Genomic DNA, 57671 nt, shown 5'->3' on the forward strand with positions numbered 1-57671 from the left:
GATCCCGATGGGGGACGTCTCGGACTTCAGCTACAAGGAGATCCACCTCGACGCGGGGCGGATCACCGAGCTGTTCACCAAGCACGGCTTCCGGAACCTGATTGTCGATTTCAGCGTGCGGCCGTTCGTGGGGTCGATCATCATCGACGCGCTGGTCAGCTTCTGCCGGACGGCGCGGGGCCGGTCGATGTTCTGCAATGTCTCCGCCGAGATGCAGAGCTCGCTCGACGAGATGCGGATCACGACGAAGTGGCCGATCGCCAGCTCCCGGGAAGAGGCGCTCTCGAACGTCACCGTCCCCTGAACGGTGGCGGTTCGGCTGTGGTCTCGAGAGATCCGGCCGGTATCCTTCTCTCCCACCGGCGTCTCGGTCCGGATCCGCCTCCCCGGCTTCGCTCATGCGGCTTCGCCACGTCACGTTCCACCACGTCCGCATCCCGCTCAAGCGGACGATCCGCCACGCCTCGTTCACGCGGACCGCGACCGACTCGCTGGTCGTCCGGGCCGAGTGGGACGGGGCGGTCGGCTGGGGCGAAGGACTCCCGCGGCACTACGTCACCGGCGAGACGATTGACGACGCGTGGGACCTGATTGACCGGGTGAACCTCGCGGAATCGTTCGGCGGCCGCGACTGGACCCTCCCCACACTGATCGCCCGCTGCGGGGAGTTTTCGCTCTCTCCGGGCCGCGACGACGTCCGTTCCTGTTTCGGCAACTCACTTCGCTGTGCCCTCGAACTGGCTCTCCTGGACGGCGCCTTTCGGTCGGCAGGGGAATCGCTCCGAAATCTGCCTCGGTACGGGGGGGAAGAGAGTGCGGCGGATCCCGTCGACGCCCTGCCCCGCTATAGCGCCGTCATCACCGTGATGTTCCAGCCGCGGGCGATGTCGCAGGCGGTCGCCTTCCGCGCGCTGGGGCTCAAGAGCTTCAAGTTCAAGGTGGGGGCCAAGCCCGGCGAGGCCCGTTTCGTGCGGCACGCCCGCAAACTGCTCGGACGGTCGGTCTCGCTCCGGATCGACGCGAACGAAGCTTGGCGGCCGGAAGACCTCCGCGACCACATGGGTCGTTTCGCGGCAGCGTCGCTCGATTCGGTCGAGCAGCCGATCCCGCACAGGGAGCTCGCGGCGCTCGCCGGGACAAGAGGTACGCTTCCGATCCCGGTCATGCTCGATGAGTCGATGTGCAGCCCGGAAGACGCACAGGCGGCGATCCGCGATCGGACGTGCGACCTGTTCAACGTCCGCCTCTCCAAGTGTGGCGGGTTCCTCCCCGCGCTACGGATCCTCCGCGCCGCGACGGCCGCCGGTATCGGTTGTCAGCTCGGCTGCCAGGTCGGCGAGACCGGGATTCTCTCCGCGGCGGGACGTCAGTTTGCCTCGTTCGCTCTTGGGCTCCGGTGGCTGGAGGGGAGCTTCGACAGCTTTCTCGTGAAGGAGCGCCTCACGCGCCAGAACCTGACGTTCGGTTTCGGCGGTCGGGGCCGCGAGCTCACGGGACCGGGGCTGGGCATTGACATCGACGAAGCCGCCGTGGCCCGCGTGACGATCCGCTCGAAGACGATCCGTTGTGGCTGACGGGGGCGGCGGGGAGGAATCAGCCACAGATGAACACGGATGAACACAAATAGGTCGATGGTGGTTGAGGTCGACGAGCGGTGAGCGGCCTGTGTCAGGATCGGGTCAGTGACGCCCCCTGCGGTGAGAATCAGGCTGAGAGCTTGAGGCAGCGCTCGTCGCCTTTCTTATCCGTGTCCATCTGTGTTCATCTGTGGCCAAAAACTCGACGAGACAAACACGCCTCGACCGCGGCCATCTTTCCTGACCTCTCCGAAAGCCCTGCGAGGACGGCTGACCGGCCCGCACGAGCCCGATATACTCCCCACCCCACTTTCTGTTTCTGCAGCACTCGAGGTCGCGATGTCCGTTCCCACGATTTCTCCTGGCAAGACCCGCATCGGCTGGATCGGCACCGGCGTCATGGGGAACAGCATGTGCGGCCACCTCATCAAGGCCGGCTTCTCCGCGACCGTCTACACCCGCACCCCCGCCAAGGCCGAGCACCTCGTCAACCTCGGAGCCAAGTGGGCCGCCTCGCCGAAGGAAGTCGCTGAGACGTCGGACGTGATCTTTGCGATCGTCGGCTTCCCTCAGGACGTCCGCGAAGTGTTCCTCGGCGAGAAGGGGGCCCTGGCCGGCTCCAAGAAGGGAAACATCCTCGTCGACATGACGACGAGCGAGCCGTCGCTGGCGGTCGAGATCGCCGAGGCGGCGAAGGCCAAGGGAGTCTATGCCGTCGACGCCCCCGTCTCCGGCGGAGACATCGGAGCCCGGGAAGCCCGCCTCTCGATCATGATCGGTGGCGACAAGGACGTGGTCGAAGCCCTCCAGCCCTGCTGGCAGGCGATGGGGAAGACGATCGTCCACCAGGGCGCGCCGGGCGCCGGCCAGCACACCAAGATGGTCAACCAGATCCTGATCTCCACGATGATGATCGGCGTCTGCGAAGCCCTCCTCTACGGCTACAAGGCGGGGCTCAACCTGGAGACCGTCATGCAGTCGGTCTCGACCGGCGCGGCGGGGAGCTGGTCTCTCTCCAACCTCGGCCCGCGGATGATGGCCAACAACTTCGACCCCGGCTTCTTCGTCGAGCACTTCGTGAAGGACATGGGGATCGCCCTGGCCGAGTCGAAGCGGATGGGGCTCTCGCTGCCGGGCCTGGCGCTGGCCGAACAGCTCTATCTCAGCGTGAAGGCCCGCGGCTTCGGCCGGAACGGGACGCACGCCCTCCTGCTGGCCCTGTCGGAGATGTCCGGCATCGACTGGCGGAACCGGAAGTAACATCGTGTTGGCGGCCTCCGCCGCGAGCCGCCGAGGAGCTGAATCGTCCCCTCCCCTGCCCCGACCTATCGACTCGGCTGTCCGGTGTGGGCCTGCCCGCACTGGAAGGGGACGGTCTATTCCGCGGCTTCGACGCGAAAGGACTGGCTGGGGGAGTACTCGGCCCTCTTTTCGACGGTCGAGGTGAACAGCACCTTCTATGCGATTCCGGCCGTCGAAACGGTGCGGCGGTGGGCCGAGTCGGTGCGGCCCGGCTTTGCGTTCTGCCTCAAGTTTCCGAAGGCGATCACGCACGAAAAGGGGCTGCGGGACACCGACATCGAGACGATGGCGTTCCTCCACCTGCTGGACGAGCTGGAGAAGCACGGCTGCCGGGGACCGGCGTTTCTTCAGCTTCCGCCGCAGTTTTCGGGAAGAGACTGGCCCGCTCTGGAAGCCTACCTGCGGTCGCTCCCTGGTGCGTTCTCCTACGCCGTCGAGGCCCGGCACGGAGACTGGTTCCTGCGGGGACCGGTCGAGCAGCGGCTGGACGGGCTCCTGGCGGAGCTCGGGATGGATCGGTGCCTGTTCGACAGCCGTCCGCTCTTCTCCGCCCCGCCGAGCGATGCGGCGGAGGAAGAATCACAGCGCCGTAAGCCCCGTTCGCCCTTTCGCCGGACGGTGACCGCTCGTGAGCCGATGGTGCGGCTCGTCGGACGGAATGACCTGACCGCGACGGGCCCGTGGATCGATGAGTGGGCTGCGATCGTTGCCGGGTGGATCGGCGACGGGCTCCATCCGATCGTCTTCACGCACGCCCCGGACGACCGTTTCGCCCCCGATCTGGCGATGGCGTTCCATGAGCGGCTGCGGACGCTCCGTCCGGAACTGCCTCCGCTCAGGAGCGAAGGAAGCTCCGGTCCGGCTCCAGCTTCGCCGCCGGCCCGGAAGCCCGTTCAGCGGACGTTGTTCTAAGCTGACGCCGACAGCGGCGGCGACGTCACAGAAGTCCGCCAGCCGCGTCGGTCCTCCCGCCGATCACTTCGTTTCCGGGGCGTCCGGCTTGGCTTCCGCCTTCTTTTCCGCTTCGGCCTTCTTGGCGGCCTGCTCGGCGACGATTTCCTTGAGCCGCTCTTTTTGAGCCGGGGTGAGGAACTCGCGAAGCTTGGCCGACTTCTCTCCCTGGAGCTTCTTGATCTGGGCCGCCAGCTCGTCGATTTTGACGTCGTACTCTTCGCAGACCGGGTACATCTTGGTTTTCTGGTCTTCTGACAGTCCGAGTTTGCCGAAGTTGACGGGGAGCGGTCCGCGGGGCTCCTTCTTGGTCTTGGCTTCGCCCTGCGCGAGGAGGAGCGACGAGCCGGCGACGGCGAATCCGAGGGCGATGACGGAGAGTGTTTTCACGACGGACATGTGGTGACCCTGAAGAAGAGATTGGGAATGATTAGAGGGACGGACTGGCCGCGTCCTTGTCTGGCCCTTTTGGCACACTATCGCCGTGGCCAAGCGATTTCCACCGACTGTCAGCCTAACCGGGGTCCAGGGGGCACCCCTGGTGGGGGATGCAAGGGGGCAACGCCCTCTTGCCCGCCGGAGGCCTGGCCGTCGAGAGATGTCTGGAGAAGTGAGTGTCCAAACGCGGGTGACGTGTGGGATGCCCCCTCACCAACCCGCGTGGAGTGCAAAGCGAGCTGTGAGTCCTCAACGCCGGTACCACAAAGGGGACGTCCGTCGCTGACCACGGTTCCTCACCGAAGCGCCTCCGGCGGCAAGGGGGCCGGTGTTGTTTCTTTGGACCCTTGACCCCGGTTGCCGAAGCACGTTGGGATTGAGCTATGGGCGTCGTGCCGGCAAGGACGTCGTCCGAGCTCTGGAGTCCGCTCCCTCCGCCCGGCCCCCCCTGATTTGTTCGAACCCGAACCCGCTGTTATCCTTTGGGCTCGCTGAGACCATTCCGTTCGAGGGGTCTATGGAATTTCTCCAGTCGTTGTGGCAGTTCATCGTCGCGGGCGCGGCGCTCATCCTTTCCCTCCTCAAGACCATCGGTCCCTGGACGCCGCTCCTGGCCTGGATCGCCTTCTGGTCACTCGCAGTCGACTGGAAGAAGCTGCAGAAAGTCCTCCTCGGAGGGGGGGCGATCGGCGTCGTCCTCATCGGCCTGCTCTGGATGCTCGTCTGGGGCGTCGTCGACCCTCCCGTCGACGGCTACCACTACATCTTCGGCCTGCGGCTTTCAAACTTCGTCGGCAAGCTCGTCTACGTCACGATGCTGCTGGTCATCATGTACCTGTCGGGCTCCGTTCAGCTGGCCGGACTCGTCGATCCGCTGGGCGACGTCTTGGCAACCGCCTGGAACACCGACCTGACCCCGGCGGACGAGCACGCCCACGGCGATCACGGGCATGGCGACCATGGTCATCACGACCACGCCGACCACGGCCACTCCGCCAGCCACCACGACGGCGGACACAGTGCGCACCACTGACTCCGTCCCCGGCTGCCTTGCCCTGTCGGGAGTCGTGTCGTCGCGTTCCCTCGGTCTCCTTCTGCCGGCTCCAGCGCCCCGTCTTGTTCGTGGCTTAACAGGCATCGTTCATTTTGAGGCCGCCCGGGGGAACAGGGTGACGCCTCGAACTGGTTCCCCCTCCCCCCGACGGGCGCAGGGACTCGCGGCGCGCGGCTTGCAGCCCTCCCCTCCTCCGCCGCTTTGACCGAACTCCCCCTCCGCATTTCGTCTTCCGTTTTCGCCGGACACTCATGTCGACTTCGAGCCAACCCGATCCCCAGCCCGAGAATCGTTCGGACATTCTTGAGCCGGCCGCGGGAGGCGAAGTCGCATCGGACGCCTCGGGGATCGCCTCCCGGGAGAAGCTGGACGAGCTCGAAGCGAGCCTGGACCGGTCCGACGTGGTCCCCCCGCCTTCCGGGTCCATGGCCCCATCGCCGGGATCCGAAGCGCCGCGATCAGCGGCCGCGTTCTCGGGAATGACGCCGGTGGCGGCGGACGGCACAGCGGTCCGGAGCGAGACCGAAGAGTCCCTCCCGGACGAGCTGGCGCTGACGCCGGAGGACGTGGAGGACGAGGCGGTCCGCGGCGACTTCATGATCCGCTGGGCGGTCCTCCTGATCGGGGTCCTGCTCGGCTGCACCTACATCAACGACAGCGCTCTCCTGGTCCGGATCCGGACCGGGGAATACATGCAGGGGCACGGCTTCCTGCCGCCGCGGACCGACGTCTTTTCCGTCGCCAGCGAAGGGCAGCCCTGGTACCACCTGTCGTGGCTCCTCGATCACGTCCTGACGCTCGTCTATCACGGCGGCGGTCCGACCGCGCTGACGCTCCTCACGGCGGTGGGCGTCGGCGTCCTGTTCCACCTGCTCAGCCGGACCATGATCCCGGGGATCTCGTCCTGGTGGGGATCGGTCTGCGCGGCGCTCGTCCTCGTCTGCAACTTCAACGCCTTTACGCCCGGTCCGCCGCTGGTCCTGCTGCTGGGGGTCGCCGCGACGGGGCTGATCCTGCACCGGTGGTCGCTGCGTCCGGAGTCGACGACTCCGTGGTCGCTCGTCCCCCTCTTCTGGATCTGGAGTCAGTGCGACCCCAACGCGGCGGTCGGGCTGGCGCTCCTCATTGCCTTCGGTCTCGGCCAGACGTTCCTCCAGGACAATCCCAAGGGGTTCAGCCTCCAGGGACTCTGGACGGCGATCGGATTGTCGGTCCTCGCGTGCGCGATCCATCCGTTCCACTGGCACGTGTATGAGTATCCCTGGACCTACCTCCGGCTCGAGCAGCCTGAGACGCGGGAATACTTCGTCGGCGTCCTGGCCAACTCGCGGCTGATCGCCGACTACTCGTCGCTCCTGTCGTCCGACTTCCGCGCGGGAGCGTCGGTCTACGACTGGTTCGGCGTCGGATTGATCGGCTTGGCAATCGTTGCGCAGCTCCTCAACTGGCGGCGGCTCCACTGGGGCTGGCTGCTGGTCTTCGTCGCCGCCAACGCCTTCGCGCTCGGCTCGTCGCGGTATCTCCCGATGGCGAGCGTGGTCAACGCGATCGTCGCCACGCTGAACGGCCAGATCTGGTTCCGGCACACGTTCCGGCAGTCCTATTCGACCGACCGTTGGGAGGTCCTGTTCTCGCGCGGCGGACGGGCGGTGACCGTGCTGGCCCTCTTCGCCCTCGCGTACCTGTCGGTCAACGGCTCGCTGATGGGGGCCGGCGGCCGCCGCGTCGGCCTGGGGTTCCACCCGGATCTCGTGCTCCAGACGAAGTCGATGGAGGAACTCGCCAAGGGGGCCTTCGACGACCGTCCGTTCCATGTCTACCTCAGCCAGGGGGACCACCTGATCTGGACGGGACGGCGCTCATTCGTCGACTCCCGCATGGCAATCCACGCCCGTACCGGGGCCGCGGCGCAGCACCGGGAGGCCCGGGCGTCGCTCATCGCCGGACGTCCCTCGCCCGATGCCTGGAAAGAGGTGTTCGACCGGTTCAAGGTGTCCCACGTCATCGTCCGGACAGTGGTCGAGCGGGATGTCATGGAGGTCTTTGCCAAGCTCCTCCAGCGGGGCTGGTTCACGAGCCGGCTCGCGGCGACGGGGATGGTGGCGTACCGGCCCGACCTGCGGTCGCCGGAGTTCGAGAAGTTCCGTCAGCAGGAGCCGCTTTCGCACATCCTGCGGACTGTTTTCCGCGATAAGGCCCGTCCGGACCTGGTGGTGACCGGAGTCCGGAGCTGGCCCCGGTCCCGCGGCACCTACGACCGGTGGCTCATCCAGCCGAAGGATTTTGAGTCGGAGGGAGCGCTCACGGCGTCGCAATACGGGACCCTGCTGGAAGTGACCCCCAACATTCCGAACCCGAATGTGCTCCGGCTGCGGACCGGGCTCGCCCTGCAGACGATCCGCGAAGCCCGCTCGGGGCTGTTCGGCGATTCGCAGAACGCGAAGGCCTACCGCCGGCTGGGGCTGGCGGCGCTCGCCCTGCACGGGATCGACACGCAGTGGCTCCAGGCCCAGAACCCGCAGGCGCGGGACGAGTTCTGGCTGCGGTACGCGATCGCGTCCTACTACTCCGCGCAGATTCTCGACCCGAGCGACTTCCGCGACCATCAGGTCCTTGCCGATCTCTGCTTCCTGATGGGAGCGCGGGACTGGGCGCTTCACCACATGGAGCAGTTCGAGCGGAAGCTCCAGGAGCTTGACCCGGAAGCCAAGCTCCCGGAGCAGCAGCAGGCGGCGCTCAAGGAGCTGCGGGAGTTTGTCGACAACGTCCGCAAGACCGTCCGCGGGCAGCTCGGGCTCGGCGGGACGCGAATGAAGGCAATTCAGCAGGCCCTCCAGGACGGCTGCTGGAGGTTCGCGCTGGAGTTGTACGAGGAAGACATCACGGCGTTCGGCCAGGATCCCAACTCCCAGGACCTGATCGCCGACATGCTGCTGATCGGGGGACGGCTCGAGGAGTCGTGGACTCTGACCGAATCGATGGAGACGAGCCTGCCCCCTGCCGGCACGCCGGGGGGGGAGGTCTTCAGCTCCAAGTGGCGAAATTCCTGCTCGCTGGCGAACCTGATGATCGGCAACGAGGAGCGTTCGATTCAGCTCTGGACGGAGGACCAGCAGTCGCTGCAGCGGGGGGCGGCGATGTCGGCCCTGTCGCTGGCCCCGCTCGTCATCGGTCCGCCGCCGAAGATGGACCTCCGGCCGCTGCTCGCCTCGACGTGGGCTTTCAACGACCTGCAGCAGATCGAACGGGAGACGCAGGACGCGGTCCATGCGGCTCTCGCCGACCTCGTCTGTTCGCGGAACCAGACGGCCGCCAAGAAGCTCACCGATGCTCTGGAGCGGAATCCGGAGACCGTTTCGCGGGTCCGGATCGTTTACTACCTGTCGCTCCTGACCGACGAGCCGCTCGAGATCGAGCCCCCCTCGCTGCAGATCCCGACCTGGGGCGACATGTTCGCCGAGGATACGCCGGCCGATCCGATGGGGGAGGCTCCGAAGGAACCGATGCCTGAGGGACCTGCCAAGCCGAAGACCGATGCCCCGCCGGCGGCGAAGCCGAACGAGGAGAAGCCGTCGGAAGCGAAGCCCGCGGCCTCGGCGACATCGTCCGAGCCCGAGGTCCCGGCCCCGCCGCCGAAGGCGCAGACGGTGGACGAGTAGCGGCAATCAGCGACGATCGTTGAGGCGTCCCTGCCGGCTCGGCTCCCATAGCTCAAACCCAACGTGCCACGGCAGCCTGGGGTCAAGGGGCCACGCCCCCTTGCCGCCGGAGGCACTTCTATGAGGAACCGTGGGACACAACGGATGTCCGCTTTGTGGCGCCAGCTATGAGGACTCCCTCAAACCAGACCGCTGGCTTTGCAATCCCCGCGGGTTGGTGAGGGGGCATACGGCACGGTGTCCGCGCTTGGACACGCGATCCTTCAGGCATCTCTTGACGAGAGGGCCTCCGGCGGGCAAGGGGGCGTTGCCCCCTTGCATCCCCCACCAGGGTGCCCCTGGACCCGGTTTGGCTGGCGACATTGAAACTCAGGGCCCGCCCGGCACGCATTTCCAGTCACCTTGAACTCGCCGGTTCCAGAGGCCGGACAAAGATCGCCGACGTGACCGCCCGCCGCTTCGGCTCCTCCGATCGAACCTCCATCCGGAAGTACCCCGGCGTCCCCGCGAACGACCCGGCGTCGTACCGGTGCGACCACCGCTTCTCCCCGGGAGCCCAGCTCTCAATCGTCTCCCCATCGCGGATCAGCTTCACCTCGCTCACCGGCCCCGCCCCCTCGGCACTCAGCTCCACCGTCAGCGGCGTCCCCGCCGCCACGGTCAGGGTGTCGCCGATCATCGCCCCGTTGACCTTCAGCTGGCACTCCAGCCCGTCCCCGTCGACGGCAAACGTCCGTCCGGCGCGAATCGCCTGTCGCAGCGCCCGGTACGAGAGCCGGTCGGCCCACACGCACCACCGGTAGCCGCGTTTCACCGAGAAGCGGCCGTGCGCGTCGCTCCCCCCCTTGGCGGTGACGTGGATCCCCTGCTTGAGGTACTCGTTGTCCCAGGCATCGAGCGGATACCACTTCCTGTCGTTCACCACCTCGAAGAGCGTGATGTTCGGGGCCGAGTTCCGATAGGCGTTGTGGTTCGGGCCGACCTCGCCCCCCATCGAGAGGACAAGCCGGTTCTGGTCGACCACCGCCGTGTCGGACGTCGGGACGAAGTGCCCCAGGAACGCGCCTGTCCGGTGCTCGCCGCCGTCGGAGATCTCCTGGCCGTTCCCCATGACGATGAACTCCGGCGTCCCCTGATCCTCGCTGCGGAAATAGGCCCCCAGGCTGTTGTGGTCGGTCACCAGGGCAAAATCCCAACCCGCCTTCCGGGCGGTTTCGAGCGTGTTCTCCGGGTCGAAGTCCTCGACGTCGATGTCGTGCGTGTAGGTGTGGAGATGCCCGTCTCCGCGGTACCAGCGGGGATTGTGCGGAGCCCGACGCGGGGTCGCGGAGATGACCGGCGCGGGCAGGCTCGCGTTCTCGAACGAATGCGCGACGATCGTGTAGTAGTACTTCGTGCCGTGGTCGACCTCGTAGTCCCGGAAGTGATCCCGGTTGTGCGGGACAATCTTGAGCAGGTTCTCCGGGACCGGCTCTACCTCGGGCGTCGTGGCCCGGTAGATGTGGTACGTCGTGACGTTCCGGTCGCGGTTGTCCCACGAGAGAATGACGCATTCCGGAAGCGGCTGGGCGTCAGCGGTCCACTTCTCCGGCGGGACGAGGCCGAAGGTCACGGTGGCGATGCCCGCGTGGTTGCGGCGCATCTCCTCGTCGTAGAGCGCCCGGTTGTAAACGCGGACGTCATCGATGAGCCCGTGGAAATACTGCGACCCGTTGCCGTTGCGGCCGATCGAGAGCGGCTGCGGCTCGCTCCGGCCATTCCAGATCCCCTCGACCTGCTGCGCCTTGGCCCGCGGATCGAACTCCGCCTCTTCGCTCGCGTAGGCCCGGACGTAGCCGCGGAACCGGACCCGCTCGTCGACGTTGGAGCCTTCCCAGAAACCGGCGAGCTGCATCCAGCGGTCGGGGGTGATGATCGGATAGTCGGAGAGCGCCTCCTCAAGCTGCTTCGGCTCGCGCTGCGAACAGCGGTAGTGGTAGGCGATCTTCGGACCATGCAGGGAGAGGTTGTAGTCCCCTCCGTGCTGGTGCGACTTCTGGATGAGGACGACGACCGGCTCCCCGGTACGGGCCTTGCCCGGCATCGGTTCGGTCTTGGTCTCCGGTGTCTTGTCGCTCTCCGCCGGCGGGGCCGGCGGACTCCCCGCCGTCCGCATCCAGCATTCGACGTGGTGGCCGAGGTGCCCCTTGAGCGAGTCCGAATGGGGAACTTCGACGTACTGGTCGGTTCCGTTGAGCGAGAGAGCGTCGCCCCGATGCCCCGCGACGAACGCGGGATTCCCGTGGACGGTGCCGTGATTGTTCTTCCCCGAGAGGTCGCGTACCCGCGCCTCCGGCGCGTCGCCGTCGAACGTGTAGAGGGCGACGAGGCCGTTGTCGACGACCTCGATCGTCACGGGAACCCCCTCGACGCTCGCCGAAAGGGTTGCGGTCCCCGCAGTTTCGGACGTGATCGCGAACTCGGCGACTCCCTCCGCGTCGGACGTCGCCTTCGCCGGTTCGATCCGATCGAGCGGGCCGCGGCTTGATGCGAGCGCGACGGGGCGGCCCGCCAGCGGCGTCCCCGACCGGTCGCGGAGCCGAACGCGAACAACGCACTTCTGGCGGCCGTCCGCCTGGGCGGCGAACGGGTGGCACGACAGAAACGAGTTCGCGGGCTCCACCGGGGGGACGCCGCGGCGGCGCCCACGAGGAGGACGGATGTGACAACAGTCAGCAATCGGCGCATCGGGATCGGGGTCCTTGAGTCCGCGGCCTCCGCAGACGAGAGGGAAGCGAACTCGGATCAGGAGAAGAGAGAGGTGGAGAAGGAGCCGGCGGACGGTTGGCCGCCGCGTTCGGCTCCCGGGGCTGGGCAGGCGTCGTCAGACGGTGAAACGGATCTCTCTCGACTCCTCGCCGCCATCCGCCAGCCGGGCGACCGTGACGCGGACGACGTGCTCGCCTGCCGCCACGCTCGGCATCCGGACGATGTGCGCCCGGTCGGCGGGGAGCGGCCCGCGGCGGGCCGCCATCGTTTCGAGGGGCTCCGGTTCAACGGTCTGCCCGTCGACCGTCACGGTCTTGAGTTCCGCGAGCGCTGTTTTGGGAACACCCTGGTTCGTGTTGGTCCACGCGCAGCGGATCCGAAGGGCGACTCCCGTTTCGGGAACCCCCGTCTCGAACCGATCCCCCGCCTTCAGGACGACGACCGAAACGAGCGGCCGTGCGATCGCGGGGTTGTCCCACCACCGCCACCGCATCTCTTGCTCGAGGACGAACCGGGCGACCTCGTCCGAGCCGGCGTGCATCCGGAGTTTGTCGCCTGTCACGGCGTCGCGGCGGACGGCGGCGACCCACCCGTTTCGCAGGGCCGTGAGCCAGTTCTCCCAGGTCGGGGCTTCGGCGAGGAACAGCGTCCGAAAGCCGGTCGTCATGTCCGCGAACCACCACGGCTCGGGACCGTGGGCGTCCTGAAGGGCGACGAACGGCAGATGGCCGCGGTAGCGGTTCAGGAACGGCTCGCTGTTCGTGAAGTCCGGATTGCCGAAGTGGAACGTGCTGACGGCCGCATACCCGCCCCGCTCGAGGGCGTCGTCGAGCAGCGTCCGGACAAGCTCTTCGTTCTCGCCGAACTGCCAGACGATCCGTCCCTGGCCGGCGTGCAGCGGCTCGATTCGGCGCCGGCGAAAGTCGTTCCACTCCGCCGCCGCGTCCCCCGTGAGCGCGGGACCGATCTCGCTGCCGGCGGGCGCGATGATGTCGCTCATGTGGCTGTAGGTGCCGAAGCCCGGCACATCGATCCACGTCCCATACTCCTCGTTGGCGGTGAAGAAGCGGACCGGAACCTGCTGGCGGTCCGCCAGACTCTGGGCCGCCTCAAGCCATCCGGGCTTGGCGTTCTTCGCCCCCCACAGGTCGATCTGGAGAGACTTCGCGAGATCGACCGCCTCGGCGGGGCTTCCCGATCCGTGGGCCTCGATCTGGATCGAGAAGACCTGAAGCCCCTTGGGAAGTGTGGTCGGGACGGCCGCGATCCGCTTCGGCAGTGATGGCGGCGGCGCCTGAAGCGAGTCGAGAGCCGCCAGGGCTTCGAGGGCGTAGCGCGTGGCAACGGCGTTGCTCGCCCAACCGGGCCGGTCGCCAAAGCCTCCATCCGCATTCCGCAGGCTGAGCAGCCAGCGGACGGCGGCATCGGGATCGGTCGGCCGAGCGCCGAGGCGGGCGAGACCCGTCACGGCTCCCCAGGTGTAGGCGACATCTGGCTCCATTCCCCAGGCCGGTTTCGGCTGCCAGCGAAATCCTCCACTGGGAGCTTGGCACCCCTGGAGCCAGGCGATCGTCGCGGCGGCGTGGTCCTCTTCCAGCCCGAGGAGCGCCATCCCTTCGAGGCCCCACAGCGTGTTGAGGACATGGCCGTCCCCTCCTTCGGCAGCGGGGGAGTTGTTGAAGCTGCCGTTCGGCCGCCGCCGGCTGAGGAGGTAGCGCGAGAACTCGGCCGCCACCGGTTCCATCGGGAGACCGAGGAGCGGACGGCACGCGAGCGCCGCGAGCTGGAACCGGAAAACCGGATGGCGATGCCGCTCGTACTGTGCGAGGTACGGGACGGGCGCGGTCCAGCCGCGGACCCGCTCCGTGAACTGCGCCGCGGCGAGGTCCTTCGCCCCCAGCCAGTGCAGTGCCTGGAGCTGCTGAAAATCGAACTCGCGGTGTTCCTGCTCGAGCTTCTTCCACTCGGTCGGATGATGCGTCCGCATGTACTCCGCACAGGCGGCGGTCCGCGGCACGGGACGGCCGAGAACCTGATAGGCGGCAATCACGGCGAACGTCGGAGCGAGGTGCGACTCCGGCTGGTCTCCCCAGGCATACCCCCCATCGGGGCGGGCGAGCGTCTCAAGGTAAGCGATGGCTTCGTCATGCCACTCGGGGCGGGACGCCTGGGTCTCCGGCGCGGCGCCCCGCAGCGCCGTCGCGGTGAGCGATCCCAGGCCGGCCGCCGCGAGTTGCTGCAACGTCTGTCGTCGGGAGAGGCGAGGCGTCATCTCAATGTCGGCGCGCATGGGGGGATCTTCCGGTGAGGAGCGAGGCGGCACTCGACACGAATCAGGAGGCGGCGGGCTTCGCCGCGGCGGGACGGGCCCGCGGCTGTTCCCGGATCGGCCAATGCGGAGACTCGGTCCGAGCGCCCTCGAAGAACTTTTCGAAACGCCGCACCTGATCGGGTTGTTCGGCGGCCAGGTCGCGGGTCTCGGCCGGATCGGTCCGCAGGTCGTAGAGTTCGATCGGACCGCGAGCCCGACGGCGGACCGCTTTCCAGTCGCCGATCCGGGCCGCCTGCTGAAACCCCCCTTCGTGGAATTCGAAATAGAGCGGAGGATGGTCGACGGGCTCGTTCGTCCGGAACGCCGACAGGACCGAGACACCGTCCGTCGCGGCCGGTTTCGGCTGCCCCGTCAGGTCGGCGAGCGTCGGCAGGAGGTCCCAGAAGGCCCACACCTGCGGACTGACGACCCCCGCCGGGACCTGCCCCGGCCAGCGGACGATCGCGGGGGTGCGGATCCCCCCTTCGTAAAGGTCCCGCTTCCGTCCTCGGAGCGGACCGGAGTGGTCGAACAGCTCGTCCTGATAGGCGGCGCCGTTGTCGCTGGCGAACAGGACCAGAGTCTTCCGGTCGAGGTCCAGCTCCTTGAGGAGCGCAAAGATCGTCCCGACGTCGCGATCGAGCCGGCCCATCATCGCCGCCAGTGTCTTGAGCTTCGGATCCCACGGCTCGTCAGCGTAGGGGCCGAGGTCCGGCACCTGGAGCTTCTGGTGCGGGACGGTGTAGGAGAGATCGAGGAAGAACGGCCGCGACCGGTTGTCCCGGATGACCTTCACCGCCTCGGCCGTGAAGAGATCGTGCGAGTACTGCTGTCCGTCGAGCGGGACCTGCTCGCTGTTTCGCCAGAGCGACGGCGGATAGTGCTCGTGGGCGAGACGCTGGCAGTTGTAGCCGAAGAACTCGTCGAACCCCATCTTGTCCGGCGTGCTGGCGGAGCCGGGATGGCCCAGACCCCACTTGCCGATGAGGGCGGTCCGATAGCCCGCCTGCTTCATGAGGTGCGCGACGGTCACAGTCCCGGCCGGCATGGGAAGCTGCCCCTCGGGCTTGATCTCCTGGTTACCGCGGATCGGCGCGTGGCCGCCGTGCAGGCCGGTCATCAGAGCGCAGCGGGACGGAGCACAGACGGTCGCGCCGGCGTAGGCCTGCGTGAACCGCATCCCCTCAGCCGCCATCCGGTCGAGGTTCGGAGTCTTGATTTTCTGCTGGCCGAAGCAGCCGAGGTCGCCGTAGCCCAGGTCGTCGGCCAGGATCAGGATGACGTTCGGCCGCTCCGGCTGTTCCTTCTCTCGCGGGGTCTCCGCATGAGCCGTCGACAGCCAGCCCGCCAGGAACAGGAGGGGCAGCCACACGCGGCGGCGCGACAAGTCAGACCACGTCATCCGATCACCCGTGTTCATCGCTGTGCCATCCTTCTCGCGAGACGCTTACGACGTCCGTACGCTCGACGGAATTCTCCCGAGTCGGTCCGGCCGTGTCACCGCCGTCGCTCTTCGATCAGCTGGAACGCTTGCCGCGGCGATCGGCGAGGACTTTCAGTTTTCCCTCCTTGCCGACCAGTTCAAACTTCAGGTCCGCCGGACCGTCGGTCGGGATCGTCGCCTTCAAGTCCGACTTCGCCTGGTCGCCGTAGGTCTCAGGAATCAGCGACTGCTCGGCGTGATACATCGGCGGGCTCGTCCGCGGGTTCTCCGGATCGGGCTCGTACTCGACCCGCGCTTTGATGACCGAGACCTGATAGTCGCCGGCGACCGCCCCGTCATGCTGGTCGAACGTCGTCAGGACGAATCGCCCCGACGAGTCCGTCTGTGCCGACGCCGAATGCGTTCCCCCGACCGGGTAGAGCATGACGACGGCGTCGCCGAGAGGCGCGCCGTTGAACAGGATCGTCCCCGAGGCCGGCGAGAGCTTGGGGCGGTTCTGTCGCCACTTGTCGGAGCCGCCGCCGCACCCCGCGAGGAGCAGTGCGACCGCCACGAGACAAGACTTCCGAAACGGCATGGATCACTCCTGATGAAGAACGGACTCGAACCGCCGGTCCTCCAAGGCGAGGACTCGGCTCAAGCCTTCCTGGGCGGTTCCCAGGACCGTGTCGCGGATTCGGCGGTGGTTCCGGGGACTGCCAACGATCTCCGCCCCTGAACCACCGCGCTCCCTGGCGCGATCGAATCTAGAACTCCCCGACCCGTTCGTTGCTGGCTCGCGTCCCCAGGGCCCCCCAGATGCCGAAGGGGCTCCTGGCGTCCGCCCCGATGGCGGCGGTGGTCGCCTTCGCACCCTGGTTGCCGGCGTCGATAGTGTCGCTGATGAACCGGACGCTCCCGTCGGCCAGGACGGCGATCACCCCGCCGACGTGCATGCTGGCCGACGAATAGAGTCCCAGCGATCCGGCCGACTCCGTGCCGACGCAGCTCGGCGAGTTGGGAGGCATCGCCGTGGTGACGGCATTGACGCCGGGCTGGCCGTCTCCCCAGTTGATTCCGCGGAAGAACTGCACGGAGCCGCCGGTGTACTGGCGGAGTCCCGTGTTGAAGAGGGCGCGGCACAGCGCCGGCGTGTTGTCGGCGCCGCCGGTCGAGAGGCCCCGCACGCCGCCCAGATCGTTCGTGCTCATAGGCCAGCGGATCTCCGCCATCAGGAGGGTGTTCGAGACGCCGTCCGTGATGCTGCGGAGGGGCATATAGGACTGCTTTCCGAACACACCGCGGATTGTCGCGACGTTCATGTCGGTCGTGTCCCCGGCGACGAAGGCGTAGGAGGTCCGCCCCCGGCTCACCTGCCAGTTCTCGCGTTCGGTCTGATGGTTCGATGCCGACGGGCAGATGAAGGAGGCGAGTTTGGAGTCGTACGGAGCGAACGCGTTCCAGGGGGCGGGGCCCATCGGAGGGGCGCCGCCCGTGGGGCTGGAGATCTGATTATAAAGTCCCCCCTGATCGATATAGGGAAGCAGGAACACGAGCCCGCTCATGTATTCCTGCGTCGTCGTCGGTCCGCCGCGCGAGGGAGGAAAACGGCCGTGCGTCTCCTCATAACTATGCATGGCGAGGCCGATCTGTTTCATGTTATTCCGACACTGCGCCGCGCGAGCCGCCTCGCGGGCCTGCTGAACGGCCGGCAGCAGGATCGCCACGAGAACGCCGATGATCGCAATGACGACCAGCAGCTCAATGAGCGTAAAGCCTCGCTTTCGCCCGCCAACGGAGGAATTAGGAGACAGCACCATGGAACGGATTCCCTTATCGAAAAGAAGTCTCAAACAGGTTCGCCCGCCGCCGAGGGATTCATCGAGCGCGGCAACCGGTGAATTGTCACCCCGTCAGATGATCTTATGACGAGGCGTCGTTAAACATTGGAACAAGGAGCGAGGCTGGGGATTATTATTCCGCCCGACTCTGCACGAGGATGCGGAATTGATCCGTGAATCCCTCCGCCGTCAGGATCGCGAAGGTCAGCGTCCGCCGGTCCTCCGATAACTGCAGGGTGTCCGAACCGTTGCCGTTTTCGAGGCCGCGACTCAGCTCGTTCTCGCGTCCGGGGGCAACCCCCAGGAGCCCGTCGGTCTCCCCCAGCGTTTCCCCATCCGTGATCACGGAGAGGATCGGCTGCGCGAACGTGATGCTCCCCTGGATACGGCTCGTGGGCCGGTCCTTTGGAGAGAAGTGGAACAGGAAGCTGTCTACGGTGGTCCCGCGCGGCACGTCGAACTTTCCGAGCGGGTTCGCGACCTGCAGGTCCTTGGCCAGATCGTGCCGCGCGACCTCCTGGAGCAGGAACCCCTCGCGGGCGGGGGTGACGTAGTCGAGCGGAAAGGTCGGCCGCGGCTCCTGGACGAGCCGGACCTTGCCGGCGAGACCGGTGATTCCCGCCATATCGAGATCGAACTGGCGGAACGCCTCCTGGTCGTAGACGGTCGAGAAGACCGATCGTGAACCGGCCTCGAGTTTCACTGCGCTGCCGGCCGCCACGAGCGAGCGGTCTCCCCCCGCCTGCGAGTCGAACCCGACGCCGACCTGTCCACGGCGGACCAAGACGGCGGCGGTCTGATCGACGGAGGCGTCGATCAGGAACTCCGTCCCGTAGTCGACGACCACGCAGTCCCCCGCCCGGATCGTGAATCCCGCTGCCCCCCGGGGGACGTTTGCGAGGGCTCTCCCGCCGAAGAGCCGGACGGACATATTCGACTCGAGGGCCAGGACCCCCGGTCCCTGAAAGCGGACCTGCACTCCGCTCGGAAACTCGACGACGACCCGCCCCTGGCTGAGGGCGATGCGGTCGTTGCGGAACAGGGCCTGCCCCGCCGGTCGGGCGGGGCCCTGCCAGCCCGCCTGCGCGGAGATCTCCCGGATCTTCGCCAGCGGCGGGGCGGGCGGATGTTCGGGCGCCTGACGTCCAGCGACGGCCGGAGCGCCCGTGAGCATCCCTTCGTTCATCCGGAACAGTCCGTATCCGGCCAGAAGAACGCCCGCGACGCAGAGGGCCGCGACCGTCGCCATCCATCGCAGATCGCGACGGCGTTCATGGTCGTGCCGCCCGCGGATCGTCGCGACCAGTTCGTCGTTCGTCAGCGGTTCGACCGCGAAGTGAACGAGTGCCGCGTGCATGTCGAGGTACTGCACGCAGGTCTGGAAGTGCTGGGGATCGAGGGCCAGGAGCTCATGCAGTTCGTCCGCCCCCGCGGACGGGAGTCGCCCGTCGCAGGCCTGATCGAGGAGCTCGATCACTCGTTGTTCGTTGCCGCGGCTGCGCCCGTTCATACGTCCCCACTCTGTCGCATGAAGGAATTGACGCACTGGTAGAGCCGCTTCCGGATCCGCGACAGCCGTGTGTAAATCGCGTCCTCGCTCAGTCCCGTCATCTGCGCGACTTCGACGGCGGTCCGCTGCTCGCCGTAGCACTGTTTCACCAGGAGCCGGTCCTCGTCGCTGAGCCGGCTGAGGCAGGTCTGGAGCCGCTCGCGCCGCAGTTCGAGGAGCTCCGCGGATGCCTCCCGGATCTGCGAGAGACGGCTGAGGTCCTTGGGAGGGAGGTTGAGCGCTCCGCGGTGCCTGTGCTGCTTGCGGAGGTAGGTCCGGGCCATGTTGTACGAGATGCTGCAGGCCCAGCTCCGGAAGTTGGTCCCCAGCTCAAACTTGTCGAACTCCCGCCACAGCGTGACGCAGGTCTCCTGCATGACGTCTTCCGCGTCGACGCGGTTGGGAACGAGGACGAGGATCGCTCCCAGGATGGCGTGATACGACTGCTGAAGCAGCCGGATGAACTGCTCGCGCCGCGCGCCGCTTTCGCTCGTTCCCGCGGCGTCGAGATCCGGAACATCCAGGGGCAAAGGGGAACCTCAGTCTCGTCTGGGTAGGTTCGCATTTCGGGGGTGGAGCACCCGCCGCGGGGCGGATCCGTTCCGCCGATCGAACGCGTGCGAACCTCGCGAGTCACAGGGTTATGAGCGTGCCCCGCCGAACCTGACAGGGATTCTGGTCCGGCCGCATCCGGACGCCTTGTTCGAGAGGCGTAACCTGCATCCTGCAGGGGAGTTGTGGCCCGGATGCGATTGCGGGAAATTTCGATGAAGACGGCCGGGAGCCGGTCGACTCCCCGGCGGGAATTGAGAGGGTTCGGCGAGCGTTGTGTTAATGGGGGTTAAAGCTGATGCGGGGTGTATGGCAGCGGAGCGTTCGGATGGACGGATGATCCACCGGGCAACGTGACCGGGGTCCAGGGGGTACCCCTGGTGGGGAGTGCAGAGGGGAGAAGCCCCTTTGCCCGCCGGAGGCCTGGCTCGTCGGGAACCATCGGAAGGAGCACGTGTCCAAGCGCGGGTAACGTGCCGCATGCACCCCTCACCAATCCGCTGGGATGGCAAAGCAAGCGGCGTGGCGTGAAGGAGTGCTCATAGCTGGTTCCACAAAGGGAACGTCCGTTGTGTACGACGGTTCCTCACAGGAGTGCCTCCGGCGGCAAGGGGTTGCCCCCTTGACCCCAGACTGCCGTGGCACGATGGGTTTGAGCAATGAAAGCCGTGCCGGCAAGGACGTGCTGAGAGGCAGCAGCGTCAGCGTCCCTCCTCGACCGACCTCCCTTGGCCGCGGTTCAGACTCTTCCGTCGGACGTTCCCTTCGCCAGCTCATACAGGAGAATCCCCGCCGCGACCGCCGCATTCAGCGAATTGACCCGGCCGACCTGCGGAATCGACACGCACTCGTCGCACAGCGCCAGGATCTCCGGCGCCAGCCCCCGCCCTTCGTTCCCGATGACCAGGCCCACCGCGGTCCCGCGCGGCAGGCGGTCCGGGGCCAGCGACCCCTTTTCGCTCGCCCCGATGACGGTCACGCGCTCTGAACGCAGCTCCGAGAGGAAGGCGGCAAGCGACGACGTCCGGGCGAGCGGAACGTGGTGGACCGCGCCGGCGGAACTGCGGACCATCTGGGCCGAGACATCCGCCTGGCTCGTTTCCCCCACGACCATTCCCCCGACACCGAGGACTTCCCCGCAGCGGACGATCGCGCCGAAGTTGAACGGGTCCTGGATCCGGTCAAGGATCACGAGCGGCCGCGTCCGGTCCCAGTCCCGCAGCAGCTCCGCGGTCGTCAGGTAGGGATAGGGAGGCATGCGGGCCGCGAGCCCCTGATGGTCTTCCGCGCCGGTCAGGCGGCGAAGATCGTCGTCGCGGCTGGGGACGACCGGGATGCCGCGGGTTTCGCAGACCTGAACCGTCTCTCGGCTCGCCTCGTCTCCCGCCCGCTCGGCGACGAGGACTTCATGCGGCTGCCAGCGGCCGGCCCGCAACAGCTCGAGGACGACGTTCCGGCCCCAGAGCCAGCATCGCTGATGGCTCCCCATCAGCCCCTTTCCGCGGCTCCGTGTCTTCTTTCCGCCGACCATTGCTGCTGATTCGTCCCGTTGTCTCGATCCGGTGGCCGGCCGTCGGCCGATGTTCTCGCGCCGCGTCACGCCGGGAAAGGAACCGGCCGCGAAAGGGCAAGGCGAAGCGGTCCTAACGCATTGCCGCTTCGCAACTTGACCCGTTTCTCCAGGGGTTCCTATACTCCTCCCTCGCGCTTCCGCGCCGTGACGCGAGGGGTGCGTTCCTGTTTTGGACGTCACGGGTCGTATGGTAGTGACTCCGGCCGGATTCCGCAGACGCTTTGCGGCATTTCCGAGGCGGGGCGAACGCGAGTCCTCATGAAAGCCGACGGTAACCCTCTCGCCCAGAACGAACTCGGTCGCAGGCTGACAACCTGGAGCGAGCGGATTGAGCCGCACACGAACAAGATCCTCGCGGGCCTGCTGGCGATCACGGTCGGCGTGGTGCTGGTGATGGTGCTCCGCAGGGCCGGGGCCGCCAACACCGCCAAGGTCTGGACCGAGTTCTACGAGTGCCGCACCGCAGCGGACTACGAGACGTTCGTCGAGGACTTCCCCGCCAGCCCGGCGACCTCCTGGGCCCGCGTCGAAGCGGCCCGGCAGCGGATGATCGACGGCTACCGGCTGTCTCTGACGAACCGGTCGGATAGCGTCAAGGGGCTCAAGAAGGCTCAGGAGCATTTCCGGGCCGCCCTTCAGGGGGATGCTCCTCCGGAGATCCGGGAGCGGGCGCTGGCCGGTCTGGCGATGGCCGAGGAAGCCCTGTGCAGCGGCGACACCAAGCCGGTCGTCGAAGGGTACAAGAAGCTCCTCCAGGAGTTCCCTGAGACGTACTACAAGAAGTGGGCGGAGCACCGCATCGAACTGTTGGGGAAGCCGGAGACGGGCGAGTTCTATGCCTGGTACGCCAAGCAGGACCCCAAGCCGACCGACCGCCCTGCCCCGCAGGATGGGCGCCCCATCATTCCGGGCATCCCGGGCGGCGGCGATCTGCCGAAGCTGGATGACATCTTCAGCTCCGACCTGATGAAGGAACTCAAGGAGCCGGTCAAGCCAGACTCTTCGAAGCCCGAAGCTCCCAAGACCGAGGCGCCGAAGCCCGGTGAAGAGCCGAAGGCGGATGCACCGAAGGCCGACGCTCCGAAAACGGATGCTCCCAAGACCGACGCTCCGAAAACGGAAGGGGACAAGCCGGCCGCCGCTCCCGAACTCCCGAAGCCGGAGAAGACCGACGCCTCCCCGGCGACGCCGCCGAAGGGCGAGGAGAAGCCGGCCGAACCCGCTACGGACGCGAAGAAGGAATAGTCCCGCGTCCGCTGACGGCTCATCGCTGACAGCGGACCGCTCCACAAGAGGAACGAGTTCCGTCTTGCGTGAAGACCGATTCCTCTCCGCCGAGCCCGCCTGATCCGGTCCCGTTGCCGCCGTCTTCGTTCTCCTCGGGGAACAACAGGCGGTGGGAGATCGCGATCGTTCTCGTCGCGCTCGTGATTCGCCTCGCCCTCGCCTGGGGGCTCCAGGGCTATCTCGACCGCCTTCCCGGGCGGCAGTTCCTGATCGAGGGGGACGCCAGCGGTTACTGGGAACTCGCACACAAGATCGTCCAGGGCGAGCCGTACGCCATCTACCACCCGCCGCGGGCCGTGCTGCGGATGCCCGGCTTTCCGGCCCTCCTGGCGGTTTCGATCTGGCTCTTCGGCGGCAGCCTGTTTGCCGCCCGGATCGTGCTGTCGCTCGTGGCGACGCTGGCGGTCTGGCTGACGATCCGTCTCGGCCGGACGCTCGTCTCGCCCCGCTGCGGACTCATCGCCGGCGGGCTGGCGGCGGTTTCCCCTGTCCTGGCGGGATTCGGGGTCGAGGTCCTGACCGAGACCGCCTTCGCCGCGACGCTGCTTGCCAACCTGTGGGCGCTGGCGGCGTTCATCCGTCGCGACCCCTCGGTGCCGACGAGTGTTGTTCGCGAGGCGGTCTGGGGCCTGCTGATCGGCGGCCTCGTGGCCCTCGCCTGTTACATGCGGCCGAGCTGGCTGCTGGCGGCTCCGGCGATGTCGGTCGCGCTCGTCCTCCTGCGGGCGCCGCGCGTCCGTTCCCTCGTCCCGGCGGCGGCGATCCTCGTCGGCTGCGGGCTCGCGCTGCATCCGTGGGCCATGCGGAATCAGCGGCTCACGGGGCACTACATCCCGACGACGCTCTGGATGGGGGCGAGCCTCTACGACGGCCTCAACCCGCAGGCGACCGGCGACAGCGAAATGAGCTTCTTCGACCGCGAGAACCTGCCCGGCCGGATGAGCGAGTACGACGTCGACCAGGAGTACCGCCACCGGGCGTGGCAGTTCGCCCGCGAGAACCCCGGCCGGACCGTGTGGCTGGCCTGGGAGAAGCTCCTGCGATACTGGAAGCCCTGGCCCAATGCGCAGCAGTTCGACCGCTGGTACCTCAAGCTGGCGGTGGCGGGCTGGTTCGTCCCGGTCCTCTTCCTGGCTCTCCGCGGCGCCTGGCTCCGGCGGCGCGACTTCTGGCTGCTGCTGATTGCGGGGGGGCCGGTGCTCTACTTCTGCGCCCTGCACCTGCTCTTCGTCAGTTCGTTGCGATACCGGCTTCCTGCGGAATATCCCCTGCTCGTTCTGTCGGCGATCGGCCTCCCCGGGGCCGCGGGGGAGCGTCGGACACCCGGTCTGACGGCCTGACGTGCCCCTCGGGCCGGTCGACGGAGGGGATGTTCGAATCGGGCAGGATCAGGACCCGGTAATGGTCCTTCCCCGCCTTCTTGACGGCATACATCTCGGCGTCGGCCAGATCGAGCATCAGGGCCGCGTGCCCCGGCTGCGGAAAGACGACCGCCCCGATGCTGAAGCTGACGTTCCAGCTCCGGGTGTAGGCGACCGCCTTGAGGCGGCTGTGGACCCGGGCGACCGTGGCATCCGCCGCCTCGGCCGGCAGTTCGGGGAACAGGATCGCGAACTCGTCCCCCCCCATCCGGCTGACGGCGTCGTAGCTGCGGACGGAGCCTTTGAGGATCTGGGCGACGGTCATCAGGAGTTCGTCGCCGGCAACGTGGCCGCGGGTGTCGTTGAAGGCCTTGAAGTTGTCGCAGTCGATGAAGGCGATCGTCACCGTTACGCCATTCCGTCCGCCGCGGTTCGCCTCGGAGCGGATGCGGTCGTAGAAGGAGTTCCGGTTGAGGAGCCCCGTGAGCGGGTCGGTCCCGGCGATGGCGTACGCCTCTTCAAAGCTCTGCCGCAGCCGGGCGACCGTCATGCCGAAGGCGGCGGCGACGGCGGCGCAGATGATCGCCGAATCGTGGTCGACGGCGCTCACGGGAACTTTGCCGGCGAGGACCGGCAGAAACCAGCCGGCGTAGGAGAGGAGCGAAAGGACGAGCCCCCAGATCCAGCCCCACACCCACGCCCCGATGGCGACCTGCGGCAGACAGAGTGCCACGGCGGCCGTCGACGCGCCGCAGACGGTTCCAATCAGACACGTCGTGACCGGGATCAGCGGCAGCGTGACCCAGACGATGGGGGACCACTCGCGGCGTTGCAGAGAGGGATCCGGCATGGATGTTCAGCTTCGATTCGAGAGAGAAAGCGCGAGCTCTTCAACCCGTACTTCCAAGATCGGACTCTGTCCAATGCCGGTCCACCCCAATGCGGCATTCCGCCTCAGTCAACCGGCAATTCCCATACGAATGGTATGGTCGCTGATCGAGGCCAGGGAGGTGAAGCCCCGGCGGTCCTCCGGAATGTCGTATTGCGCAAACTCTATCGGATGTAGCGATTCCTCCGGCGTCAGCCCGGGGAGACTCCGCGTTCAGCGGAGGTCGACCTTCTGGTGGACATCTTCGTCGATCGCGGGGCGGGTCCCGGTCAGGTAGGCCTTTCCCGCCTCGAAGAGGTACTTGAGCCCCTGCTGGCCCGAGTTATCCCAGTATTCCCCCTCGATGGTCCGGACGCGCAGCAGAGAGATGTTGGGATCGTCCTTTCCCTTCGGAAACCAGACCCGCCACGCCTCCTGCCACATTTCCTCGAGGAGCATCCGGTCCTGGATGATCGCCGCCGTCCCGCTCAGCGAGACGTACTGGCTGCCGTTCTGCAGCGCCACGTTGACGACCGGGTCGGAGTCGATTTCGTCCACTTTGCCCGATTCGATGTCGGTCACGAACCAGACGTCGTCGGTCTGGTCCACCCTGGCAATCGCCATCGGCCGCGACCGGAGAGTCCCGTCGACCGACCGGGTGACGAGCATGGCCGTGCTGAAGGAGTGGAGCAGTTTTTCGAGGGTCTGGCGGGTGTCGGCGACCATGATCGTTCTCCAGGGGTGTTGAAACAGGACTTCGAAGGCGTTCGATCGGGCTGGCGGCATGAGGCAGTCCGCTCCGCGGAACGAGCAGCCGACCCAATCCCGAAAACGCTAACGGAAGCGGCCGGAGTCAGGTCACGTTGCAACTGCACTCGCTGTGTGTCAAAATCCCCGGCTTTTCCACGGAACGCTCCGCGCTAGGCGGAGGACAGGACACAACGGAATGCCCGGCGATCGTGCCTCCTTCTTCGTCTGGGTTTCCCTGCTTTTCGCGTGCCTGGGGGCCGCGATTCCAGGTGAGAGTCTGGCTGCGGAGCCGCAAAAGTGGGTCGTGGCCGAACCCGGGACCGTTCCGACGGTTCCGCTGCAGGTGGCGGCGCTCGACGCGCCGATGCTGGCCCAGGCCTCCGCAGCGGCGGCCGGGAGCGGTTCCACCTGGCCCTACATCCTTCTGGGGCTCTACGGCGTGGCGATTCTCGGCGCCTCGCTCTTCGGCGGCTGGCTGCCGTCATTCCTCGACCTGACGCACAACCGCCTGCAGCTCATGGTGAGCTTTGTCGGCGGTCTGATGCTCGGGATCGGGCTGTTTCACATGCTGCCGCACGCACTTGTGCACCTCGGGCCGAACTCCGCCGACCGGGCCGTGTGGTGGATGACGCTCGGCGTCCTGACGATGTTCGGAATGCTGCGGGCGTTTCACTTCCACCACCACAGCCCGGAAGACCTGGGCGAGTTCCGGCACGCCCAGGGGCATGCCGGCTGCCCGCACGACCATGATCACGACCACAGCCACGATCACTCCCCTGCTCCGCGGCCCGAACAGGCTGCCGGCGGGCACGCTCACGGTGGTCACTCACACGGCCATGGGGCCCACAGCCACGACCTGAGCTGGATCGGCGTCTTTATCGGCCTCGGCCTGCACACGTTCCTCGACGGGATGGCGGTGGCCGCGAGCGTTGAGGCGGATGTCACGCACGGCGTGACGGCGGGGCTGCTGGGGCTGGGGACGTTCCTGGCGGTGCTGCTTCACAAGCCACTCGATGCCGTGTCGATCACCTGGCTGATGTCGACTTCCGGCTGGCCCGCCTGGATGCGGAACGGTGTGAACGCCGCCTTTGCGGCGATGTGTCCGCTGGGGGCGCTGGTTTTCGTTCTTGGCGTGAACCGTTATGCGTCGATTCAGGCGGACATCATTGGCTGTTCGCTGGCGTTCGCCGCCGGGATCTTCGTTTGTATCAGCCTGAGCGATCTCTTGCCCGAGATTGAGTTCCACAAGCACCACCGGATCCGGTTGAGTGCGGCTCTGCTCCTGGGGGTTGGGCTCGCTTATGCGATCGGCTATCTGGAGCCGGCCCATGTGCATGGTCATGATGATGGCGGGGGCCACTCTCACTCGCACGACCATGCCGGTCACAGCCATTGAGTGACGGGCTCCACGTCCTCGCCGGCACGACTTCCATAGCTCAAACCCAACGTGCCACGGCAGCCGGGGTCAAGGGGCCAAGAAACGACACAGGCCCCCTTGCCGCCGGAGGCACTTCCATGAGGAACCGTGGGACACAACGGGCGTCCGCTTTGTGGGACCCGCGTTGAGGACTCCCTCACATCACATCGATTGCTCCGCAATCCCCGCGGGTTGGTGAGGGGGCATACGGCACGTTGTCCGCGCTTGGACACGTGCTCCTTCAGACATCTCTCGACGAGACGGCCTCCGGCGGGCAAAGGGGCGTTGCCCCTCTGCACTCCCTACCAGGGGCCAGCCCCTGGACCCCGGTGATGGCACGCTGGTTGTGACTGGCCGCCTCACTCCGGCAGCGGCTGGCCCTTCGTCTCCGGCGCACCCCAGATCACGATCATCCCCAGGAAGTAAATCGACGCCAGCAGCGTACACGGAATCGGATACTTCCCTTCAAAGAACGTCGTAATCATATAGCCCAGGTACAGCGACCCGGCCCCCGCCAGAATCCGTCCGAAGTTGAACGCAAACCCCTGCCCGATCGCCCGGACCCGGGTCGGGAACAGCTCCGGCAGATAAAGCGGCAGCCAACCATAGAACGAGGCGCTCGCCCCTCCGGCGAAGAGAGCCGCGATGAGGAACGTCGTTCCGTAACCGGGCGTCCCCAGGAAGAACCACGCCACGCTGGCGAACGAGAGCAGACACAGCAGGAAGTAGGCGATCCGGCGACCGAACCGGTCCGCCATCAGGGCGCCCAGAATCGTCCCGATCACCGCTCCAATCCCCATCGTGATCTGCGTCCAGGCCCGGGCCCGGGCGAGGACTCGGTCCATCTGCCCCTTCGCTTCCGGTGAAAGTTCGCCGACCGACTTCACGTTCTGTTCGGCGAGAAACTCAGCCTTCCGGACGTCGTTGGCAAAGGACGGTCCACGCTGAACCGATCCCCAGGTCGCCAGCAGAGCGATGCCGCTCAGGACCGCTCCCAGGTACATCCGCCGCATGGTCTCCTTCGGCGTCACGGAGATCAGCGATTCGCCGCCGCCCCGCTTCAGGAAGAGACGCACGGGATGCGTGAACCCGACCAGGGCGGAAATCAGGGCGAACGTGACCGCAAGCGCCTGCTCCCAGGCGGGCCGCTGGAAGGCGTACGCCAGGATCATGACAAGCGGGCCGATGCAGCCGAGCACCAGGCCGAACAGGTCCTTCGATTCAAAGTGCTTCGTCGAGCCCTTCGACTTCTCTTCGAGCCACCGTTCCGATTCCGGAACGAAGATCCGGATGAAGAACGTCAGGAACGCCGGGGCTGCCCCGACCAGCATCAGAAGCCGCCAGGCGGAATTCGCCGTCAGCTTGGCAACGACTTCCGGCGGGACCGACATGGCGACCAGGGCGCTCGTGATCGTGGCGATGAAGTCGTTCATCACGATGCTGATCGCGGCAATCAGCATGAAGCCGACGTTCGACGCCGCCCCGATGAGTCCCGCCAGCCAGCCGCGCGAAGTCCCGGGCCAGAGTTCCATGACGAGCGAAACGCCGAGCGACCACTCGCCTCCCATCCCGAGCGAAGCAATGAACCGGAACAGCAGCACCATTCCGGCCGATGTCCCGAGACCGCAGGCCCCGCTGAAGAGGGCGTAAGTCAGAACGCTGAGGGTCATGGCCCGCACGCGGCCGATCCGGTCGCCGAGCCAGCCGAACAGCACCCCGCCGGTCGCGGCGCCGACCAGGAAGCCGGCGTGCATGATCCCTTCCCAGATCTCCAGGCTGGCGTTCGAGCCCGCCAGGAGGTCGGTCAGCAGCGGCTTCATGACGAGCGGAAAAAGCCCCATCTCAAAGCCGTCAAACAGCCACCCCAGAATCGCGGCGATCAACGCCATCCATTGTCCGGTGGAGGAGGCTTTCGGAGTCGAGGTCACGGAGGTCTCCGCCCAATGCACAAGAGAAAATGAATGTTTCGCAGTCTGGTCCGACGGGGAACGAGGGTCAATCGACTCCCCCGCCCAATCCGGATTCGGCGTGAGATTTGTCACAGGCTGCGCAGGAAGCGCAAGAGATCCGACCGCTCGTCCCGGTCGAGCGGCCGCGGAAGCTGATGGCCGAACTCGTCGAGAACGCTCTCGAGCGACGCGGCGCGGTTGTCGTGGAACAGCCGGTCCCGCTGCGACACTCCCCGAAGCGTCGGCGGATTGAACTTCGCCTGCCCCCGTTCATCGGGCATTCCGACGTCGAAGACCGAATCGATCGTGTACGTCACGGGAGGGATGTGGCACCCCGCGCACCCGAGCTTTCCGAAGAGGATCCGCCCCCGCTCGATCTGCGCGGCATCTTCCGGACCGGACACCTCATCCACCGGCGGCGGGGGCCGCAACGTATGAAGAAACGACACGAGGTCGATCTCCTGGGCCGGTTTCACGGGCGGCCCCTGCATGGAGGAGGTGACCGACTGCCGGACCTGCTCGTGCAGTTCCCGGAACTGGCCGTTCCAGGCCCAGGGATTCGCGTCGCGAGTCCCGAGGAGCGAGAGCGTCCGCTTCGGATTGCCGAACCCGCCGTCGCTGGCGGTATCGGCGACGAGGCCGTGCGTGTGGCCGTCGGGATGGCAGCTGTTGCAGCTCATCCAGCTCTCGAGCGAGAGCCGCCCGTTGTAGAACAGCCGCTCCCCTAGCTCCGCCCTGGACAGCTCGCGCTGCGGGCCGAGCGGGACGGTGTCGAGTGCGGCGGATCCCGGACGATGGATCGACAGCGAGTCCCCGAGCGTGTCGAGGGTCACGATCTCGTCACCGCGCCGAAGGACTCTCGTGGGCCGCGTCCCCGCCGGGTGCCGACGGATTTCGATCCCGTCGGCCGAGACCTCACAGAGCTCGTTCGTTCCCCCGAGGGCGACCCACAGCGTCCCGTCCGCGGCGAAGGCGAGGCCGTTGGGGTCCGCCGCCCCTTCGAGCGTCCGCCCGAGGAAGTAGCGGAACGAAACCGACTCCAGATTGACGCCGGGATCGCGGAGAGCGTCGAGCGGGATACGGCGGACGAGGTTCGACAGCAGGATGCCAAGAGAGACGTTTTCATGCGTCGTGGCGGCCCGCTCGTCGAGCAGCTGGTGCGTCAGGTAGACCGACTCCCCATCGGGACTGAGGACCAGACCGTGGATGTTGTGGGCATGGATCTCGCGGATGCTTTCGATCCGTGGCCCCGTCGTGTCGATCACTGCCAGCCGTCCGCGGAACGCATCGCCGACGAGCAGACGCCCTTCGCCGATCGGCAGCAAGCATCGTGGATTGAACGGGAGCCGGAGCACACCGGCCTCGGTCCATTGGTCGGAAGAGTTCGACCGCTCCAGAAACTGAATCTGTCGGGACCAGAGCCCGGCCACCGCCAACCGCGTCTCCGTAAGTGCGACAATGGCGACAGGCCAGCGGACCGTCTCCGCCTGGCCAATCGTGCGGAGGCCCGTCGGATCGACAGCGACGACTCGCAGCAGATGGTCCTGAAAGTCGAGGACGCCGACCGTGTTGCCGAGCGACACAAGAGCGACCGGCGACGACCCGAGCGGCGACTCCCACTCGACCTGTTTGAGGGGCGCGTTCAGAAATGAAAGCGAGTGGCTCTCCTGATTCGCGACCAGCAGTCCGCCGGCGGCAGAGATGGCATCGACGGGCTTCCGCAGCGCCGCCTGGTCATCGAGAGGGGGCGCGGCCCCCGCCTCGCGGAGTGCGACGAGGGCGAAGCACAGCGAGAGAACCCACACCAACGAACGTCGGACGCCCTGAGAGCGAAAACTCGTCCGATCCGCTTCGAATCCCGACACCACGACGGCTCCCGTTCCGATCCCCCGGGAAATCCAGGGGGCCGCGCGGGGCCAGCGCTAAGCCTGCGCGGCGGCCAGTTCGCTCAGGACCGGAGCCCCGACCGTCCAGCGGGCGCCGTCGCGGATCACGCGGCGATACAGCGTATCCCGTTCGACCGGCTCCCGTCCCGCTTCCCGAATCAGACGGTGCAGCTGCTGGATCGTCAACCCTTCCGGCGTTTTCGCGCCGGCGTCGTGATAGATCAGCTCGTGGACGACGGTCCCGTCGATGTCGTCCGCCCCGAAGCCGAGCGCCACCTGGGCGGTCGCCTCGCCGAGCATGATCCAGTACGCCTTGATGTGATCGAAGTTGTCGAGCATCAGCCGCGACAGCGCCACCATCCGCAGGTCCATGTTCCCCGTCGGCTTGGGGATGTGGCTCATCCCGGTGTTCTCGGGATGGAAGGCGAGCGGGATGAAGGTCTGGAACCCGCCGGTCTCGTCCTGGAGAGCGCGGAGCTGGCACAGGTGATCGATGCGATGCCGCGCCTCTTCGACATGGCCGTAGAGCATCGTGGCGTTCGAACGGAGGCCCAGCCCGTGGGCCGCGCGGTGGGCGGCGATCCAGTGGCTGGAGTCCGCCTTGTGCTCGCAGATCTGCGAGCGGACCGACTCGTCGAAAATCTCCGCCCCGCCCCCCGGCAGGCTCCCAAGGCCCGCCTGCTTGAGCTCGCTGAGGACCCACTCGTAGGGCTGCTTGGTGATGTGGATGAACCAGTTCAGCTCAACGGCGGTCCAGGCCTTGATGTGGATCTCCGGCCAGGTCTCGTGAATCACCCGGACGATGTTGAGATACCACTCGAACTTCTTCTGGTGGTGCAGCCCGCCGACGACGTGGATCTCGGTTGCCCCGTTCGCCTTCGCTTCGAGGACCCGCTCGCGGATCGCGTCGTCGCTGAAGACGTAGCCCCGCGGCCCCTTGAGGTCGGAGCGGAACGCGCAGAACGTGCAGCGGTAGACGCAGACGTTCGTCGGGTTCAGGTGGACGTTCGTGTTGTAGAACGCGTAGTTGCCGTTCTTCTTCTCGCGAACGAAGTTCGCCAGCTTCCCCATCGTGAGCGTGTCGACCCGCTCGTCGAGATACAGTCCGTCATCGAAGGTCAGCCGCTCGCCGCCGAAGACCTTGTCGGCGATTGCGCAGACGCGGGGATCCGTGTGTTGAAAGTACATCCTTATCCCCTCAATGCCTCAACCAGCCGGTCGAGCTCCTCTCGCGTCCGCTTTTCCGTCACCGCCACGAGGACGCAATCCCGGCTCTCAGCCGAACCGAGGTTCGGGAAGCGGCTTAACTCGGGACCGAGGTCGAATCCGGCCTTCCGGGCCTTTTCCAGGACCGCGTCGACGCCCCCTTTCGTTCCGCAGCGGAGCGTGAACTCCTTGAAGAACGGGGCAGCGAACTTCAGTTCGAGGCCGGGGATCTCGGTGAGCCGCGAGGCGAGGTAGTGCGCCTTCTGGCACGACAGCTCGCCGACTTCCCGCAGCCCCTGGGGGCCGAGGAGCGACATGTGCACCGTCGCCCGGAGGGCCATCAGCCCCTGGTTTGTGCAGATGTTGCTCGTCGCCTTGTCGCGGCGGATGTGCTGCTCGCGGGTCTGGAGGCCGAGGACGTAGCAGGGCTTGCCGTCCCGGTCGACCGCCTCGGCGATCAGGCGGCCCGGCATCTTCCGGACGAACTCGTTCTTGCAGGCCAGCAAACCGAGGTACGGACCGCCGTACTGGAGCGGAATCCCCAGCGACTGCCCTTCGGCGACGGTGATGTCGACGCCGTACTCGCCGGGGCGCTTCAGCACGCCGAGGCTGACCGGGTCGACCGAGGCGACGGCGAGGGCTCCCTTGGCGTGGGCCAGGTCGCAGAGCTGCTGGGGCGATTCGAGGCAGCCGAAGAAGTTCGGGTGCTGGTAGATGACGCAGGCGGTGTTCTCGTCGATCACCGCCGCCAGCCGCTCGAGGTCGGCGGTGCCGGTCGGCGTCGGGACCGTGACGATCTCGCACGGGAGTCCGCCGAGGTTCGTGCGGAGGGTTTCCCGGTACTGTGGGTTGACCGATTCCAGGATCACGACCTTCTTGTGGCGGTCGGTGACCCGCATGGACATGAAGGCCGCTTCGCTGACCGCCGTTCCCCCTTCGTAGAGGCTGGCGTTTGAGACGTCCATCCCCGTGAGCTGGCAGATCAGCGTCTGGAACTCGTAGAAGGCCTGGAGCGAACCCTGGCTCGCCTCGGGCTGATACGGCGTGTAGGCGGTGTAGAACTCCCCGCGGGAGCAGATCTCATCGACCGCGGAGGGGATGTAGTGGTCGTACGCCCCGCCCCCCATGAGGCAGACGCGGTTACCGACGTTGCGGTCGGCGAGCCCCTTCGAGTGGGCTTCCAGTTCCAGCTCCGTCAGGGCGGGCGGGATCTCCAGGGGCCGCTTGAGCTGAAGCTCGGCCGGGATCTGGTCGAAGAGGCGGGCGATCGAGTCGGTGCCGATCTCCTTCAGCATCTGCTGTTGGACATCGGGGGTGTTGGGCAAGTAGGCCATCGAAGACAAACAGGGGAGAACGAAGACGAATACCAGGTGCCGATGAGCGTTTCGGCGTCAGGAACGGACGACATCCGCGGGGCTGCTCAGTGACTTTCCGCTTGGCAGAAGGCCTTGTAGGCGGCTTCGTCCATGAGGCCGTCGAGTGTGGGCGGGCCGCTCAGTTCGAGTTTGACCATCCAGCCGGCGCCGAAGGGATCGCTCGTCAGGACGGAGAGGTCGCCTTCGAGCTGGGTGTTGGATTCCTTCACGGTCCCGGCGATCGGGGCGTAGAGGTCGCTGGCGGCTTTGACGCTCTCGACCACGCCGAAGACTTCGCGGGGGCGGAGGGCGCGTCCCGGGCGGGGGAGCTCGATGAAGACGAGGTCGGTGAGGGCGTGGACGGCGAAGTCGGTGATTCCGACGGTTGCGACGTTCCCTTCGACGCGAACCCATTCGTGGGTCTTGGCAAATTTCAGATCCGCGGCCATGTATTCCTCGAGGACGGTCTCGGCAGCTGCGCCGGCCGGATTCTAGTGGTTCGAGGGGCCAAAGGGAGCAAGCGGAGGGGAATTCCTGCCGTCATTTACGCGGCTCGGATCAGCGATGTCTGATTTGTGTGAGTTTTGCGAGCGGAAGCCCATCCCGCTGGCTCGAACAGCGTCCTTGCCGGCACAGCGATGCCAGCTCAAGCCCAACGTGCTACGGCAGCCGGGGTCAAGGGGGCCACGCCCCCTTGCCGCCGGAGGCGCTTCCATGAGGAACCGTGGTAAGCGACGGGCGTCCGCTTTGTGGTACCGGCGTTGAGGACTCCCTCACATCAGAACACCCGTTTTGCAATCCAAGCGGGTTGGTGAGGGGGGCCTACGGCACGTTGTCCGCGCTTGGACACGCTCTCCTTCAGACATCTCTCGACGGCCAGGCCTCCGGCGGGCAAAGGGGCGTTGCCCCCTTGCATCCCCCACCAGGGTGCCCCTGGACCCGGTGTATAGACCGGTGAGCTATGCCACGATGCCTACCGCACCCGCGCCTGGAACGTGATCACCCCACCCGTCTGACCCTTCATCGGATCCTTCAACGTGAAGTTGATGATCGAACTGCCTTCCTTGTTCGGCTGGACAGAGAACTCGCCCGCCAGATCGCTCTGCAGCGACTCCGGCAGCAACTCCAGCCGCGGCGTCAGGCTGTCGGTCACAACCACATTCTGCAGCGTCCCCTTCTCAATATTGTCGATCCGGAGAGTGAACGTGACCACGTCGCCCGGCAACGCCTCCTGCTTGTCCGCCATCTTGCAGATCCGCAGACAGCCGGAATACTGCTCTTCGACTCCAACGTACTCCTCGGCCTTGAAGACCGCCTTGACCTGCTGGCCGCCAATGTCCTCGGCCACAACAACCGGCGTCTGATCCACCGACCACTCGCCCGCCGCCAGAGCCAGCCGCGAGATCGTCGCCGCCTCGGTCCGCCGGATCACGCCGTCCTGCAGGAACGCCATGTCTTCAAAGACATTGACCAGCTTGACGTGGTTCTCAGCCTTGATGACCTTGGCGTAGATCCCTTCCGCCTGCCAGTCGATCAAACCGCCCGCCCGGTTGCGGACCCGGATGTCCTGCAGCATGTCGCGCTGGACCCGCTCACCCAGCCGCATGTCGGCCTCATAACCGGCGACCCGCATGTCCTCGGTCACGCCGCCCAGCTTGTCGTACTGGTCGCGGGCGGTCACGCTCGCGATCGACCGGACCGCGGCAAACCGCGGCGCGTAGATGCAGACCACGTTCGAGATCTTCGTCTTGGCGACGCCGTTCTGCGTGACATACGTGGCGAAGGTGTCTTCCGCGTCGATCCCGTCCCGGATGTCGACGTTGTAGAAGATCGGGTTTCCCTGATCCCCGCCGTCGCAGATGTATTCATCCGCCAGGTCGTTGACCGACGGCATATAGTCCGGCGGAGCGAGGTACGAGTGCGGCGGGCACCCTTTCGGGCAGGCGGCCATGGCGGTGCCGGGCGGGCAGTACTCCCCGCCGTGGGAAAGCGGAACGCGGCATTCCGCGTTGTGCTCGATCGGCGGGCAGTAGGAGCCCGTCGGGACGGGGGCCGGGCCGTGGAACCCGGTCGGCTGAACGCGCGGTTCGACTTGGTAGGCGACCGGCTCGATCGCGTCCGAGGACTGGGCGCGGGCGATCGTTCCGTTGGAAGGCCGCGCGGCGCGGACGACACCCTCGTCGGCCGCGATCGGAGCCCGCGGAGCGGTCGGAGCCATGCGTGACGGCGGAGCGGCGACCATCGGCGGCGCGGAGCCGATCCGGGCCGCGTTCGAGCGCGGCGGCGTCGTGCAGGAAGCGCTCGTCAGCAGAAGACCGCCCAGAACGCACGAAGCCCCCACGTTCCGGCGGGAACGGAGGAGCGTGCGGAGCGAGGAGAAGGAGCGGCTGAACGGCGACATCGAAGATCCTTCAGTCCGGTAAGTCGTCGAGCAAGGCAGATCGAAGTCGGGCCGCGATCATTCCTTCGGCGGCAGCGCGGTGATCTGCAGCGGCGAGGCGCTGTAGAATTCGTCGGTCGGGGCGTTCGGATCGGGAATCCGGCCCCCCATCCGCAGGATCGCCATCGGACGGCCGCGAACGTCAGCCGCTTCCAGCAGGTTGACCCGCGGGTCGAACTCGTCCACGCGGCGCTGATTGACGTCGGTCACCGGAGCGGCGGTCTGCGGGTGCTCCAGGTAGATCACCTTGGTGACCAGCCGGTCCTGGGCGGCCGCGACGAGTTCCTGTTCCGTGATCTCGATCGGGATCGGGAAGGTGTCGAGCTTCCCTTCGGGCGGGTGCAGGCGGTCGAGGACTTCGATCGTCGGGAAGAGCTCGAGGCCGGGGTGTCCCGCGATGCCGGAGAGCCGGACCCGGTAGACCTGCCCGACCATCATCCGGGCCTGGGCCGGAGCCTGGACGTCGATGTCCGCGTGCGGCGAGCCGTTGTAGTAGGAGACGGTCGCCTCGCCGGGCATCGAGATCCGGACCGGCTGCATGTAGCCGTAGAGCCCCGGCTTGGCGATCGCCTGCCACTGTGCCGCCGTCCCCGGAACCTGCCGGTGATCGAGCGGATAGAAGCGGCCCGTCTGCTGCTGGGCCATCGCCGAACTGTGCAGGATGGCGATGATCAGGCCGGCGATGGGAAACGTGCAGCGTGGCATTCCGAAAGACTCCTGGAAGCCGTCTTGGGGCTAGGGTCTGGGGACTGGGGACAGACGCCGTTGCGGTGGCTGTCCCCAGTCCCTCGTCCCTGGTCACTCGACCGGAAAAACATCCGCGGTTGCCGACTGCTGGCAACCGCGGACGCGAGGACTGCTGAGCGATTACTGCTGCGGCGGCGGGCAGTAGGCTCCGCCCGGCCCGGCGGCACCGTATCCGCCACCCGGAAGACCGTAGGCTCCGGCGGCACCGGCAGGCAGCGAGAGCTGATCCTGGCGGTACGACGGATGGGTTTCCGTGTACTGGATATGGCTGACTGGGTGTGGCATGCTGATTCCCGGCTCGTGCCGGACGTCGATCAGCATGTCCTTGACCGGTTCGCCCACATCAACCGAGGTGAGGTTCCGCATCGTGTGGGTCCGCAGGCCGGCCGGACGTCCGAGCGGAATGTGCGGCGGGCCGGGGAGGCCGATCGGCGTGCCGGTGATCGGCATGCCGTACATCGGGACACCGCCCACGCCGGCGATCGGGTTGTAGGGAGGACAGCCGGGCTTCGAAGGCCCGCCCATCATCATGTCGCCCGGGACGCCGCCGCCGAAGGCGCGGTAGTCGCCGATCGGAACCGGAGGCTGGAACTGGCCGAGTTCACCGCTGACCGTCTGGATCTGGCCGTCGCTGCCTGCCTGGGCGAGTCCGCCCGGAGCACCCGGCATTTCGAGGTCCATGTTACCGACGCGGAGGACAGCCATGATGGTGCCGCGGCGATCGGCTTCGGAGATCGGGTCCTGGCCGGGAGCGAGGCGGGTCGAGACGAGTTCTTCGACGCCGGCGATCGCCAGTTCCTGGTACTTCGCATCGGGCAGGTAGATGACCTTCGTGACGAAGTTGTTCGTCTCGACCTGATCCAGGTCCTCATCCGTCAGCCGCAGCGGAATCGCGTTGTGAGCGAGGTAAGCGGCGGTCGTCGGGTGCTCCGGATAGACGTGGAGCGAAGGATAGAGGACCAGTCCTTCACGGCCCGGGACACCACCGATCTTGAGGCGGTAGGTCGCGGCCTGGAGGAAGTTGTACCGGCCGGGAGCGATGATCTGGCTCTCGGCGAATCCGCCGCCGATCTGCCAGCCCACCTGCGTCCCCTCGGGACCAAGGAACTTGATCTGGGTCGAGCGGGCGGCGAGCCCTTCGCCCATGTAGCCGCCGGGGGGGCAGAAGCCGGACGGGCCGGGGCCTGGCATGGCTCCGGGAGGAATCGACATCACGCCGGGGCCGGGGCCGCCGACCATCGGGCCGGGATGGACCAGCATCGCCGCGGGGGGCGCGTGGTACTCCGAGGATGCGTGGTTGTGAGCGACCGAGCTCAGGCTGGCATCGTGTGCGCATCCCACGCACACGATCACCAGGGTCCCTAGTGCCAAGTAGTAGAATTTCATCGCAATCCCTTTTCGGTTTCTGGTCCCGTCGAGACGCCTCAATTGCGGTCGACCCTGGGAGAGCCCCGCCGCTACAATCGCGGACGCCTTCGGTCAGGCACGTTGAGGGGTGCCGACCCCCGGAACGGGGATCAACGACCGTAGAGGCTCGCAGTCGTCATTTGTTTTCGGACTGCCCTCTTCGGTTTCTTCGACAAATCCGCCACTTTCGCGCCAACATGCAAACCTTTCGCAGACTGCCACCGGTCGTTCTTGCCGTCTTCCTGTCGGCCGGCTTTCTGCTCACGTGCGTGGGGATGGGCCGGCTGGTCGGTGCCCAGGACGTCCCGCCTCCGAAGAAGGGAGCGGCCACTCCCGCCGGTTCGGCGCAAGCCCAGAAGAGTGAAGAAGATCCGCAGGCGACCGATCTGCTGCGGCAGGCTCGGACGCGGCTGGCGGATTATGCGTCCGTCAAGGCCGATCTCAAGGAGACGGTCTTCATCGGCGACCGCCGGACGTCGTCGGACGGGACCTATGTCTCGGGGGCGTTTCCCCGGTTCCGGGTCGAGTATCAGGTCCGGGTCGGCGGGACCGCCGGGATCCTGACGGAGGCGTGTGACGGGAACGTCGTCCACTCGAAGCGGGAGATCCGCAAGATCGACGCCCTGAACGAATCGGCCCCCGGCGCGGAGGGAGAGGGGGAGCGGAAGGTCAGCTTTGTCCTCGGGAAGGTGCCGCTCAGCGAGCCGCAGTACTCCCGGTGTGATGTTCAGGAAGTTGCGAAGGCGCTGGCCTCCGAGGGACGGCCGGTGAATGAAGTCCTGGCGGACGCGGGGATCGGCGGGCTGGCAGCGATCCTGGCTTCGCTCGATCGGAGCATGGTGTTCACGGCGGTCCGCGAGTCGAAGACGAAGGCGGGGACCTACACAGTTCTCGAGGGGGTCTGGGATCCGACTCGTCTGGAGACGTTGACGGCGGCGTTTGGCTCAGGTGGGGCGGCTCTGAAGCAGCTCGTTCCGGAGCGGGCGGCGGTATATCTCGATCCGCAGACGCTGTTCCCGGTTCGGATCGTCTATCTCCGGAGGGTTGGCGAGGGGCAGGCGGTGCGTCCGATCCTGGCGCTGGAGTTTGTGAACGTCCGGTTCAATGAGGCGGTCGACGAGTCCTCGTTCGCGTTTACGCTTCCTTCCGAGATTGAGGAGAAGGACGAGACGTCGGAGTTCATTGCGTCGGTCAAGCCGGCCGCTGCTGCTACGGCTCCGGGGGGTGGTCTTCCGGCTGAGTTGCTGCCCGGGACGCCGGCTCCGAAGGCTCCGGCTCCGCGCTAGTTCAAACCGCGTCCTTGCCGGCGCGGCTCTGCTCGCTCAAGCCCAACGTGCTACGGCCACTGGGGTCAAGGGGGTCTCACCCAATGCTGTTCATGATCGGGCTTGTAACGTGGTCCGAAGTCGTTGGAGTTGTTGGAGATCTTCTCGGGTGGCCGGTTGGATTTTCGGGGGGCCGGGCGGCCTGTCCTGCTTCGGTCTCGGCCACCGGCGGATCTGTTTCGGGCCGACTCGACCGTCCCTGTCCACCACGGCCTGACAAAGCTGGTCCCGCAAGGACGGCATGCGGCGGACGGGGCGGCCGTGGACGACTCGACGAAGCAGACGGCGGACGGCGTCCCGAGCTTTGGCGGCAGACCAGTTCGCCGGATGCGATCCCGAGGCGATCAGTTCCCGAGCCGTCAGCAGTTGCAGTAGCCAACTCGCCAGGACATGCCAGGTCTGCTCCGCCAGCGCGCCCTCCGGCGTGCGGCTCCGCAGCGTCTGATGGCAGAGCGTCTGCTTGAGCGAGCGATAGTGCAGCTCCAGGCCCCAGCGGAGCCGGTAGATCTCGGCGGCGTCCTCGTCGGACAGCGCCCTCTCGTCGTGGATGTTCGTGACCAGCGAGACCGGTCGTTTCTGATCGTCGCGAACGACGATCAGTCGCAACACGACGGGCGGCTGGTCGCGGCAGCGGGTGGGCCACAGCGAGACCGTCTGGCCTTCGGTCTCGACCGCCCAATCCAAGTCAGGACCGTCCAGGCCGGTCAGGAGCCGGATGTTTCCTCCCACCCGCAGGACGAAGTCGTGCCGGTTCCGGGTGAGCCAGCGGCACAGCTCAAAACTGATGAAGCCGGCGTCGGCGGTCAGCAGGGAGCGGGGCGGCAGGTTGTCCCGCATGTCGTCCAGCTGTCGCCGCTCGCTCTGTGTCCCCGGCCCCAGACGGAAGTCCCATGGCAAGCCGGTTCCGATGTGCAGGAGTGTCGTCTGGAAGACCTGCGGCGTGGTCCCCTCCTTGCCGGCGCAGCCCAAGGCCTGTTCGTTGGGCGTCGTGCGAGGGGCTTCGAAGCGGGAGCCATCGACGCCGAAGACCGCCCATCCCCGGACTCGCCAGTCGTCCAGATGCTCGGCGACGAACTGTCGCAGGCGCAGGAGGATCGGATCTCGCATCCGGGGGAGACCACGAACGCGGGCGGCCAGGAACCCGGAGAGCGAGTCGCCGATGGTCCAGGCGGGAAAGACTTCGCGGAGGATGTCGCAGGCGGCATCGAACTGCTCGCGGAGGGTCACCTGGGGCTGCCAGCTCATGATGGTGGAGACCCAGAAGATCTTCAGCGGGGTCCAGCCGGTGTTGCCGTGCGAAGAGAACCGGCTGAACCACTGTGGGGGAAAGACCGTGGCGATCGCCTCAATGAATTCGTGACGATACGATCGCCGCTGTGGCTTCCAAGCCATCTTCGAGCCTCCGTGCATCGGGCCTGTGTCGTAGAACAACACAACCGATGACGAGGCTCGAAGTCTTTTGCAATCCCACAGTTAACGCCAGTTCCGAGACAGAGTCGCGAACGGCGTTGGGTCTCACCCCCTTGCCGCCGGAGGCCTCTTCCATGAGGAACCGTGGTAAGCAACGGACGACCGTTTTGGGGAGGCAGCTATGAGGACTCCCTCAATTTACACCGCTGGCTTTGCAATCTCCGCGGGTTGGTGAGGCGGCATACGGCACCGTGTCCGCGTCTGGACACTCACTCCTTCAGACATCTCTCGACGGCCAGGCCTCCGGCGGGCAAAGGGGCGTTGCCCCTCTGCACTCCCCACCAGGGTGCCCCTGGACCCGGCTTAAGCAACGGGCTCCAGCGTCCGGGACCACAACTTCTCCTTCGCCACGTTGTAATGGCTGACCGTCAGGTTCCCCGTCTTCCCCTCGATCTCCACCACCCCAAAAAACTGCATCCCCTCCGATGGCGGACGGTTCGGCCGCAGATCCTTTGGAATGCCCAGGAACTCCAGCTTCGGACCAAACGTATTGTCGAGCACATTCGGCCCGAACGTCCCCGCATGGATCGGCCCGCTCACAAACTCCCAGAACGGTTCGAACTCCTGGAACTGCGCCCGGTCCGGGCTGTAATGGATCGATGCCGCGTGGTGCACGTCGCCACAGATCCACACCACGTTCCGAACCTTCTCATCACGCAGGAACCGCAACAGCTCCGCGACCTCCTTCTCACGCCCCGCCGGCGGCCCGTCGCCGTTAGCGACCGCCTCAAAGGCCCCCGGACCATCCCCCACGATCAACCCGATCGGCATGTCGCTGCAAATGACCTTCCACGTCGCCGAACTCCCCTTCAATGACCGCTTGAGCCAGGCCAGCTGCGACTTCCCGAGCAGACTCGGATCCCCTTCCCCGCCAGCACGGTTCGCTGCATTCGGCCCGCGGTGACTCCGCATGTCGATGAAGAACAGCTCCAGCTGCGGACCATAAGGAAGCGTGCGATAGATCCGCCCCGGCGTCCGCAGCGACTCCCGGATCGGCACGTATTCAAAGAGGGCCGTCCGAGCCCGGGCTGAAAGCAGATCGACGCTCTTCACCGTATACCGGTCGTCGCTCAGCAACTGCTCCCCCGGATACCAGTTGTTGACCGTCTCGTGATCGTCCCACTGCGCGAAGATCGGGACCTGCGCGTGGAACTCGCGGAAGTGCTCGTCGAGCGTGTTGTACCGGAACTTGGCCCGGAACTCGGCCAGCGTCTCGGCCACCTTGCTCGTCTCCGGCGTCGTCAGGTTCTTCCACAACGTCCCGTCGTCGAGCTTGATCGACTCCGGAATCGGGTTGTCGGCATAAATCAGATCGCCGCAGTGGACCAGGAAGTCCGGCTTCATCTCCCGCATCGCGCGGTACGTCGTCATCCCGCCCCGCTCACGGTCGATCCCATACCCCTGCCCCGCCGTGTCGGCGGACCAGACGAACCGGATGTCCGTCGGCTCCGCCGGCGCCGTCCGGAATCGTCCCGTCGCCCCCTCGCTGAAGAGCGACAGGTTTTCGAGGTCCTGAAAGCGAACGCGGTAGAAGTACTCGGTCCCCGCCGTCAGCCCCGTGAGCTGCAGCTTGGAGGTGAAGTCGCGGCTCTCCAGAGCGTCTCCGCCCGGATAGGTCCGCGCCTTGCGGAACGAGTCCGTCGTCGAGAGGTCGACCACCATCCGGGCCGCGCGGTTCGTCCGGCTCCACAGAACAGCCGTGCTCGCCGTCACGTCGCCGCTGGCGACTCCATTGTCGATCCGCGGGCGAAGGCTCGACGCGGTGACGATCGCCGGAGCCTCCGCGGCCGCCCCGTCAGCGGTCGCTTCCGCACCGAGCCCGACACCTGTTCCGATCCCGGCGAGAGCGACGATCGATGTCTGGTGGAACTGACGGCGTGTGATCGATTCCGGGGAGAGCGGCTGGTTGTCGGTCACGCGATCCGTTCCTTTGACAGGGCGTTCTGGAAGGCCATCGAGGAGAGAATGTCGTCCGGGAGTGTGAACATCCAGTCAAGAAAAATGTGTCGCCGGGGCATGTCAAAGTACCTGCGCACGATTCCCGTTCGCGGAACGACACTGTTACAATCCCGGCCGGGTCCAAACCATTGGGCCCGCAATTTATGGTACAAGTGGTCTTGTCGTGCGACGCGGTTAGGGTGTCTGGATGAGTACTGAGAACGTCCCCGGTCAGGGGTCACAAGAAGTTCTGGCGGTGAACTCGAGCTCCCCTTCTTCCCCCGCTTCAACGCCTGCTGTGCCGGAAAGTCCCGCACCCGCGTCAGCTGCTCCGGAGTCGCCGGCCACGCCGCCGGTTCTCGAATCGCAGACACCCGCGGATTCCAACGGAGCGCCGGCGAACCCGGCAGCCGCTGGGGTCAGCAGCAACATCCCGGCGACCGAGACCCTTCCCTCGAACGATGAGAAGGCTTCGGACGATGAGAAGCGTCGCCCGCGGCTGAACCCGAGCGGTGACGCCTCGCAGTTCAAGGCGATCCCCTCGCTCAACGCCGGTCAGCCCGGAGACGACCAGGCGGTCGAAGCGGAAGTCGCCCGGATCGCCGCCGTCGAAAAGAAGATCGACGCCCCGCCGACTCCCCGTCAGAAGATCGACCTTCCTCCGTCGGAAGACCTCGACCAGCAGACCGAGGCGGAAATCGCCGCGGCCATGGGCGGAGCCGAGCTCCCGACCCCCACCGTGGCCGAAGGCCAGGAGCCTCCGCAGGGGGAACTGACCGAGAAGACCCGCGTCAACGGGACGATCGAGTCGATCCGCGGCGACGACGTCTTTGTGAACATCGGCCACCGCCTCGGTGCGGTCGCCTCGCTCCGCCAGTTCAATCCCAAGAAGCCTCCGCAGGTCGGCGACAAGGTCGACCTGATCGTCTTCAAGGTCGACGAAGAGGCGGGCCTCATCCAGTGCAATCTCCCGCGGGCCTCCTCGCGCGTCTCGGGGGACTGGGATTCGGTTTCGCCCGGCCAGGTCGTCGAGTGCATGGTCACCAAGACCAATAAGGGTGGCCTCGATATCACCGTCGGCAGCCTCCGCGGCTTCCTCCCCGCCAGCCAGGCGGACGTCGGTTACGTCGCGAACCTCGAGTCGCTCGTCGGCCAGAAGATCACCGCCAAGGTGACGGAAGTGAATCCCGCCCGGCGGCGACTCGTCGTCAGCCGGCGGCAGCTCCTCATGGAGGAGCGGGAAGTCGCCTCCAAGGAACTGATGCAGACGCTGCAGGTCGGCGACACCCGGACCGGCCGCGTCAAGACGATCAAGGACTTCGGGGCGTTCATCGACCTCGGCGGCGTCGATGGCTTCCTGCACGTCGGCCAGATCAGCTGGGTCCGGATCAACCACCCGAAGGACGTCCTCCAGGAAGGGCAGACCGTCGAGGTCAAGGTCCTGACGATCGACCCCGAGACCAAGAAGATCAGCCTCGGGATGCGGCAGCTCGCCAGCAACCCGTGGGCGAATGCCGAAGACAAGTACGCCAAGGGATCGAACGTCACGGGCCGCGTCAGCCGCGTCGAGCCGTTCGGAGCCTTCGTCGAGCTCGAACCCGGGATGGAAGGTCTGATCCACATCAGCGAGCTCGATCACAAGCGGATCAAGCGGGTCACGGAAGTCGTGGATGTCGGCCAGATGGTCGAAGTCCAGGTCCTCGAAGTCGACCCGGGCCGCAAGCGGATCAGCCTCTCCGCCAAGGCGCTCAAGGAGAAGCCGGCGGATCAGCTCGCGGCCGAGGCGGCAGCCGCTGCCCCCGAACCGGCCCATGTCCCCCGGCGTCCCCGCAACGACCTCAAGGGAGGCATCGGCGGCCAGGGACGCGGCGGTCTGTTCGGAAACCCGCGCGACTTCCAGTGATCGTCGGTCCGCAGCGGCGGACAGTGATCGTCGCCGCGAACGCTGTCGTCATAGCCGCTCGCCGTCCTTGTTGACTCTCCGCCCGGCCGCTTCGGCTGCCGGGCGTGATGTGTCATGGGCCGGAATCATCGACTCCGCAGGGATGCCGCGATGCCGTACGAGCACCTCTCGCAGTTCCTCGATACGCTCTCGGCGAACGGGCACCTGGCCCGCGTGGCGGACACGGTCGACCCGGTTTCGGAACTCCCCGCCCTCATCCGCCGCGCCTGCGGCGAGCGCGACGGCGGACCGGCGGTCCTCTGCCAGCGGGTCGGCGAGGCCAAGTTCCCGCTCGTGGCGAATCTCTTCGGCGGGACGCGGCTCCTGGCCAGCCTCGACGCCGACTCGCCAGAGACCGTCATCCGCCGGCTCACCGACTGGCGGGCCTCGCTCAACATGGGGGTCGCCGCCGAGCCGTCAAAGACCTCGAATCCGCTCCTCCGGCTCAGCCGCCTGCTCCCGCGGTTTCAGAAGACCGCCTTCGTGCAGCAGGTCATCCGCATGGGGAAGGACGTCGACCTGGCGGAGTTCCCGTTCCCGCGATGGTCCGTCGAGAGCGCCCCCTCGATCACGAACGCCGTCGTCTTCTTTCCGGGCACCTCCCCCGGGCAGCCGCAGGTGGAACAGCCCGCGCTCCAGGCGGCCGATGCCACGGCCCTGACGGTCCACTGGACCGCGCACCACGCCGGCCCCGCCGCCTACGAAGAGGCCCGCCGCCAGGGCAAGCCGATCCCCGTGGCGGTCGTCCTGGGAGCCGATCCCGCTCTCATCTGGGCCGCCGGCGCCCCCTGCCCTGCCGGTCTTTCGCCCCTCCAGCTCGCGTCGATCGTCCGAGGTTCCGGGCTCAATCTCGTGCGGGGCCGGACAGTCGAGCTCGATCTTCCCGCCGACGCGGAGATCGTGATCGAAGGCTACGTCGACCCGCTGGAGGCCCCCTCAGGCCGCGGCGGCGTGGCGACGGGCCTGGGGACCGTGACCGGACGAACGGACCTCCCCCTCCTGCGAATTACCGCGATCACGCACCGCGCGAACCCGGTCCTCCCGGTCACGGTCCGCCATCCCTCCCCGGGCGAGGCCGACAGTTTTCTCCGGCTCTCGGCGGCGCTCCTGGAATCCGAGCTGCGGCTGCTCTACCCGGCGGTCGAGCGGCTCGCGATCGTCCCAACCGGCGAGCTGCCCCGCGTCCTCTTCGTATCGCTCCGGAAGGACTACCCGGGACTGGCCAGGCAGGTGATGCACGCCCTGTGGGGCCAGCGGTGGCTGACGGGGCTCAAGTGCATCGTCGCCGTCGACGCCGGACATCCTCTCGACCCCGCGGCGGTCTGGCAGACTGTAGCGCTCTGCGTCGATCCCGAGCGGGACGTAATGGTCATGAAGGGCCCCGCCGACTTCGACGACCACGCCCTCTGGCCCGGCTTTGGCTCGCGGATGGGGATCGATGCCACGCGAAAGCGCCCGGACGAGGGGGGTATCGAGTGGCCCGAGTCACTAGAATCCGCCGTCCCCCTCCGGAGCCGGCTCGACTATTTGTGGTCAAAAGCCGGTTGGAACCGCCCGTGAACTGCGGACGGGAGAGGGACTCAGGTCCGGAGTCGAGGGACTCGGGACCGAATCCACTTTCGCGATCTCACTGGGATCCGAAGTCTTCATCTCACGGATCCTCTCCCCTTTCTTCCCCGATGGCAGTCGACAAGTCCGGTGCCCGCGTCCGTCAGATGTTCGGCGAGATCGCGCGGCGGTACGACCTCATGAACCACGTCCTCTCGGGGGGGACCGACATCTACTGGCGGTCGCGGACCGTGCGGCTCGTCCCTCCCCAGGGAGACGCCCCGATCCTCGACGTCTGCACCGGGACGGGCGACCTCGCCCTCGCGTATTCGAAGGCGGCCGGCGGACGCGTGCCGGTCGTCGGCTCCGACTTCACGCACGAGATGCTGGTCCTCGCGAACCGGAAGCGGGACAAGGTCGTGAAGGAAGCCTCGGCCCCGGTCTCGTTCCTCGAGGCCGACACGCAGAAGCTCCCCTTCCCCGACAACACCTTCCAGATCGTCTCCGTGGCCTTCGGCCTGCGGAACGTCTCCGACACTCGGGCGGGCCTCCGGGAGATGGCCCGAGTCTGCCGGCCAGGAGGAACGGTCGCTGTCCTCGAGTTCTCGAAGCCGAAGGGGCGGCTCTTCGGCGGGATCTACCAGCAGTACTTCCGCCACGTCCTCCCGAGGGTCGGGCAGTTCTTCGCCAAGAACAAGCAGGACGCCTACGAATACCTGCCGGCCTCGGTCTCGGAGTTCCCCTCCGGCGAGAAGCTGACGGCCATGATGGACGAATGCGGCCTCCACAGCTCGCGCTACGTCCCGTTCACGTTCGGCGTCTGCTCCCTCTACATGGGGACCAAGTAACCATCCCGCTCCCGCGAGATGAGCCTCCCCCAAAGCCGCCAGCGACTGAGGCACGGAGGGGGGGGCGCGCCGGCGGAGGTCTAGGGGGCAACGCCCCAGGTTGGCGCGGGCATAATCAACAAGCCCTGAATGGGCGCAACAACGCTCGGCGATATCTCCGAGGCGTCGTTCTCAAGCCACCGTCGCCGGAGGCGAAGCCTCGGCCCGTTTGCGGTTCATGGACCATTTCAGGAGCGGCGGCGTGATGATCGTCGTTGCCATGACCATGAAGACGAGGGCGGTGTAGGTCGTGCTGTCGACGACCGGCTTCCCTTCGTACATCAGCTTCGCCCCTTCGGAGGCGAAGATCAGTCCGACTTCGCCGCGGGGGATCATCCCGATCCCGATCGAAAGCCGGTCGAGCGTCTTGTCGCTTACGCCCAGGGCACAGACCTGCTTGCCGAGGATCGCCACGAACGTCAGGGCGATCGCGAGCGTCCACATCGTCGGGTTGTTGAATGCCGACAGATCGACATGCACGCCGATCTGGACGAAGAACAGCGGGATCAGGAGCGACCCGATCGGCTTGAGCGCGTGATCCAGCGCCACATTCTCCTTCCGCGAAAGCGAATGGTACTGGACCTCTTCCAGGATCAGGCCCGCCGCAAACGCCCCGACGATCGGGGCGAGCCCCATCAGGCTGGCGAGCCACGCGAACAGGAAGCAGATGCAGAGCGCCGTCGTCACGAGCAGCCCGTGGCCGCGGAGATAGGTGGCCGCCTTGAACGCGGGCTTGGCGACAAGGTGCGTCCCGATCAGAACCGCTCCCGCCAGGAACCCGAACGCCTTGAGGACGATGATCGCGATCCCGCCGAGGTCGGCCGAGCCGCTTCTGACGATCCCCTGCACCACCGCCAGCACGATCAGCCCGAGGACATCGTCGATCACCGCCGCCCCCAGGATGATCTGCGACTCCGTCTGCTGGCTCCGTCCCAGGTCCTTCAGCACGCGGGCGGTGATCCCGACGCTCGTGGCGCTGAGCGTCGCCCCCAGGAACAGATGGACCTTCCAGTCCGCCCCCGGCAGCGCGAAGTAGCCCACGAGGAATCCCAGGATCATCGGTGCGACGACCCCCAGGCAGGCGACGATGAACGCCGTGACCCCGACCGACATCATCCCCTTGACTGTCGACTCCAGTCCGACTTCGAACAGAAGCAGCACCACCCCGATCCGGGCCAGGATGTCGAGGTGGGAAAACGTCTCGCCGGCTTTGAGGAACTCGAAGCCCCCCCAGCCGCTCAGGAACTCCATGTTCCCGATCAGGATGCCGACGAACAGCTCTCCCAGCACGGCGGGGAGCCCGATTCGGTCGAAGAGGTCCCCGGCCAGCTTCGCCGACAACAGCAGCAGTACGATCCCCAGCAGGACCGGAGTGACCGGATCGGTGTGTCCTTCCGATCCGTGTTCCGCTCCCTGTTCGTCATGACCGGCGGCATCGACCGGGGGAGCGGAAGGCGAGGCTTCGGTGGATGAGGGCGCTGCTTCCGAACTTCCGTCTGAGGAAGGACTTGTGGGAGAAGCTTGAGGAGCGGACGGCGGCGCCTCCTGACCGGATGTGAACCGCCCAGCCAGCATGGCGAACGACAGAAGCAGGGAAAAGAACAGGATGGACGAACGGCGCGGACCGGTAGTCGCCAGCACGGACGGATCCCTTGCGGAGAATACGCAGAGGTCGTGAACGCTGGCCGCCGCAGCGCCGGACGGCCGAGTCAAACCCCGCATTGCCTCGATGTTGCAGCCGGACATAGTATTGCGACGATTTCGACCGTTCGACCGAGTGCGGCGTTTTCCTGTCAGGATTTTCCCAAGATCCTTTTGCCTCTCCGCACCCTCCTTCGACCTGCACGGAAGCAGCGATGCCTCAACTCGCCCGCGCCGCCACGCTCGCCCTGACCCTGGCCGCGACGTTCTTTTCCGGACCGCGCCGCTCGATGGCCGAGGACCTCGGAGTCCGCGTGATCGACGGCTTCACGGTCACGCAGTTCGCCGGCGACGATCTCGCCCACGACATCCACTCCATGACGATCGACGCCAAAGGGCGGGTCGTCGTTTCGGGCGTCGGCTACGTTCGGATCCTCGAAGACAAAGACGGCGACGGGAAGGCGGACTTCGCGAAGGAGTTCGCGAGCGGTCCTTCGACCGGTGCCCAGGGGATGGTGTTCTACGGCAACGACCTGCTCTGTGTCGGCGATGGCGGCCTGATCCGTTACCGCGACCGCGACGGCAACGATCGGGCCGACGGAGCGCCCGACATGTTCCTCCGGGCCAAGACCGGCGGCGAGCACGACCTGCACGCCATCCGCCGCGGAGCGGACGGCTCCTGGTACATCATCGCCGGGAACATGGCGGAGATCACGGAGCAGTACGTCTCGCTTCCGACGTCCCCGGTGACGAAGCCGCGGGCCGGCACGCTGCTGCGGCTGACCCCTGATCTCCGGGGAGCCGAAGTGATCGCCCACGGCCTGCGGAACGCCTACGACTTCGACTTCAACACGGCCGGCGACCTGTTCACCTTCGACAGCGACGGTGAACCCGAGATGTCCCTCCCTTGGTACAACCCGACGCGAGTCTACCACCTCACGCTGGGAGCGGACTGCGGCTGGCACACGAAGACCTGGAAGCACCCGGAGGGGTTCCTCGACATGCCGCCGGTCGTCGCCTCCTTCGGCCGCAGCTCGCCGACCGGAGTCGTCTGCTATCGCCACCGACAGTTCCCGGCGCCCTATCAGGGGGCACTGTTCACGCTCGACTGGACCTACGGCCGGATGTGGGCCCTCCCCCTCCAGGAGGACGGAGCGACCTGGTCGACGAAGCCGGTCGAGTTCATGACCGCCGTCGGGGAGCACGGCTTCGCCCCCACCGATCTCGAAGTCGGCCCGGACGGCGCCCTGTACGTCGTCGTCGGCGGCCGCGGCACGCGGGGTGGGATCTATCGCATCGTCGCGAGCGGCCAGGCGGCTCCCCCTCTGCCGCCGGTGGCCAGCCTCGACGCCAACCAGCGGATCTACGACGTCCTGACCGCTCCTCAACCGCTCAGCAGCTGGTCCCGCGCCCGCTGGGAGCCGATGGCGGCTGAAATCCCGGACACCAGTCTCCTGTCGATCGTGATCGACGAGCGATGGCCGGTGGATGCCCGCGTCCGGGCAGTCGAGATCCTGACGGAGCGCGGCACCGCGATTCCGCCGCAGTTCCTGGCCCGGCTCTCCGAATCGACCCCGTGGCAGGTCCGGGCCCGTGCCGCGTGGTCGCTCGGCCGGACCGCGAAGGGGCGTCCCGATGCCACGTATCTGAACCGCTGCCTCGCCATGACTCCCCCTCAGCCGCAGGTCCAGCGGGCCGCCCTCGAAGCGATCCTGGCCGCCGAGAACGAGCACTTCGACTCGCTCGTCCCCGCGATTTCGAACGGTCTCGCCAGCACGGACTGCACGGTCCGGCAGGCGGCCTCCGCGATCCTGACCCGCGTCCCCGGAGAGACGTACGGCAAGATCGCCGACGCAACAGTCCGTCGCGGTTGGCAGGCGACGGTCCCGCTCGCCGAGGGACTCGCTCGCCGCAAAGACAAATTTTCGCCCTACGCCGCCGAGATCGGAACGCGGATCCTGACGAGCGACTTCAGCCCCGCAATGCGGAAGGAAGCGGCCCGCCTCCTCCAGATCGCTCTCGGCGATCTCGTTCCGGAAGAGGAAGGATTCCCCGAGGTCTTCCAGGGGTATGCCAGCCGGATCGATCTCTCGGAGAATGCAAAGGAAGTCGGCGCCCTGCAGATCATGTTAGGCCAGGCGTTCCCGACCGGTATCGAAGCGGTCGACGAAGAGCTCGGCCGCGTGATCGCCATGCTCCAGCCGAACGACCCCGAACTGCTCGGCAAGGTTCTCGCCAAGATTACGAAGGACTCCTCGCCGATCGCTGACATCCACTACCTGATCGTCGCCGCCCGGATCCCTTCGCCCCGCAATGACACGCACCGGCAGCAGATTGCCCAGGGCGTCCTGGCCCTCGAGTCGAAGATTGAACAGCGCAAACTCGTCCAGGACAGCGGGTGGGACGACCGGATGATCGAGCTCTTCGACACCTTGGTTGAGCTCGATCCGCCGCTCGGAACGGCGGTGGTCGAACATCCGCTGTTCGGCAAGCCGGGACACGTTCAGTTCGTCGGCGATGTCCCAACCGAGGTGTTCGAGAGGGCGGTCAATGCCTATGTGAAGCAGGTCGAAGCGAATCCCGAGTTTCCGCTGAACGGGGACATCATCTTCCTCTTCGCCGCAACCGGGCTTCCCAAGCCGATGGAGATCGTCCGCTCCAAGTTCGACGATCTCTCGTTGCGGCCGGCGATCATCGCGTCCCTTTCGGAGCATCCGTCCGAAGCGGACCGGGAGTTGTTCGTGAGCGCGATGGAATCCGCTCCGGTCGACATGCTGACGGAGTGTGCCAAGGCGATCGCGCTTCTCAGCCCAGGGAACGCCGAGCGGCAGAGGGAGAACGTGATGCTTCTCCGCGTGCTGCGGCGGCTCGGAAACGACGGTCCGGATCGTGAAGTCCGGGACCAGGTGGCGGAACTCCTGCGGATTAGCACCGGCCAGGACTTCGGCTACAAGAACGGCCTCGACGGTCAGCCGCAGACCGACGTCATCGGCCGCTGGACGGCGTACATCCAGGAGAAGTATTCGGAGGAATACGCCCGGCAGTCGGGGGCCCCGACCGAAGACGTGAACCATCTCAATACGTTGCTGGCTCAGGTTCCGTGGGAATCGGGAGACGCCGCCCGCGGCCAGAAGCTCTTTACGACCCGCGCCTGTATCCAGTGCCACGGTACGCGGACGGCTCTCGGGCCCGACCTGCGCGGTGCCGCCACGCGGTTCTCGAAGCAGGATCTCTTCACGGCGATTGCTTTCCCCAGCCGCGACGTTTCACCGCGGTACCAGCAGACGATGGTTGTTACGACCGAGGGGAAGACGTTCACCGGGATGGTGGTCTACGAGGCGATTGATGCGGTGGTTCTCCGCAACGCGGCGAACATGACGTCGCGGGTCGAGAAGAAGGAGATCGAACAGCGGCGAGACCTCAGTACGTCGATCATGCCGAATGGTCTCCTGCAGGGGCTTCAGCCGACGGATCTTGCCGATCTTTACGCGTATCTCCGCAGTCAGAGTGCGCCGGAGGTCCATGCGGAAGTGCCGGCCGGGGAGACCAAGTAGAAAGTAGCGCCGCCGACGCCATTTGCCCTTCGGGTCCAGGGGGCACCCTGGTGGGGGTTGCAAGGGGGCAACGCCCCTTTGCCCGCCGGAGGCCGTCTCGCCGGAAACCGTCGGAAGGAGCACGTGTCCAAGCGCGGACACCGTGTCGTATTGCCCCCTCACCAAACCGCGCGGATTGCAAAGCCAGCGGTGTGATGTGAGGCAGTCCTCAACGCTGGTACCACAAAGGGGACATCCGTCGTGTACCACGGTTCCTCACAGGAGTGCCTCCGGCGGCAAGGGGGCGTGTGTTGTTTTTTGGCCCCTTGACCCCAGGCTGCCGTGGCACGTTGGGTTTGAGCTATCAGAGCTGCGCCGGCAGGGACGCGGTTTCGCGATCCGCTCCGCTTCCCTATCCTCGACCCTCCGACGCACGCAGCGCTTCGAGGAACCACCGATGCCCCCACTCCGCCCCCTGGGACAGACCAACCTCCACGTCACGCCCATCGCCATGGGCTGCTGGCCGATCTCCGGAGTGACCAGCGTCGACGTCACGCGGGAAGCCAGCCTTGCGACCGTCGCCGCCGCTTACGACGCGGGAATCAACTTCTTCGACACCGCCTACTGCTACGGCTACGAGGGCGAAAGCGAACAGATGGTCGGAGAGGTCCTCCGACCCCACCGAGACAAAGTCGTGATCGCGACCAAAGGCGGAATCCACTGGGGTCCCGACCGCAAGCAGGTCCGTGACGGCCGCCCGGAGACCCTCCTCAAGGAATGCGACGAAAGCCTCCGCCGCCTCGGGACCGACTACATCGACCTCTACTACCTCCACGGCCCCGACCCCGAAACCCCCGTCGGCAAGTCGGCCGAGGCCATGGCCCGGCTCCTCGCCAGCGGAAAGATCCGCGCTGCCGGTGTCTCAAATCTCTCTACGATCGCGCAGTACGAAGAGTTCCACTCCGTCTGCCCCATCACGGCGGACCAGCCGCACTACAACATGCTCCAGCGGGAAATCGAGGCGGAGCGGCTTCCCTGGTGCCGCGCGCACAACGTTTCGGTGAACGTCTACTGGCCCCTCATGAAGGGAATGCTGGCGGGGAAGCTCCGGCGGGACCATGTCTGGGATCCCAAGGACGGCCGCCAGAAGTACCCGATCTTCGTAGGCCAGGAGTGGGACAGGAACCACGACTTCGTCGATCGCCTCCGGCCCATCGCGGAGCGAGCCGGCCGGACGGTCGGCCAGCTCGCCGTTGCCTGGACGATCCAGCGGCCGGGGATCACGGCGGCCCTGTGCGGAGCGAAGCGGCCGGAGCAGATCGAAGAGATCGCCGCCGCCATGACCTGGACCCTGACCGCCGAAGACCTCGCGGAAATCGACGCCGCGATCCGCGATCGCGGGGAGGTCGCCTCACGTCCGGCCGTCTGATAGCGGCCCATCGTCGGAAATGCGGCTCACGCGGTGTTTGCGAGTCGGCTGTGCAGCTTTGAAGCGAGAGCAGAAATCCCTGCCGCATCCTCCAGCCGGGCGAGCGGCTCGGCGGGAAGCTGACCGAGACCGTGTCCGGCTCCCCACACCGCTCCCGCCATGGCGGCAATCGTGTCGACATCGCCCCCGATCGCCAGAGCGAACCGGATCAGGTCGAGGTACGGCGCGTCCCAGAACCGAAACGCCACGTAGAGAGCGGTGACAACCGACTCCTGGGCCGAGATCCGGTTTCCCAGCTCCCGCAACACGGCGCGGCGATCGACGTCCGCTGCCGACTCGAGCCAGCGTCGCGCCACTGTAAGACGCGTCGTAAAGGGCTCGAGCCGTGCGGCAGACGCGGCCTCTTCGAAGATCTCGGGCCGTGTGCGCCCCTGAAGGGCGGCACGCGTTGCAGTGGCCAGCAGGACCGCCCCTTCGATCCCGAGCGGATGGGCGTGCGTGACCTCGGCCGAAAGCCGGATCGCCGCGTCGAACTCGTCAGGCCGACTGGCGTAAAAGAGTCCGATGACCGGAGCCCGCATCGCCGCCCCGTTGCCGAACGATCCCGATGGATAGACCGAGCGGTTCGCACTTCGCCAATCCGCGCCGCGGGCGATCCGCTTCAGCACGCGGGCCGCGCCGGGACCGTACCCTCGACTCCAGCGGTAACTCGCCGCGAAACGCCGCGCCAGATCGTCCGGATCGAGGGACCCTCTGGCGAGCAGCGACTCGGCGAGATCGATCGACATCTGCGTGTCGTCGGTCCATCGCATCTCTCCGCCGCTCGTCCTGCCGATCACCCTCCAGAAGGTCCGTTCCAGCAGGCCTCCCTCGCAGGGGGCGCCGAGCGCGTCCCCCAGCGCCAGTCCCAGGAGACACCCTTTGACCCGATCGAGCGTCACGGACATGGGCCGTCTCCTCTGGGCGAGAGGAAGATCAGTGCCGACGCCGGCCGGCGGGCTTCGTCTCCGGTTCCCCTTCGAACCGGCGGCCGGTCGTATGGACGAAGACGTCTTCGAGCGTCGGCTTCCCGAGCGTGATCGACTGGATGTCGTCCGGAAATCCGAGGACAAGGTCCCGCAGCAGCTCATGCCCGCGGGCGTGCTCAATCCGGAGCGAGTGCCCCAGCGACTGCGGCTGGACGCCGAAGCGGTCTGCGATCGCCGTGGAGAGCCTCGCACCATCCTCTCCCGGCCGAAGCGGGATCGTGAGGCAGTCCGCCCCGATGCTCGAACGCAAGTCGTCCGGGCTGCCGAGAGCGACGAGTTTCCCCCGGTCGAGGATCCCCAGCCGGTCGCAGCGGTCCGCCTCTTCCATCAAGTGCGTCGTGACGAGGACCGTCGTTCCGTCCCGGCGAAGCTGACCGAAGACCTCCCACATGTCGAGCCGCGCGCTGACGTCGAGCCCGGTGCTCGGCTCATCAAGAATCAGAAGCCGCGGACGATGGAGGAGCGACTTGGCGATCTCGACCCGCCGCTTGAGCCCTCCCGACAGTGTCTCGGTCTTGTCCCGGCGGCGGTCCGCGAGCTTGAGCTGCCCGAGGACCTCTTCGATCCGTCCTTCGAGCATCACCCCGGTCAGCCCGTAAAGCCGCCCCTGATGGACGAGGTTCTCGCCGACTGTCAGCTTGGGATCGAGGCTGGGGGACTGGAACGTCACCCCGATCATCCGGCGGACCGCGTCCGCCTGCTGCCGGATGTCCTGGCCGAAGATCCCGATCGTCCCCGACTGAAGTGGAAGGATCGTGCAGAGAAGACGAAAGAGCGTCGTCTTGCCGCCGCCGTTGGGGCCGAGGAGACCGAAGATCTCGCCGGACCGGACGACGAACGACACTGCGTCGAGAGCCAGCCGCTCCCCGTAACGATGGGAGACAGCGTCGATGCGGACGGCGTCTGTGCTGGAACGATCGGTCTCAGGAGCCGGCATGGCTCGATCTCACTTCCGGCCCGGAACTCCGACCCCGTCCGCAATTCCACTCAGTGTCCCGGCTTGTCGGCCGGCGCGGCGGAATGGCCGTCGTGAGCGTGCTCCGCCTCGGCGTGCGGCGCTCCGAACTCGATGCCGTGCGCCTTGTCGTACTCGCGGACCTGGGGGACGTCGTAGGTGTAGTAGTGGAGGCCGATGTCCGGCGTGAGGGCGATCATCAGCCCGACCGCCAGGATCGCCGTCGGCAACAGGATGACGAACTTCCAGCCCCCCTCGAACTTGAGGTGCATAAAGTAGGTCATGACGAACATCGCCTTCGCCGTCGCCACCGCCAGCACGAGGAACGTCACGATGTAGCCGTTGAGCGGCACCAGGTCGAACACGACCGAGAGCGCCGTGCAGACGAGGAGCGCGACGAAGATCGCGAAGTAGTTGACGTGGTGAGCGTCATGCGGGTGCGTCGCTTCGGCGTGTGCGTCCGACATGGGAGTCCTGCGAAATTCGATTGGCAGCGGAGTGGGAAGTGCGAAGCGGACGGATTACATCGCGTGCCCGAGGCTGCCCGGGACGATGTACAGGAGCGGGAACAGGAAGATCCACACGAGGTCGACGAAGTGCCAGTACAGGCCGCTGTTCTCGACCCAGTCGGTCCACCGCTCATCGAGCGTGGAAGTGAGCGGGCGGGCGAACAGGATCATCCCGACGATGACGTGGATGGCGTGGAAGCCGGTCATCAGGAAGTAGCACGAGGCGAAGAGGTTCCCGTAGGGAATGATCTTCTGGTCGTGGTACATCTGGGCCTGGATGTCGATCACGTTGTTCGGGAGGTGATGGATCCGCTCTTCGACCTGCTCCGGCGTGAGTTTGTTCGCCGAGAGGTCGGTCCGGAGCGTTTCGAGCTGCACACGAAGCTCGCGCCAGGCGTCGATCGTCTGGACTGTCACCGACTTGGGATCGGCTTTCAGCGCCTCCTCGCGGCGCTTCTCCAGCTCTTTCTCCTTCTCGTAGGGAAGCTGGCGGCCGGGGACGATCTTGTCGAGCTCCTTGTTGAGGACGGTCTCGAACTCCCGGGCCCGGTTGTTCATGAGCTGGAACTGATTCTCGGCAATCCGGCCCGGAAGGATGTTGTGGTCGAACTTCCCTTTGTACTCGACCCCCTTGATCCCCAGGAACACACACGCGAGAGCGAACGTGTAGGTCAGGAACTTGCGGGCTTTCACGAAGTCCCGGAGTCCCATCGCCTCGTGGGCCACGACGACGAAGTAGCTCGACAGAATCAGCACGAAGGTGTTGATGCCGCCGAGGGCGATGTTGATGTGCGTCACCTCGGTGCTCGTCGGCCAGCCGGGCGAGCCGAAGAAGCAGACGATGTACGTCCCGATGAACGCCGTGAAGAACATGATCTCTGTGCCGAGGAACAGCCACATCCCGAGCTTCGAGTTCGGGATGGGAATCCCCATCTTCATGGCCGGCGTGTGATTGGCGTGAGACATGAGCTGCTTCGCAGAAGTATCAGGGGGCAAGTATCCAGTATCAGTCAGAGGGCCCTCGTGGATTGCTCTTACCGATACTTGATACCTGAGACTCGATACTTCCCCTTTTTTAGTTGAGCCGCCACAGGTGGTCGGCGGTCAGGACAACAAGGACGACGGGCAGATAAACGAGTGACGTCTTGAGGAGTCGGCGGGCCGAAGAGGTCTCGGGCCGCCAGGCGAACCGGATCGAATCGACGAGATACCAGACGCCGAGCGCCAGAGCGGTCGCGGCGTACACGGAACCGGCCAGTCCCCACCAGCGGAGGAGGAGGCTGCACGGGATCAGGACGGCGGCGTAACCGACGGCGATCAGTCCCACGACGGCGGGATGCCCATTGGCGGGGAGCATCTTGAGCCCCGCCCGACGGTACTGGTCCTGGTAGATCCAGGCGATCGCCAGGAAGTGCGGGAACTGCCAAGTGAAGAGCAGGACAAAGAGCGTCAGCGCCGACATGTCGAGCGTTTGCCCTGAAGCGACCCACCCCAGGACCGGCGGCATCGCGCCGGGAACGGCTCCGATGACCGTGCAGAGGGGCGAATACCGCTTCAGCGGCGTGTAGAGGCCGACATAGGCCGCGGTCGTCGCGACGGTCAAGAAGGCGGTCAGGCCGTTGACGAACAGGAGGAGCGTGATCGTGCTCAGCGCCGAGCAGGCCAGTCCGTAGGTCCACGCTTCGGCGAGAGAGAGCTGACCGCTCGGGAGCGGCCGCTCGGCGGTCCGCGGCATCCGGGCGTCGGTCGTGACTTCGAGACACTGGTTCAGGACGCTCGAAGCGATTGCGCCGAGGCCGACCCCGACGAGCGCCA

42 protein-coding genes (2 of these 42 cut by a window edge) are annotated in these 57671 nt (G+C 66.5%); 15 read left to right on the top strand and 27 right to left on the bottom strand.

Translation table 11 applies throughout. The annotated features are described in order from the left end of the window. The 4 genes from VT03_RS28320 to VT03_RS28335 all read left to right on the top strand — a co-directional run. Positions 1–304 carry the end of an FHA domain-containing protein gene (locus VT03_RS28320; protein ID WP_075096118.1) on the top strand. The gene continues 836 nt to the left of window position 1, outside the view, so 304 of the gene's 1140 nt are visible here — the last part of the coding sequence; its start codon lies off the left edge, out of view; its stop codon occupies positions 302–304. A 94-nt stretch (positions 305–398) separates the two neighbouring features. Then, the gene (locus VT03_RS28325) at positions 399–1574 is read left to right on the top strand and encodes an enolase C-terminal domain-like protein (protein ID WP_075096119.1); all 1176 of its coding nucleotides are present in this window, start codon (positions 399–401) and stop codon (positions 1572–1574) included. Positions 1575–1916: 342 nt separating this feature from the next. Further along, on the top strand, positions 1917–2837 hold the full coding sequence (locus VT03_RS28330) for an NAD(P)-dependent oxidoreductase (protein ID WP_075096120.1): 921 nt from the start codon (positions 1917–1919) through the stop codon (positions 2835–2837). Positions 2838–2921: 84 nt separating this feature from the next. Then, the gene (locus VT03_RS28335; RefSeq protein WP_075096121.1) at positions 2922–3791 is read left to right on the top strand and encodes a DUF72 domain-containing protein; all 870 of its coding nucleotides are present in this window, start codon (positions 2922–2924) and stop codon (positions 3789–3791) included. 63 nt (positions 3792–3854) lie between these two features. On the opposite strand, the gene VT03_RS28340 is transcribed toward VT03_RS28335, so the two are convergent. After that, the gene (locus VT03_RS28340; RefSeq protein WP_075096122.1) at positions 3855–4229 is read right to left on the bottom strand and encodes a hypothetical protein; all 375 of its coding nucleotides are present in this window, start codon (positions 4227–4229) and stop codon (positions 3855–3857) included. Between the two features lie 556 nt (positions 4230–4785). Here VT03_RS28340 and VT03_RS34390 point away from each other — a divergent pair. Together VT03_RS34390 and VT03_RS28350 are read left to right on the top strand one after the other, a co-directional pair. Beyond that, positions 4786–5301: a hypothetical protein gene (locus VT03_RS34390; RefSeq protein WP_075096123.1), complete on the top strand. Its 516-nt coding sequence runs from the start codon at positions 4786–4788 to the stop codon at positions 5299–5301. Between the two features lie 272 nt (positions 5302–5573). Then, on the top strand, positions 5574–8981 hold the full coding sequence (locus VT03_RS28350) for a hypothetical protein (RefSeq protein ID WP_075096124.1): 3408 nt from the start codon (positions 5574–5576) through the stop codon (positions 8979–8981). A 397-nt stretch (positions 8982–9378) separates the two neighbouring features. Here VT03_RS28350 and VT03_RS28355 read toward each other — a convergent pair whose 3' ends face one another. The 8 genes from VT03_RS28355 to VT03_RS34395 all read right to left on the bottom strand — a co-directional run bounded on the left by VT03_RS28355 (position 9379) and on the right by VT03_RS34395 (position 20936). Beyond that, positions 9379–11643: a CehA/McbA family metallohydrolase gene (locus VT03_RS28355; protein ID WP_075096125.1), complete on the bottom strand. Its 2265-nt coding sequence runs from the start codon at positions 11641–11643 to the stop codon at positions 9379–9381. Positions 11644–11844: 201 nt separating this feature from the next. Further along, positions 11845–14019: a prenyltransferase/squalene oxidase repeat-containing protein gene (locus VT03_RS28360; protein ID WP_075096126.1), complete on the bottom strand. Its 2175-nt coding sequence runs from the start codon at positions 14017–14019 to the stop codon at positions 11845–11847. A 43-nt stretch (positions 14020–14062) separates the two neighbouring features. Next, positions 14063–15442, bottom strand: coding sequence for an arylsulfatase (locus VT03_RS28365; protein ID WP_082846835.1), 1380 nt, complete (start codon positions 15440–15442; stop codon positions 14063–14065). Positions 15443–15557: 115 nt separating this feature from the next. Then, entirely contained in the window at positions 15558–16061 is a 504-nt protein-coding gene (locus VT03_RS28370) for a carboxypeptidase-like regulatory domain-containing protein (RefSeq protein ID WP_075096127.1), read from the bottom strand. Positions 16062–16230: 169 nt separating this feature from the next. Continuing rightward, positions 16231–17283, bottom strand: coding sequence for a DUF1559 domain-containing protein (locus tag VT03_RS28375; protein WP_075096128.1), 1053 nt, complete (start codon positions 17281–17283; stop codon positions 16231–16233). 154 nt (positions 17284–17437) lie between these two features. Further along, entirely contained in the window at positions 17438–18814 is a 1377-nt protein-coding gene (locus VT03_RS28380; RefSeq protein ID WP_075096129.1) for a hypothetical protein, read from the bottom strand. Then, entirely contained in the window at positions 18811–19383 is a 573-nt protein-coding gene (locus VT03_RS28385; protein ID WP_075096130.1) for a sigma-70 family RNA polymerase sigma factor, read from the bottom strand. Before VT03_RS28385 ends, VT03_RS28380 begins: the two co-directional genes overlap by 4 nt. A gap of 761 nt (positions 19384–20144) precedes the next feature. Beyond that, a complete protein-coding gene (locus VT03_RS34395) occupies positions 20145–20936 on the bottom strand; it encodes a TrmH family RNA methyltransferase (protein ID WP_075096131.1) in 792 nt (263 codons plus the stop codon). Between the two features lie 300 nt (positions 20937–21236). Between VT03_RS34395 and VT03_RS32970 the strand changes: the two genes are divergently transcribed. Both VT03_RS32970 and VT03_RS28400 read left to right on the top strand, forming a co-directional pair. After that, positions 21237–22223 (top strand): tetratricopeptide repeat protein, encoded by a 987-nt coding sequence (locus VT03_RS32970; RefSeq protein WP_075096132.1) that lies wholly within the window; start codon positions 21237–21239, stop codon positions 22221–22223. 68 nt (positions 22224–22291) lie between these two features. Continuing rightward, entirely contained in the window at positions 22292–23605 is a 1314-nt protein-coding gene (locus VT03_RS28400) for an ArnT family glycosyltransferase (RefSeq protein ID WP_075096133.1), read from the top strand. Here VT03_RS28400 and VT03_RS28405 read toward each other — a convergent pair. Both VT03_RS28405 and VT03_RS28410 read right to left on the bottom strand, forming a co-directional pair. Continuing rightward, entirely contained in the window at positions 23496–24476 is a 981-nt protein-coding gene (locus VT03_RS28405) for a GGDEF domain-containing protein (protein ID WP_075096134.1), read from the bottom strand. The two genes, VT03_RS28400 and VT03_RS28405, sit on opposite strands and share 110 nt — an antisense overlap. Before the next feature lie 252 nt (positions 24477–24728). Further along, a complete protein-coding gene (locus VT03_RS28410) occupies positions 24729–25280 on the bottom strand; it encodes a pyridoxamine 5'-phosphate oxidase family protein (RefSeq protein WP_197489107.1) in 552 nt (183 codons plus the stop codon). A gap of 160 nt (positions 25281–25440) precedes the next feature. Between VT03_RS28410 and VT03_RS28415 the strand changes: the two genes are divergently transcribed. Continuing rightward, positions 25441–26640 (top strand): ZIP family metal transporter, encoded by a 1200-nt coding sequence (locus VT03_RS28415; RefSeq protein WP_231870541.1) that lies wholly within the window; start codon positions 25441–25443, stop codon positions 26638–26640. Between the two features lie 380 nt (positions 26641–27020). On the opposite strand, the gene VT03_RS28420 is transcribed toward VT03_RS28415, so the two are convergent. The 8 genes from VT03_RS28420 to VT03_RS28455 form a co-directional block, all read right to left on the bottom strand. Further along, positions 27021–28589 carry an MFS transporter gene (locus tag VT03_RS28420; protein ID WP_075096135.1) on the bottom strand — a complete coding sequence of 523 codons (1569 nt, stop codon included), beginning with the start codon at positions 28587–28589 and terminating at the stop codon, positions 27021–27023. A gap of 110 nt (positions 28590–28699) precedes the next feature. Then, positions 28700–30415: a cytochrome c peroxidase gene (locus tag VT03_RS28425; protein ID WP_197489108.1), complete on the bottom strand. Its 1716-nt coding sequence runs from the start codon at positions 30413–30415 to the stop codon at positions 28700–28702. Between the two features lie 117 nt (positions 30416–30532). Further along, positions 30533–31684 (bottom strand): aminofutalosine synthase MqnE, encoded by a 1152-nt coding sequence (gene mqnE / locus VT03_RS28430; RefSeq protein WP_075096137.1) that lies wholly within the window; start codon positions 31682–31684, stop codon positions 30533–30535. A 2-nt stretch (positions 31685–31686) separates the two neighbouring features. Next, on the bottom strand, positions 31687–33036 hold the full coding sequence (gcvPA, locus tag VT03_RS28435) for an aminomethyl-transferring glycine dehydrogenase subunit GcvPA (protein ID WP_075096138.1): 1350 nt from the start codon (positions 33034–33036) through the stop codon (positions 31687–31689). 86 nt (positions 33037–33122) lie between these two features. Continuing rightward, positions 33123–33506 carry a glycine cleavage system protein GcvH gene (gcvH, locus tag VT03_RS28440; RefSeq protein WP_075096139.1) on the bottom strand — a complete coding sequence of 128 codons (384 nt, stop codon included), beginning with the start codon at positions 33504–33506 and terminating at the stop codon, positions 33123–33125. 524 nt (positions 33507–34030) lie between these two features. Then, positions 34031–35458, bottom strand: coding sequence for a DUF11 domain-containing protein (locus VT03_RS28445; RefSeq protein WP_075096140.1), 1428 nt, complete (start codon positions 35456–35458; stop codon positions 34031–34033). A gap of 57 nt (positions 35459–35515) precedes the next feature. After that, a complete protein-coding gene (locus VT03_RS28450; protein WP_075096141.1) occupies positions 35516–36202 on the bottom strand; it encodes a hypothetical protein in 687 nt (228 codons plus the stop codon). A 162-nt stretch (positions 36203–36364) separates the two neighbouring features. Further along, positions 36365–37630 carry a hypothetical protein gene (locus VT03_RS28455; RefSeq protein ID WP_075096142.1) on the bottom strand — a complete coding sequence of 422 codons (1266 nt, stop codon included), beginning with the start codon at positions 37628–37630 and terminating at the stop codon, positions 36365–36367. A gap of 218 nt (positions 37631–37848) precedes the next feature. On the opposite strand from VT03_RS28455, the gene VT03_RS28460 reads away from it, so the two are divergent. After that, positions 37849–38937 (top strand): hypothetical protein, encoded by a 1089-nt coding sequence (locus VT03_RS28460; RefSeq protein WP_075096143.1) that lies wholly within the window; start codon positions 37849–37851, stop codon positions 38935–38937. A 90-nt stretch (positions 38938–39027) separates the two neighbouring features. Here the strand turns inward: VT03_RS28460 and VT03_RS28465 are convergent, their stop codons facing one another. Both VT03_RS28465 and VT03_RS28470 read right to left on the bottom strand, forming a co-directional pair. Further along, a complete protein-coding gene (locus VT03_RS28465; protein ID WP_255378414.1) occupies positions 39028–40368 on the bottom strand; it encodes an IS4 family transposase in 1341 nt (446 codons plus the stop codon). A gap of 381 nt (positions 40369–40749) precedes the next feature. Further along, positions 40750–42363 carry an alkaline phosphatase D family protein gene (locus VT03_RS28470; protein WP_075096144.1) on the bottom strand — a complete coding sequence of 538 codons (1614 nt, stop codon included), beginning with the start codon at positions 42361–42363 and terminating at the stop codon, positions 40750–40752. Positions 42364–42592: 229 nt separating this feature from the next. On the opposite strand from VT03_RS28470, the gene VT03_RS28475 reads away from it, so the two are divergent. From VT03_RS28475 to ubiE, 3 genes are all read left to right on the top strand, one after another. Then, positions 42593–44287 carry a 30S ribosomal protein S1 gene (locus tag VT03_RS28475; RefSeq protein ID WP_082846605.1) on the top strand — a complete coding sequence of 565 codons (1695 nt, stop codon included), beginning with the start codon at positions 42593–42595 and terminating at the stop codon, positions 44285–44287. A 150-nt stretch (positions 44288–44437) separates the two neighbouring features. Beyond that, positions 44438–45886 (top strand): UbiD family decarboxylase, encoded by a 1449-nt coding sequence (locus tag VT03_RS28480; RefSeq protein WP_075096146.1) that lies wholly within the window; start codon positions 44438–44440, stop codon positions 45884–45886. Between the two features lie 119 nt (positions 45887–46005). Further along, positions 46006–46722, top strand: coding sequence for a bifunctional demethylmenaquinone methyltransferase/2-methoxy-6-polyprenyl-1,4-benzoquinol methylase UbiE (gene ubiE, locus VT03_RS28485; RefSeq protein ID WP_075096147.1), 717 nt, complete (start codon positions 46006–46008; stop codon positions 46720–46722). A gap of 171 nt (positions 46723–46893) precedes the next feature. Here the strand turns inward: ubiE and VT03_RS28490 are convergent, their stop codons facing one another. Beyond that, positions 46894–48402 (bottom strand): cation:proton antiporter, encoded by a 1509-nt coding sequence (locus tag VT03_RS28490; protein ID WP_197489109.1) that lies wholly within the window; start codon positions 48400–48402, stop codon positions 46894–46896. 215 nt (positions 48403–48617) lie between these two features. Here VT03_RS28490 and VT03_RS28495 point away from each other — a divergent pair, with 215 nt between their 5' ends. Together VT03_RS28495 and VT03_RS28500 are read left to right on the top strand one after the other, a co-directional pair. After that, entirely contained in the window at positions 48618–51956 is a 3339-nt protein-coding gene (locus VT03_RS28495) for a PVC-type heme-binding CxxCH protein (RefSeq protein ID WP_075096148.1), read from the top strand. A 436-nt stretch (positions 51957–52392) separates the two neighbouring features. Beyond that, on the top strand, positions 52393–53364 hold the full coding sequence (locus VT03_RS28500; protein WP_075096149.1) for an aldo/keto reductase: 972 nt from the start codon (positions 52393–52395) through the stop codon (positions 53362–53364). 26 nt (positions 53365–53390) lie between these two features. Here VT03_RS28500 and VT03_RS28505 read toward each other — a convergent pair whose 3' ends face one another. From VT03_RS28505 to cyoE, 5 genes are all read right to left on the bottom strand, one after another. Beyond that, positions 53391–54311, bottom strand: a complete 921-nt coding sequence (locus VT03_RS28505) for an ADP-ribosylglycohydrolase family protein (protein WP_075096150.1) — start codon at positions 54309–54311, stop codon at positions 53391–53393. Positions 54312–54339: 28 nt separating this feature from the next. Continuing rightward, positions 54340–55329: an ATP-binding cassette domain-containing protein gene (locus VT03_RS28510; RefSeq protein ID WP_075096151.1), complete on the bottom strand. Its 990-nt coding sequence runs from the start codon at positions 55327–55329 to the stop codon at positions 54340–54342. Positions 55330–55379: 50 nt separating this feature from the next. Continuing rightward, positions 55380–55814, bottom strand: a complete 435-nt coding sequence (locus VT03_RS28515) for a cytochrome C oxidase subunit IV family protein (protein ID WP_075096152.1) — start codon at positions 55812–55814, stop codon at positions 55380–55382. Positions 55815–55868: 54 nt separating this feature from the next. Next, on the bottom strand, positions 55869–56822 hold the full coding sequence (locus VT03_RS28520) for a heme-copper oxidase subunit III (RefSeq protein WP_075096153.1): 954 nt from the start codon (positions 56820–56822) through the stop codon (positions 55869–55871). Between the two features lie 109 nt (positions 56823–56931). Next, positions 56932–57671, bottom strand: partial view of a heme o synthase gene (gene cyoE / locus VT03_RS28525; protein WP_075096154.1) — the 3' portion only. Its footprint extends 190 nt past the window's final position; the window shows 740 of its 930 coding nt (coding positions 191–930); its start codon lies off the right edge, out of view; its stop codon occupies positions 56932–56934.

Origin of the sequence: Planctomyces sp. SH-PL14, assembly GCF_001610835.1 — a bacterium.
GTDB lineage: Bacteria > Planctomycetota > Planctomycetia > Planctomycetales > Planctomycetaceae > Planctomyces_A.

Bases quoted from the DNA above. Each gene is read 5' to 3' on its own strand.
- VT03_RS28325 (WP_075096119.1), top strand. From the start codon at position 399: ATGCGGCTTCGCCACGTCACGTTCCACCACGTCCGCATCCCGCTCAAG.
- VT03_RS28330 (WP_075096120.1), top strand. From the start codon at position 1,917: ATGTCCGTTCCCACGATTTCTCCTGGCAAGACCCGCATCGGCTGGATC.
- VT03_RS28340 (WP_075096122.1), bottom strand. From the start codon at position 4,229: ATGTCCGTCGTGAAAACACTCTCCGTCATCGCCCTCGGATTCGCCGTC.
- VT03_RS34390 (WP_075096123.1), top strand. From the start codon at position 4,786: ATGGAATTTCTCCAGTCGTTGTGGCAGTTCATCGTCGCGGGCGCGGCG.
- VT03_RS28350 (WP_075096124.1), top strand. From the start codon at position 5,574: ATGTCGACTTCGAGCCAACCCGATCCCCAGCCCGAGAATCGTTCGGAC.
- VT03_RS28360 (WP_075096126.1), bottom strand. From the start codon at position 14,019: ATGCGCGCCGACATTGAGATGACGCCTCGCCTCTCCCGACGACAGACG.
- VT03_RS28365 (WP_082846835.1), bottom strand. From the start codon at position 15,442: ATGACGTGGTCTGACTTGTCGCGCCGCCGCGTGTGGCTGCCCCTCCTG.
- VT03_RS28370 (WP_075096127.1), bottom strand. From the start codon at position 16,061: ATGCCGTTTCGGAAGTCTTGTCTCGTGGCGGTCGCACTGCTCCTCGCG.
- VT03_RS28375 (WP_075096128.1), bottom strand. From the start codon at position 17,283: ATGGTGCTGTCTCCTAATTCCTCCGTTGGCGGGCGAAAGCGAGGCTTT.
- VT03_RS28380 (WP_075096129.1), bottom strand. From the start codon at position 18,814: ATGAACGGGCGCAGCCGCGGCAACGAACAACGAGTGATCGAGCTCCTC.
- VT03_RS34395 (WP_075096131.1), bottom strand. From the start codon at position 20,936: ATGGTCGGCGGAAAGAAGACACGGAGCCGCGGAAAGGGGCTGATGGGG.
- VT03_RS32970 (WP_075096132.1), top strand. From the start codon at position 21,237: ATGAAAGCCGACGGTAACCCTCTCGCCCAGAACGAACTCGGTCGCAGG.
- VT03_RS28405 (WP_075096134.1), bottom strand. From the start codon at position 24,476: ATGCCGGATCCCTCTCTGCAACGCCGCGAGTGGTCCCCCATCGTCTGG.
- VT03_RS28410 (WP_197489107.1), bottom strand. From the start codon at position 25,280: ATGCCGCCAGCCCGATCGAACGCCTTCGAAGTCCTGTTTCAACACCCC.
- VT03_RS28415 (WP_231870541.1), top strand. From the start codon at position 25,441: ATGCCCGGCGATCGTGCCTCCTTCTTCGTCTGGGTTTCCCTGCTTTTC.
- mqnE (WP_075096137.1), bottom strand. From the start codon at position 31,684: ATGTACTTTCAACACACGGATCCCCGCGTCTGCGCAATCGCCGACAAG.
- gcvPA (WP_075096138.1), bottom strand. From the start codon at position 33,036: ATGGCCTACTTGCCCAACACCCCCGATGTCCAACAGCAGATGCTGAAG.
- gcvH (WP_075096139.1), bottom strand. From the start codon at position 33,506: ATGGCCGCGGATCTGAAATTTGCCAAGACCCACGAATGGGTTCGCGTC.
- VT03_RS28445 (WP_075096140.1), bottom strand. From the start codon at position 35,458: ATGTCGCCGTTCAGCCGCTCCTTCTCCTCGCTCCGCACGCTCCTCCGT.
- VT03_RS28450 (WP_075096141.1), bottom strand. From the start codon at position 36,202: ATGCCACGCTGCACGTTTCCCATCGCCGGCCTGATCATCGCCATCCTG.
- VT03_RS28455 (WP_075096142.1), bottom strand. From the start codon at position 37,630: ATGAAATTCTACTACTTGGCACTAGGGACCCTGGTGATCGTGTGCGTG.
- VT03_RS28460 (WP_075096143.1), top strand. From the start codon at position 37,849: ATGCAAACCTTTCGCAGACTGCCACCGGTCGTTCTTGCCGTCTTCCTG.
- VT03_RS28465 (WP_255378414.1), bottom strand. From the start codon at position 40,368: ATGGCTTGGAAGCCACAGCGGCGATCGTATCGTCACGAATTCATTGAG.
- VT03_RS28475 (WP_082846605.1), top strand. From the start codon at position 42,593: ATGAGTACTGAGAACGTCCCCGGTCAGGGGTCACAAGAAGTTCTGGCG.
- VT03_RS28480 (WP_075096146.1), top strand. From the start codon at position 44,438: ATGCCGTACGAGCACCTCTCGCAGTTCCTCGATACGCTCTCGGCGAAC.
- ubiE (WP_075096147.1), top strand. From the start codon at position 46,006: ATGGCAGTCGACAAGTCCGGTGCCCGCGTCCGTCAGATGTTCGGCGAG.
- VT03_RS28495 (WP_075096148.1), top strand. From the start codon at position 48,618: ATGCCTCAACTCGCCCGCGCCGCCACGCTCGCCCTGACCCTGGCCGCG.
- VT03_RS28500 (WP_075096149.1), top strand. From the start codon at position 52,393: ATGCCCCCACTCCGCCCCCTGGGACAGACCAACCTCCACGTCACGCCC.
- VT03_RS28505 (WP_075096150.1), bottom strand. From the start codon at position 54,311: ATGTCCGTGACGCTCGATCGGGTCAAAGGGTGTCTCCTGGGACTGGCG.
- VT03_RS28510 (WP_075096151.1), bottom strand. From the start codon at position 55,329: ATGCCGGCTCCTGAGACCGATCGTTCCAGCACAGACGCCGTCCGCATC.
- VT03_RS28515 (WP_075096152.1), bottom strand. From the start codon at position 55,814: ATGTCGGACGCACACGCCGAAGCGACGCACCCGCATGACGCTCACCAC.
- VT03_RS28520 (WP_075096153.1), bottom strand. From the start codon at position 56,822: ATGTCTCACGCCAATCACACGCCGGCCATGAAGATGGGGATTCCCATC.